Genomic DNA, 57117 nt, shown 5'->3' on the forward strand with positions numbered 1-57117 from the left:
ATGCCGGCGGAGATCTGACCTTACGGGCGCTGCACCGTCCGCGGTGTCGGCGGCGGATCGGCACTGCGCGGCGCGGACACCGCCCGCTTGGCCGCGGTGGGGTCGACCGGCGGCGGCGTCAGCGAGTGGTTGGCGGAATAATGGCGGTTCGTCCGCTTCACGTCGGTGCCGTAACGGGCCATGCCGGCGCGGTGCTCCCCCGTCTTGCCGAAGGCGCCCCAATGGGACGGCGCCGGGCCGGGGATCGGCTGGGCCTGATCCATGTTGCGCATGTAGGGGCCGGTCGGGACCATCTGGTCGTACACCCAGGGCGCATACTCCTGCTTCTGGGCGTGGGCAGGCGCAGCCAGCGCCATCGTCGCGAGGAGGATGGCGGCGGCGGAGGCGGATGTCTTGGCCGCGGATGTCGTGGCGGCGGAAGCAACGCGGGTCATCGAACAGGCGCCTTTCGTCCGGATACGGATCGGAAGGACCAGTCGAGCGCAAAGCGCCCGCGCCGTCCAATGCGGAGGCGCGTTACCCATCCCGGAGCCTGGATCGCCCAAGCGGTCGGTTCCCCGCCCTTACGATGCAGGCAGACGGTAGAGCGTGAGGTGCAGGCGCCTGCCGGTGTTGTAGTTGAATCCGGACAGGTCGGCGAGCGGCAGCGGCACCGCGGTCCCCAGGCTGTCGAGGAAGGAGGCGGCCTCCCGGTCCTCCACCAGCGCCAGCCCGCAGGCGCGGTCCGCCGCCAGATGCGCCGCGGCGCCGGGGCCGTGGACCAGCCGGGTCGGCGTGCCGAGCAGGAAGACCAGGCTCGGCTCCGAATAGCCGGCCGCGGCGACGACACTGTCCGGGCAGGGCCGGTTCTGCGCCACCGCGCGGGCGGCCTGCCGGCTGACCCACACCCCGTCGATGTTCGGCAGCACCGCGGCGTAGGTGCCGGCATAGAGCAGCGCCGCCGCAGCCAATCCGGCGGCAAGCCCGGTGCGCAGCTCGGCCCGCAGCAGCGAGCGCAGGGCGAGCGCGAAGAGGCCGCCGACCGCCGGCACGAGCGACACCGCGACCGGGTCGATCCGCCGGTCGACCAGCCAGGGGATCAGCGCGACCGCCAGGGTCAGGGCGCCGAAACCGATGACGCCGAGCGCGACCGCCACGGCGACCAGCCAGCGGCGGGGCCCGCTGTTCCGGGCGGGATCGCGGCCGAACCGGTCGAGCAGGGCCGCCGCCGCCAGCGCGGCGATGGCCGGGAAGACCGGCAGGGTGTAGTGCAGCAGCTTGGTCGGCACCGCCTCGAACACCAGCCAGCTCGGGACGATCCAGGCGATGCAGAAGCGCACCGTCTCCAGCCGGCGCCGTGCCCACACCCAGGGGACCGCCAGCAGCGCCAGCAGCGACCAGGGGCCGAAGGTGACCCAGAAGGTGCCCAGGTAATAGCCGGGCGGCAGCCCCTTGCCCTCCTGCCCGCCCGACACCTTGCCCAGCATGTCGTGGCCGACGGATTCGGCGAAGAAAGCGCCCTTGCTCTTGATCGCGATGGCGACCAGCCAGGGGGCGGCGATGGCGGCGACGATGGCGAGCCCGGCCAGCGGCTTCAGCCGCTTCAGCCATCCGGCCTCGCGGTCCCACACCGCCAGCATCAGCACGGTGCTGCCCGACACCAGCAGGACCATCGGCCCCTTGACCAGCACGCCGACGCCGGCGGCGATCCAGAAGACCAGCGGCGCGGTCCAGGCCGCCCGCCCGGCGGGGGCCGGGTCGCGGCGGGTCAGGTAGAGCTGCGCCAGCGCCGCCTGCCCGAGCACCACGGTGGCGAGCAGCACGGCGTCGGTCTTGGCCATCCGCGCCTCGACCCCCAGCACGACGCAGGAGGCCAGCATAAGCCCAGCGACGAAGCCGGCCGGGCCGCCGAACAGCCGGGCCGCGGTCCAGGCGCTGGCCAGCACCGCCAGGATCGCGCCCAGGAAGGACGGGATGCGGTAGGTCCAGATGACCTTTCCGTCACCGGCCGGGATGCCGCGCAACGCATCCGCCGCGGCCGTCGCCGCGCTCTGCAGCCAGTAGATCCCGACCGGCTTCTTGTAGCGCGTCTCGTCCTGGAAGCGGATGTCGACATAATTGCCGCTGTCGAGCATCTGCGACGAGGCCTGGGCGAAGCGCGCCTCGTCCCGGTCGAAGGGCGGCAGCACCGTGAAGCCCGGCAGGAACAGCGCCGCGGCGATCAGCGCCAGCAGCGCATAGGCGTAGAGCGGCAGGGAGGTCGGCGACAGAGAGGTCGGCGGCAGGGCGGTCCGCGCCACGGACGAGCCGGTCGGGATCACGATTTGCTCGGAACCGCGCCGCCGGAGGCCAGCGACTTCTTGTGGGTCCAGACGAAATAGACGTTGCGGGCGTAGATCACCAGACCGGCGCCCTGCCCCAGCATGAAGACGGGGTCGAACCGATAGAAGGCATAGGCGAACAGCAGCGCGCCGCCGCCAAGCGAGAAATACCAGAACACCTCCGGCATCACGCTGCGGCGGGCCTTCTCGCTGGCGATCCACTGCACCACGAAGCGCATGGTGAACATGATCTGGGCGAAGAAGCCGACCCCGACCCAGACGAGGTCGGTGGTGCTTTGTCCCTGGAACCACGCTGCGGCGCGCTCAAGCATCGTTCGGAATCCTGATACCGGATAGAGTCGGTTGAAAAATCGCTCAGAGACGTTCGGAGACCGGCGACAGCCTGGTCCGCCGCTTCAGCCAGTAGACGCCCAGCAGATCGACCACGCCGATCAGCCCGCGCCGCCAGTTGTTGTATTTTGACACGCCGCGTTCGCGCGGGCGATGGTTCACCGGCACATAGGCCACCGGATGGCCGTGGGCGTGGAACAGCGCCGGCAGAAACCGGTGCATCGCCCCGAAGAACGGCAGATCGAGGAAGGCGTCGCGGCGGAACAGCTTCAGCCCGCAGCCGCTGTCGGTGCAGCCGTCCTGCAGGAAGGACTGGCGGACGGCATTGGCGATCTTCGAGGCCCAGCGCTTGGACAGGGTGTCCTGCCGTCTCGTCCGCAGGCCGCCGACCATCACCGGCGCGCCGGCCTCGCCGGTCGCGACCAGGGCGAACAGGGCCGGGATGTCGGCCGGATCGTTCTGGCCGTCGCCGTCGAGCGTGACGACGAACTCGCCGCGCGCCGCCTTCACGCCGCTGCGCACCGCGGCGCTCTGGCCGGAGCGGCGGGCATGGCGCAGCACGCGCAGCCGGCCGGCCTCGACCGCCGGGACGAGCCGCGCCTGGGTGTCGTCGTCGGACTGGTCGTCGACGAAGATGACCTCGAAACCGCCAACCGGCTGCAGCGCCCGCTCGATCTCTTCGAGCAGCGGCAGCACGTTGTCGGCCTCGTTGAAGACGGGGACAACGACCGACAGCCGGACCGGCTGGCCGTTCTCCGGATAAATGCTCACGGTTTGCCATCCCATTCGCCAAACGGGCGGCAAATTACTCTCGCGGCGCGGCGAACGGTAGCGGAAAAGGATGGGAGCGGAGCGGGGCAGATCCCCGCTTCCGGCCCCGCTTCCGGCCCGCCCGGAAAAATCAGCCCTTGCGGTCGTCCTTCCGGCCGTCCAGCGGCAACGGGACATAGCGCAGGTCGCCGCCGCGGCTGACCAGCATCAGCAGGGTCTTGCGCCCCTGCTCCTTCGCCCGGGCGATGCGGGTGTCCAGATCGGCCGGCGTCGCCACCGGCTCCTGACCGGCCTCGACGATGACGTCGCCGAGGTCGAGCCCGCGTTCGGAAGCGGCGCTGCCGCGGTCCACCTCCGTCACCACCAGCCCGTCGACGCCCTCGTCGATGGAGAAGGTTTCGCGCAGGCCCGGCGTCAGCGGGGCGAGCTTCAGGCCGAGCGCGCTTCTGCTCTCTTCCGGTTCGGCGGTGCGGGGCGCGCCGGTCGAACCGGACAGGGCCAGCTGCTGCGGCTCGTTGCGCAGCTCGCCCACCGTCACCTGCACCGTCTGCGGCTTGCCGGCGCGGAACAGGGTCAGGGGAACGTCGCGGCCGATCTCGGTGGAGGCGACCATGCGCGGCAGCTCGCGCATCTGCTCCAGCGGCTTGCCGGCGAAGCCGGTGATGACGTCGCCCTGGCGCAGGCCGGCGGCGGCGGCGGGGCTGTCGGGCGAGACGCTGGTGACCAGCGCGCCGCCGCCGGCGCCGTCGATGCCGAGGCTCTCGGCGATGTCCGGCGTCACCCGCTGGACCTGGACGCCCAGCCAGCCGCGCCGCACCTTTCCGTTGTCCTTCAGCTGGTCGATGATCGGCTTGGCCAGCGAGGACGGGATGGCGAAGCCGATGCCGACCGACCCGCCGGTGGGCGAATAGATCGCGGTGTTGATGCCGATCACCGCGCCGCCGGCATCGTACAGCGGGCCGCCGGAATTGCCGCGGTTGATGGCGGCGTCGGTCTGCAGATACTCGTCGTAGGGGCCCTGCTGGATGTCGCGGGCGCGCGCCGACAGGATGCCGGCGGTCACCGAGCCGCCGAGGCCGAAGGGGTTGCCGATCGCGACCACCCAGTCGCCGACCTCCACCGATTCGCTGTCGCCCCAACGGGCGGCGGAAAGCGGCTTGTCGCTCTCGACCTTCAGAAGCGCGAGGTCGGTCGGCGTATCGGAGCCGACCAGCCTGGCCGGCAGCCTGGTGCCGTCATGCAGGGTGACGGAAATCTCGGCGGCGTCGGCCACGACATGGTTGTTGGTGACGATCAGCCCGGAGGACTCGATGATGAAGCCGGATCCCAGCGCCATGCTGGGCAGGCCGCCCGGACGTCCCGGTTCGCCGGGACCGGCGGAGCCGTCGCCCCCCGGGGTGCCGTTCGGGGCGTCGCCGCGCTGGCGATTGCGGAATTCGCGGAAAAACTCCTCCAGCGGCGAGCCGGGCGGAACGTCCATTCCCTCCGGCAGGCGGCCGCCGCCGGACGTCGCCCCCTGCGGCGCCTGGGTGCTGGAGATGTTGACCACCGTGTCGACCTGCGTCCGGGCAAGGTCGCGGAAAGACGGCGGCGAATAGCTGCGGCTCGCGTTGGGCGGCGCGTTTGCAGGATTGGCAGCGGGATTGGCGGCAATACCGGGGGCCGCCGCATCCTGTGCGGCAGCCGGTCCGGAAGGAAGCACCGGCAACAGGACGGCACCGGACAGCAGCGCGCAGAGCGCCGCTGCCGTCAGGCCCCGGAAGACAACCGGCAGGCCCCGGAGGACGGGGCGGGAGGTCGGAAACGAACGCGGCGCGGGCGCATGCGGCATGGACGGTCTCCGCCGAAACAGTTGGGACCAACGACGACCGCCGACAGCCGGAGGTCGCAATGCCCGGATCGGGGCTATTTCTGATTGGCAAAACGCGCGACCCCCCGTCCGGGGTCCATCGCACTTTTGAAAAGACCTGCGAAAAGACGTCCGCCACCACCGGTTTTTAAAACTGCGGACAATCACGACGCGTCGCGCCCGATTGGGACATCGGATACGAAATCACGATTCCGTGCAAAGTTATGCTGGCATTTTTGAGAAGAGTTTCCGATAGTCGTCCGTACCGAAAACATCGCCCGCCAGCGTGAAGCCCCGATGCTGCTGATGCACGCGCCCGCGTGGTCCCGCGTCGGAACCAAGCGGTTCGGGTGGACATGCTGACGAATGACTGAAAATTCACTTTGGCAACCGAGCGATATAATGAACGCAGAAACCGGGAGCGAACCGGAGTCTCCCAAGAAGCGTGGCCGCATTCCGCAGTCGGCGTGGCCCCAAATTCTTGAACGTTACCGTAGCGGCGTGACCCTGTCGGCCATTGCGCGTGAATTCGAATGCACGCCCAGCGCGATCTCCTACATCATCAAGAAGGCGGAAGCCGCGGGTGATCAGGGCGGCGACCAGAGCGTTGGCCAGGGTGAAGCACCCCAGGACGACGTGACGACGGGCGGCGACGCCGAGGCCGCCGCACCGGCGGCAGAGACGGTTTCCGAAGCGCCGGCGGCCGAACCTGCTCCCGCCACCCCGGCCACCCCAGCCGGTGCGGCTCCGGCCGAGCCGCGCCGTGCGGCCGGCCGCGCGACGCGCGGCACGCTGACCCGCGCCCCCAGGTCCGAAGCGGCCCCGAGCGCCGAAGCACCGGCCCAGTCCGTGGAGGCGCCGGCCCCGGCTCCCGTTCCGGCTCCCACCGAAACGCTGCGCCTCAACCGCCCGGACCCCAACCCGGCCCCGGTTCCTGCCCCCGCTCCGGCTGCGCCGGCCGCATCGCCGGCCACTGCAACAGCCGATGCGGCCGCTCCGCGCGTGGCTGGCCAGCCGACCCCGCCCGTCGACGCGGTGGAAGGCCGGCTGCGCGATACCGCCAAGGCCTGCATCTCGGCCTATCGCGGCTGGCGTCAGCAGCCGAGCGAAGCGACGATCCAGGCGCTGTCCGACACCGTGCACGAGCTGCGCAAGGCCCTGGCCCGCGTTGAGATCGACATGTCGGCCAGCCGGCGCGAGGAACAGGCGATCCGTCCGATCCCGATCCCCGCGCACCGCGCGTCGCGCCGTCCGAACTGACCGGACTTTGAAAGCGGGTTTGTAAAAGCCCTTTTCAAAAACCTCCGCCCCCTTCCCGGGGCGGAGGTTTTTTTATGCGCTTCGAAAACCGCTTTCGGACCGCGCAAAAGGGGCTTGACGGCCCCCCGATCGAAAGGCTACTCCTCTGCGCCCGTTGGAAGGGTGGCCGAGTGGTTAAAGGCAGCAGACTGTAAATCTGCCCGCGTTAGCGTACGCTGGTTCGAATCCAGCCCCTTCCACCATCTTACCGCAGTCATCGCACCGCATTCGGCCGTTGCCGGAAATGGTCGTCTGCGTCCATTTATCTGACGTAAAATCCGACTAACGCTATCAAGTATTGATGGCTGCCAGCCTAGAAACTGCAGCGTCAACTGCCGACGCGGACTGTGCCTGCTTGACTATCGTAGGCCTATATACGCATTGCCGCCGTCGCGGGCGATCCGGTAGCATTGATCAAAGAGTGGTTTTTCTCCGAAAACCATCATTAAATTCACCAAATTCACGTCAAGATCACAAATAAATAGAGGTGTTCGCAGAAATTTTACTCAAATATGTAAATAAATCTTAATATTGTAAAAAATCTATTTTTGACTTGATTTTTTAATATTTGATTAAATGGCACGTATTATAATATAAAATGGAAGTAAGGAAACTTGTAACAAATAAATTCTGAAGAATTTCCGAGTATCATAGTATTTAGTTCCAGATAAAATTTTTAATTACTGTACTGTATTTATATTAATACGAGAATTTTCAAACTCCCCACTCTGCTAAATCAAATTTTCACCTGATATTTCAGTTTATCATTGCCAGAATATTTTTTCGTGTTTAATGTAATAAAATGTCTAAATCACTTTGCGTGGCTTGGAATGTCATAAAATTATTTAGTGCGCATGGCGCGCTCTAGACAATCATGAGATTAAAAAGAAACGCTCGCCCAACAATGAGACAATAGTTCCGCGCACTTTTTTAAGAACACGGAGCCATGAGCCTAACTCAGTACAAATTTACAGTATCAGGAGATAATTTTATTATGATGATGGCAGTGCCGGGCGGCCCAGTCGGCACTCTATCGGGCCAGTGCCCCTCTCCGTGCCCGTCGTCTGGACATGATGAATGCCGACGCAGTCTGAAAGACGGTTTTCCAGAGCCGTCACAGCGGCAGCGGTTCCGCCGGAGTGACGCGCGGAAAACGCAGGGTGAAAGCAGCGCCGGCCGCAGGCGCACTGTCGAGCCGAAGCCGCCCGCGCAGCGTGCGCGTGACCAGCGTGTAGACGATGTTCAGCCCCAGTCCACTGCCGCCGCGGTCGCGGCTGGTGGTGAAGAAGGGTTCGAACACCTTGCCATGCAATTCCGGCGGGATCCCGCGGCCGTCATCGGCATAGACCAGTTCCACCTCGCCATCCGACAGCGTAACGGTAACGGTGACGGTCAGCCGGCCGCGCTCGCCCGGATCGTAGCCGTGCAGGATCGAGTTGATGACGAAGTTCGTCAGAATCTGCCCGATGGCACCCGGATAGCTGTCGAGCAGCAGGTCTTCCGGGCAATGGACCGCCACGGCATGGCCGCCGCGGCGGATGCGCATGCCCAGGCTGCGCAGGACCTCGTGGATGTAGTTGTTCAGTTCGAAGACCCGTCGTTCCTCGCTGGCCTGGTCGACGGCGATCTGCTTGAAGCTCTGGATCAGACGGGTGGCGCGTTCGACGTTCACCAGCATCAGCTGCGTCGCCTCTTCGGCCAGATCGATGAACTCGGCGAAATCGCCGCGCCGCAGCACGCCCGTTTCGAACAGCTTGCGCAGCGACCGTGTCTTCTCCGCCAGCAGCGAGGCGCCGGTCAGCGCGATGCCGACCGGCGTGTTGATCTCGTGCGTCACCCCGGCCACCAGCGAGCCGAGCGCTGCCATCTTCTCCGCCTGGATCAGCTGGACCTGCGCCTCCTTCAGGTCATGGAGCGCGCGTTCTGCCTCCTCCTTGGCGGAGCGGACCGCTTCGGCGGCACGCACGCTCTCGGTGACGTCGGTGTGGGAGCCGACGATGCGGAAGATCCGGCCGTCGCTGCCCGGCACCGCGATGGCGCGGGTGTCGAGATAGATCGTCGCCCCGGACCGATGGCGATAGCGCTGAAGCAGGTGATGTTCCGCCCGCCGTCCCGCCGCCAGCTCCTCCGCCATGGCCAGCGCCTCGGCGCGGTCGTCGGGATGGATCAGCTCCTCCCAGCGGCGGCGGCTGTTGTCCATTTCCGCCTCGCCATAGCCGAGCAGGCCCCACCATTGCGGGGAGAACCACAGCTCGCCGGTGCGCAGGTCCCATTGCGAGATGCCTTCGCGCGCAGCGCGGATCGCCAGCTCGAACAGCTCCCTGCTGGCAGCCAGCTCGCGTTCCGCCTGCTTGCGCTGGGTGATGTCGGTGTAGGTGGTGACGAAGCCGCCGCCGGGCAGCGGCAGGGTCACCGTCTCGATGACGGCGCCGTCCGGCCGCACCCGCTCATTGTAGAAGGGCCAGGAGGCATTGCGGATGTAATCCAGCCGCTGCGCCACCAGTTCCTCCACCTCGCCGCTCCCATAGCCGCCCTGCTCCGCGATATGGCGGACCACGATCTCATAGGGCTGGGCATAGCGCGGAAAATCCGGGTCGATGCAGAGCAGTTCCAGCACCCGCCGGTTCCAGGCGACCAGCCGCAGGTCGCGGTCGAAGGCCATCACGCCCTGGCTGAGACAGTCGAGCACCAGGCTGGTGTTGGCCCATGGCCCGCACGCGGCGGCTGCCATCGTGACTGCCGGAGCGTCCGGGTCCGTCGCCACCGCGGTCAGCAGCAATTCCCCCGCATCGCCGGATCCCAGCGCCAGCGTCACCGCAGCGCCCTCCGGCCAACCGCAGGACACGGGCAGCCCCCGACGCAGTTCGGCGATCCCCGCCGTTCCGAGCGGGCCGCCCAACAGGCTCGCGAGCGTTGCATCGGCCGGAGCACCGAACCGGGCGGCAAAGGCGGTATTGGCCCACACCAGACGTTCGTCGGCGCCAAAGCGGGCGAACCCGGTTTCCCTCATGCGCGTGCCTACCCCTCCCCTCCTTCGGGCCTGCGACCGGATGCCGGGACGCGGGTAGAACCCAGACACCCGGCACGCATCGCGGCTCGCGGGCTCATTCTTGTCCCTTGACGGTTGCCGGGCAAGCGCGATTGCACGGGGCGGCCTTGCCGGAGACCGCCGCCGCCGCCCTTGAATTTACGGGAATGCGGCGCCTAATCCTGCGCCGAGGCCGGAGCATGCATGGCCAAGCCGTTGGCCGGGAAAGGATTTGCACGATGTCGGACGTCGCGGCCTATGGCGGCCTGTTCCTGGTGGCCTTGGCGGCCGCGACGATTTTTCCGGCCCAGTCGGAGCTTCTGCTGGCCGGGCTGCATGCATCGGGCAATTATCACGACGGATTGCTGATCCTGGTGGCGACCGCGGGAAACGTCGCCGGCTCCACCGCCAATTGGGCGCTCGGCCGCTATCTGATGCATTTCCAGGACCGCCGCTGGTTTCCGGTTTCCCGCCGGCTGGTGGAACGGGCGACAGGCTGGTACAGGCGTTTCGGCAAATGGTCGCTGCTGCTGGCCTGGATGCCGGTGATCGGCGATCCGCTGACCCTGGTGGCCGGCATATTGCGGGTCGACCTGCGCCTGTTCCTGCTGCTGGTGACCGTCGGCAAACTGGCACGGTACATAGCGCTGATAGTTGCCATTTGATACGATCAGGCCTCAGTATTGTAAGTAATGCCTCCTGTTCCGACACAATAATGGGCTTGTGAACGGGGCCGCCGCCGCAGTATCTACAGCGCCGGAACGCGGACCCCCTCGAACCCGCGAAAGGCCTCGACGACGCACAGGCTTTTCAGAATATCGACGCTGTTTGACAGAGGTCAAACGCGCCGCGCCGGTGGTCGACTATGCTCCGCGCCAACGTGGAACCGGAAATCAGGCCCATCGACATGCCAGAGGGAAGCATCGTTCAGCGAACCCCAGCCCACACTGCGACCCAGGCTGCCAAGGTTCCGCTGTACGAAAGCCACAAGACGATTCACCCGAAGGCGGTCAAGGGCCTCTACCGGCGCCTGAAGACCATCACCTTTTCCATCCTGCTGGCGCTGTTCTTCATCGCTCCCTGGATCCGGTGGGAGCGCGGGCCGGAGGCGCCGTCCCAGGCCGTCCTGTTCGACCTGACCGCGCCGCGCTTCTTCCTGTTCTGGATCGAGATCTGGCCGCAGGAGATCTATTACCTCACCGGGATCCTGATCGTGTCGGCGCTGGGGCTGTTCCTGGCGACCGCGCTGGCCGGGCGCGTGTGGTGCGGCTTCGCCTGTCCGCACACGGTGTGGAACGACCTGTTCGTCTGGATCGAGCGTGCCTTCGAGGGCGACCGGGCCGAGCGCATCCGCATGGAGAAGCAACCCTGGACCACGCGCAAGATCCTGCGCAAGGCCGGCAAGCATGCGGGATGGATCGGGCTCAGCCTCGTCACCGGCTTCGGCTTCCTCGCCTATTTCACCGACGCCCCGGGGCTGCTGCGCGACTTGGCCACCTTCCAGGCCAGCTACGAGGCGACCTCCTTCTTCGCGATCTTCGCCGGCATGACCTATGTGATGGCCGGCTGGACCCGCGAACAGATGTGCATGTACATGTGCCCGTGGCCGCGCATCCAGAGCGCCATGCTGGACGAACATTCGCTGGTCGTGACCTATCAGGCCGACCGCGGCGACAACCGCGGGCCCAAGCGCAAGTCGCAGAGCTGGGACGAGCGGCGGGCCCAGGGCTTCGGCGACTGCATCGACTGCGGCCAGTGCGTGCAGGTCTGCCCGATCGGCATCGACGTGCGCACCGGCGAACAGTCGGATTGCATCAACTGCGGCCTGTGCGTCGACGCCTGCGACACCATCATGATCCAGCAGGGGCTGCCGACCCGGCTGATCGCCTTCGATTCGCTGGCGGCCCAGGACGTCCGCGCGTCCGGCAAGCCCTATCAGTGGCGGCTGCTGCGGCCGCGCGTCATCGTCTACGCCCTGCTGATGCTGGTCATCGGCGGCGCCATGGCCTGGAGCTTCGCGCTGCGCCCCAGCCTGAACATCACGGTCCTGCGCGACCGCGCCCCGCTGTTCGTGACGCTGTCGGACGGGTCGATCCGCAACGCCTACACCTTCAAGGTCGCCAACAAGACCCGGCAGGACCGCGCCTACACCCTCAGCGTCGCCGGCGTCGCCGGGGCGGAGATCAAGGTGATCGGCGAGGCGGAGGAGGAATCGGCGGCCCACACCGCCACCATCTCGGCCCAGCCGGACAGCGTCGCGACATACCGCGTCTATGTGACGGCGCCGCGGGCGTCGGTGACGGCGATGTCGCTGCCCCTGACCTTCCAACTGTCCGACACCGTGAATGCGGCCGAGACGGACAGCCGCGACAGCGTGTTCATGGGACCGACGAACTGACCGCCGCCCTCCCCTCCTGATTTGCATCGTCCCTGATTTGCATCGTCCTTGAGTCATGGCCCGCGGACGGCTGGCGCACAGCGCAGCCGTCCGCGGGCCATTTTCTTTAAAACGGCAAGCGGGCGGACGGCGCCGATAGGCAGTTCCCCCATCCCGGATGTCACCTGGGTCGCCTTGGCGCCCGGCATGTGCAGGATGCGCGATGATCGCCGATACCCAGGGATTTTTCCGGCTTCCCCGCAGCCAAGAGGGCATTCATGCCAACCATTCCTCTCCCAAGCGGCGCATCTATGGAACATAATACACTTAATGGGTTTTTAATTCGCTCATAATTCTTTTTATAATGTCTTAAGATTTGTTTGTTGCTTTGATTGAGTTACATTACTTTTAATAAAAACACGCAAAAAGCGTGTCCCGTCGGAGGGTTGTGCCATGAGTGACGAAAACATCACCGTTCTTCCCGGCCTGGATCGAATTGGATATGGTTACAACGTCTTTGGAAAATACGCAGACAAGGAAAGTTGCACGGTAAATCTCTTTCAACAACCAGATCAACTTGATGGTATATTCTCTTTTAGAGGAAATGAGTACGTATATCCAAAAAATTTTATAACCGTAACTTCAATTGATAGCAGCAATGATAAGTACATATACGGAAAAAGTGTTTCCGAATACACATCAAGCCTCAACACAGAAACAGGACTCTCCGGCAATTACGGCTTCTTCTCCGCTTCTATATCCGTCGATTTCGACCGGGCAACCCGGACGAATACGAACAATTCCTTCATAACTGTCCGTTGGGTCAACAAGTTGTGGCAGATCGACCTGCCATACGACACGCTTCTTCCCGCTCTCCGTCCCCGCCTGGCGCCGCAATTCGCGAACGACCTGATGCAGATGTCTCCCGACGATCTGTTCATCACCTACGGCACCCATTATGTGGCGAGAGCGTTCATCGGTGGCCGGGCCGACGCGAATTCCGTCATTTCCAGCACGGCTTTCAGCGACACCCAGCAACTCCAGATCGCCGCCACCATGTCCTATGCAGGACTGAGAGGAAGCCTGTCCGTCAAGGACAAGACGGCCTACCAGACCCAGATCGACACCTTCAACATGAAATCCATGAGAACGTCGAGCTGCGTCGGTGGCGATTCGAGTTTGGAAGAGAATGTTCTCAACGAGCCGGACGATTTCAAGGCATGGTCCGCCACGATCCTCGACCAACCGGAATTGTGCGATTTCGATGCCAAGAGCCTGAAGGGCATCTGGACATTGTGCTCCGATCCTGCGCGCAGAACGGCCCTCGAAGCCGCCTACAGGAAGTTCACCGCGTATAGGTTACAGTACCAGATGATCAACACGCTCGAGCCCTGCGGCAACGACCAGGGCAGCGGAGCCAAGGGCAATGTCAGCTTCTTCCGGCCTCAGCCCGCCAGCCTCGTGCAGGAGGGTTACTATTGGGTCGGCCACTACGCGCAAGGCAGCTATGGCGACTTGCAGCCGAAGGCCGCGACGATGATCATCAGGCCGCACGACAACCAGCCGGGCGCCACCGCCCCGCCGACCGGATGGGTCCAGGTGTGGGGCGACCATGGCTCCGGCCGCGCCAACGACTATTCGCTGTGGGCGCCCATTCCGCCGACGGATTATCGCGCCCTGGGACATCTGGCCCGCTTCAATACCAGCAACTACGATGCCCCGTCCGGGGCCGAGGTGGATCGCTTCGTTTGCGTGCACAAATCGCTGGTGACCGAGGCCGTGGCCGGCGACCCCGTCTGGAACGACAAGGGCAGCGGTTCGGCCGCCGACGGCGCCATCTGGCGGGCCATTCCCGCCGACGCGGATGCCGGGGTCGCCAGCGGAACCTTCTACGCGACGCAGGGGTACGGCACGCCCCCGCAACCCTTGCCCACCGTCTACTGCCTGAAGACGAGCGCCGTCGACGACGTGAATGCCTGACCGGAAACCGGAGCGCGGCAATCGCCGGAGGGCCGCGCTCCGGACCGCTGCGGAACGGCCTACCGCCTTTCGCCGTTGCGCGCAAAGGGGGACCATCCGCATGGACAGTTTGCAGCGCTCCCCCGGCGTCTCACCTGACTCACCGGACCCCAGGCTGGGCAACCGGAACATCGGGCCTGCCAGCCGGCAGCGAGGTGAGCGCGCCATGCTTTTCGATTTCGAGCCGTCGGGCATCAACGACACCTACCTGCGCCTGACCCGCGGCGGCCTGTCCTGCATCGTGGCGCCGGCCGGCGCCTGGAACGGGCTGCTGCGGCTCAATTACATTGTCGCCGGGGTGGCCGGAGCCGAGCCGCACATGGTTTTCCGCTGCCTGGACGTCGGCTGGGACGACGGCCGCTTCTGCTGGAAAGGGCGGGCGGCGCCGGTGATGACCGGTTCCGCCATGGTCGACATCCTGCTGGAACGCGGGCTGGTGACCGAGGCGGAGGCGGAACGGCTGCTGTTCGGCATCAACTCGCCGGCAGCCGGCGCATCGTCCGACGAGACGCTGATGATCCGCGCGCTGCTCGGCGGCTGCAGCTTCACCCCCGTCTATGAGCCGGCGCCGCCCGGCGGCGGTCCGCCGCTGGTTACCGGCTTCGCCATGCGCACCCTGTCCGATCCCGGCGCCTATCTGCTGGAGGCGCGCGGCGGCATGCCGGTTCTGGACGGCGAGGCACGGGATGCACTGCGGCGGCAGGTCGGCGTGATCGCCTGACCGTCTCCTCCTTTCGTCGCAGAAAGGACACAGGCGCGGATGTAAAGGGGAGAAAATCGGCCATACGGCCTAGGGACTAAACCTTCGGGCGATAGAAACTGTCACGTTGCCGCGACATTCTTATTGCATCCGCTCACAGGAGCCACACCGCCGCCTATCCGTGCCCCCTGCCCCCTCTTCCGCGCGAGAAAGCCGACCAGCCATGAACGCCAGACTGTCCCATCGCTGCACCGCCTTGATCGACCGTGCCCGTGCGGCATGGCTCAGCCGACCGCTGGTCCGCCGGCTGGGCACGCGCAAGCCGGCCGGGGGCCGACTCATCACGATGGAGCTGCTGGATCTGGAGCTGTTCCGGGTCGATATCGGCGGCTGACCGCCGGTTTCACTTCAGCAGCGGTTCATAGCGCGCGTCGGTCAGCGTCTTCATGAAGGCGACCAGCGCCTTGACCCGGCGGGTGTCCAGCGCCGGCCCGGACTCCAGTTCCTTCCGCGACAGGTTCGCCGCCACCTCGGGCTGCCCCCAGGGCTTGCCGGTTTCCGGATTGACCGCCGCCTTTTCCGTCCGGTTGTTGTAATGGTCGTAGAAGCGGACGACGGTCTCCAGGTCCTTGAACACACCGTTGTGCATGTAGGGTCCGGTCACCGCGACGTTGCGCAGGGTGGGGGTCTTGAACTTGCCCTCATGGGCCGGCTTGGCTGTCGCCGGGTTGTCGTGCAGGCCGCGGTCGGCGAAGCCCGGCTTGCCCGACGCCTCGCGCAGGGCCGGGTTCGGCGGCACCCCGATGTTGTGATATTCGTAATTGGTGAAGATCTCGCCCGCCGCCGCCGGCATCGGCTTCAGCTTGTGGCACTGGTTGCAGTTGGTGAACTGGGTGGAGAAGAACAGGGTCATGCCCAGATCCTCCTCCGGCGTCATCTTGTATTCGCCGCGCAGGTAACGGTCGTATTTCGAATCGAAGGGCGAGAACAGGTCGGTCCGCTCGAAGGCGGCGATGGCGTCGCTCATCGCATCATAGGCCCGCCCGGCATCGTCCAGCACGCCGGCACCGTAGAGCGCCACGAAGGCGCGGGCATAGTCCGGATTCTCGGCCAGCCGGTCGCGCGCCTGTTCCTTGGAAGCCAGCCCCATCTCGGCCGGGTTCAGCGGCGGGCCGCCGGCCTGGTCCTTCAGCGTCGCGGCGCGGCCGTCCAGGAACTGGCCGCCGACCGGCTTGCCGTCCGACGTGATGTGGAAGGCCGGCGTCAGGGCGGCATAGCTCGCCGTCGGGGCGTTGCGGTCGCCGACCGACTTGCCGTTGTCGCCGACCGACGCCGCCCCGTCCGCCCCGTCGGTGCGCGGATCGGCGAATCCGAAGGAGGGGTTGTGGCAGTCGGCACAGGACTGGGTGCGGTTGGCCGACAGGTTGCTGTCGGAGAACAGCGCCTCCCCCAGCTTCTCCCGGGTCGACAGATCCGCCGCGAAGACGGACCCGCCGCCGGCAAGCCCGGCCGACAGGACGGCCAGCGCCAGCACGCGGCGGGAGAAGGGAAAACGGGTGACGGACATGATGACGACGCTCCTGGCAACGGCCGGCCCCGGAACGGGCATCCGGTGGCCGGCGCCAACACTGCGCGTCGAAGGTTAATCAACACTGAGAATTATTATCAATGGGAACCTGCGACAGGGCGGTGGGGCGAAAGGTCGCTCCTCAGCCCGCGCCGTCCGCCAACAGCTTGCGGATGGCGTTGACCAGCGGCTTCATGTGGAAGGTGGACTCCGGCGACACGGCGACGGTGCCGCCCGCCGCTTCCACCGCTTCGGCCACCACCGGGCCGACGGCGGCGATGCGGGTGCGGGCGAAGCCTTCGCGGAAGGCGTCGCCAAGACCGCAGGCGTCGGCCACCTCGTGCAGGCGCCGCACCTGGGGCGAGGCGGTGAAGGCGACGAAATCGATGCGCCCCTCCGCCATCTCGCGGATCGCCGCCTGGACCGCCCCGGTCTCGGAATCGTTGGCGTAACGGTAGGGGGTGACCGCCACCGGCAGGCCGCCGCGCGCCCGCACCGCGTCGAGCAGCGGTTCGTTCGGGTTGTCGGGATAGAGCTGGACGCCGACGCGGCGGCCGGCCAGATCCTCCGTCGCCAGCGCGGCGATGACGCCGTCGGTGGTCGGGGCGGGAGCCGACTTGTAGGGGGTGCAGCCGATCTCGCGCAGCGCCTTCACCGGCTTCGGGCCGCGGACGAAGACGCGGGCGCGGCCGATGGCGGCGACGGTGTCGGCCTCCCGGTCGATGGCGCGGGCCACCTTCATCAGGCGGCGCAGCCCCTCGCCGGTCAGCAGCACGATGTCGTCGAACCCCTCGCCCAGCAGCGTCTCCAGCCATTGCCGCGCCGGAGCGGGATCGTCGAGGTCGAGGATCTTCACCATCGGGCAGCGGATGGTTTCCGCCCCATGCTGCTCCATCATGCCGGCGAACAGGTCGAGATCCCGGCTCTCCGGCACCAGAATCCGCTTGCCCGCCAGATCGCCGGCCCCCAGATCGCCGCCCGCAGTGATGGCCATGTCCCGCTCCCGTGATCGCCGCCCGAATGACGATGCCCAGACTAGCAGCAGCCGGCAAGCGCGGTCACGCCTGCTATCTCTAGCCGCTATCCCTTGCCGCTATCCGCGCCGGCAATGCAGCAGGCTGAACAGGCCGAAGGGCGGCAGCGTGCGGATGCTTTCGACCGCCAGCCGCGACCCGGTCATCATCGCATCCAGCGTGAAGTCGGGGCGCCAGCCCAGCTTCTTCGACAAGGGCGACAGCCAGCCCTCCACCGCACGCCGGACACCGGGCCGGCGCGCGGCGAAATGATTGACGATGACGATGTCGCCGCCGGGTTTGCAGACGCGCTCCAACTCCGCCATCGTGCCCTGGGGATCGGGGACGACGGTCATGACATACATGGCGACCACCACGTCGAAGCTGCCGTCGGCGAAGGCCAGCTTTCCGGCGTCCATCTCCAGCAGCCCTTCGACATGGTCGAGCCGCTCGCGCGCCACCCGCTCCTGCGCCACCTTCAGCATGTCGGTGGACAGATCGATGCCGACGACGCGGTTGTCCTTGCGGTAGTCCGACAGCGACAGGCCGGTGCCGACGCCGACCTCCAGGATGCGCAGGCCGCCGCGGCGGTTCAGCCACTCAACCGCCGCGTGGCGGCCCGAGGCCAGCAGCACGCCGAACACCCGGTCGTAAAAGCCCGCATAGCGCCGGTAGGCGGCGCGAATGGATTCGGCATCCATGAAACTGTCTCCCCTTCTCAAGCCGCCCGATCCGGCCAATCCCCAAAGGTCGAGGCCGGGCTTTCGGCCGCGCACCATAGCCGTCTTTCGGCCTCCATGAAAGTGATGCGAACAACAGATGCCCGGCATTTTCATCACGTGGACCGGCCATTCATTTGGAGCCCCCAGCCATTGCTCATCGACTTGCCGTCGATACGGCCCGATTTTCATTGATTGAACGTCCATTTAAAATAAACAGCTCCACCTCGATTTCATCGGGATCCGATGGCCAAAAGGCGCTGGACAGCGCCGCCCCGGCGGCTCCATAGACAGGCGATGGCCGACACAGCTTCCTCCCGCCCGCTGCGGCGCCGCCGGGTGGCGTTCATCGCCGCATCGCTGGCCGCCCTGCTGGCCGCCGTCACCGCGCTGGCCTGCTGGGGAGCCTATCGCTGGGCGGAGGCGGAGGCGCGGACGGCGCTGACCCTGAACGGCGACCAGCGGCTCGGGCTCTATGCCAGCAGCATCCGCAACGCGGTCGGCCGCTACGACTATCTGCCCTTCCTGGTCGCCCGCGACCACGAGATGCTCGATCTGCTGGAGGCGCCGTCCGACGCCCGGCGCGACGCGGCCAACCGGCGGCTGGAGACGGCGAACGCCGCGGCGGGCTCGGCGGCGCTCTATGTGGTCGACCGCAAGGGGCTGGCGCTGGCGGCGAGCAACTGGGCCGACCCGGCGCAGAGCTTCGTCGGCCAGACCTACGATTTCCGCCCCTATTTCCGGCAGGCGGTGGAGGGCGGCAGCGGCCGCTATTTCGGCATCGGCGTCACCACCGGCCTGCCCGGCTATTTCCTGTCGCACGCGGTGCGGCTGGGGGAAAGGCTGATCGGCGTCGCCGTGGTCAAGATCGACCTGGAATCGCTCCAGCGCGACTGGGCGGCCGGCGGCGAGCGGGTGCTGGTGACCGACGAGAACGGCATCGTCTTCCTGTCCAGCCATGCCGATTGGAAATACCGCGCGCTCCGCCCGCTGCCCGACGCGGTGAAGGCGCGGCTGGCGCAGACCCGCCAGTACGACCGCAGCGAGCTGGTCCCGCTGGGGCTGCATGACGGCCCGGTGATGGAGACCGGCGCCCGGCTGGTCAACCTGCCCGTCGTCGGCCTGCCCGGCCCTGCGCATGCGTCCGCCGCCCCAGCGCCGGCCCGCCGCGCCTACCTGATGCAGGAGCTGGCGCTGCCGGAATTCGGCTGGACCATCCGCCTGCTGTCCGACCTGGAGCCGGTGCGGGCCGAGGCGGCGGGGGCGGCGGTGCTGACCGGCATGGGCATCCTGCTGCTGGCGGCGGCGGCGGGGCTGGGCTGGCAGCGGCGGCAGACCCTGCGGCTCCAGCGCGAGGCGCGGACGATGCTGGAACGCCGGGTGGAGGAACGCACGGCCGAACTGCTCACCGCCAACCGCGTGCTGCGCGAGGCGCAGGAGGAGCTGGTGCAGGCCGGCAAGCTGGCGGCGCTCGGCCAGATGTCGGCGGCGCTGGCACACGAGATCAACCAGCCGCTGGCCGCCATCCGCACCTTCGTCGCCTCCACCCGCCTGCTGGCCGAGCGCGGGGAGACGGCGACGGTCCGCGACAACCTCGCGATGATCGGCGATCTGGCCGAACGGATGGCGCAGCTGTCCGGCCACCTCAAGGAGTTCGCCCGCAAGGGGCCGGCGCGGGTGCAGGCGGTGCCGGTCGCCCGCGCCATGGACCGCGCGCTGGCCCTGCTCGCCCCCCGGCTGCGCGAGGAGGAGGTGCGGGTCGAACAGGCGATCCCGCCCGACGCGCTGGTCCGCGGCGACGCCGTGCGGCTGGAACAGGTCTTCGTCAACCTGCTGCGCAACGCCGCGGACGCCATGGACCTGTGCGACGACCGCCGCCTGACCCTGACCGCCGCCCGCAACGGCGAGGGCTGGGAGATCCGCATCGGCGACACCGGCACCGGCATCGCCGAGGCGCACCGGCTCCGGCTGTTCGACCCCTTCTTCACCACCAAGGAGGTCGGTCAAGGGCTCGGCCTCGGCCTGTCGCTGTCCTATGGCATCGTGCGGGATTTCGGCGGCACGCTGAGGGCGGAGAACAACCCCGACGGTGGCGCCTGCTTCGTCGTCCAGCTGCCCGACGCGAAAGGAGGACCGGAATGAAGACCGCCCCCGATGCCACCCCCGTGCTGTTCGTCGACGACGAGCCGGCGATGCGCGTCTCGGTCACGCAGTGGCTGCAGCTGGCCGGATTCGCTGCGCAGGGCTTCGAGACGCCGCAGCCGGCGCTGGAGCTGCTGGCGCCGGACTTCCCCGGCGTGCTGGTCTCCGACCTCAGGATGCCGCGGATGGACGGCATGGCGGTGCTGGAACGGGCGCTGGAGCGGGACGCCGACCTGCCGGTGATCCTCGTCACAGGCCATGGCGACGTGGCGCTGGCGGTGGAGGCGATGCGGCGCGGCGCCTACGACTTCATCGAGAAGCCGTTCGAGCCCGACCATCTGGTCGCCGTCCTCCGCCGGGCGGCGGAGAAGCGGCGGCTGGTGCTGGAGAATCGCGGCCTGCGCCGGCGGGCGGCAGGCGGCGGGATCGAGGCGCGGCTGATCGGCACCTCGCCCGCCATCGCCGAGTTGCGGCGCGAGTTGCTCGACCTCGCCGCCACCAGCGCCAGCGTGCTGATCCATGGCGAGACCGGCAGCGGCAAGGAGCTGGTCGCCCGCTGCCTGCATGATTTCGGCCCCCGGGGGGAGAAGGGCGCCTTCGTCGCCGTCAATTGCGGCGCCATCCCCGACAGCATGGCCGAGAGCGAGCTGTTCGGGCACGAGCCCGGCGCCTTCACCGGCGCCACCCAGCGCCGCGCCGGCAAGCTGGAGCATTCCAGCGGCGGCACCCTGTTCCTCGACGAGATCGAGAGCATGCCGCTGTCGCTTCAGGTCAAGATGCTGCGCGCATTGCAGGAGCGCAGCATCGAGCGGCTGGGCTCCAACAAGCCGGTCGCGCTGGACCTGCGGCTGGTCGCCGCGACCAAGACCGACCTGCTCGACCTCAGCGAGGGGGGGCGCTTCCGCGCCGACCTCTATTACCGGCTGAACGTGGCGGAGCTGCACATCCCGCCGCTGCGCGCCCGGGCGGAGGACATCCCGCTGCTGTTCGACTATTTCGCCGCCGGGTTCGCCACCAGCCACGGCCGCGAACCGCGCCCGCTGGACCCGGCCGACACCGACGCACTGCTGGCCCACGACTGGCCCGGCAATGTGCGCGAGCTGCGCAATCTGGCCGAACGCCACGTCCTGTCGGTCGGGCGCGGCGGGGTGGCCGGGCTGCTGCGCCGCCGCGCCGTCGGCGGCGAGGCGGCGGCGGTGCCGCGTGCGCTGTCCGATCAGGTCGACGCCTTCGAAAAGCGCGTGATCGAACAGGCGCTGGAGCGCTGCAAGGGCGACATCAAGGCGGTGATCGACCTGCTCGACGTCCCGCGCCGGACCCTGAACGAGAAGATGGCCCGCCACGGGCTGGACCGGACGCGCTACCTGCCGCGGGGGTGAGGGGCGCAATCGCCCCCGTCACCCTAACGAACAGTCGGCGGAAGGCACCGGCCGCCGCAGCGTTTCATGCACAATCCCTGCCATGGGCGCGCAGGATGGCACCCATAGACTGGGAGCCATCGAGGACTGATAAACCGGCTGAGGATACCATTAAAGCTGATAAATAATTAGCCCACACCACGTTCACAACACACCGCGGAGTTGCCGAGAGACAATATCATACATTATATGTGTTATCTGCTTGGGCGCCCTATAGCGGCAGGGGATTATCTGCAAGAGCTTCGTTGGTTTAGCGGTTAGCATGCAACATGTGACGGAGAATAAAATGAACAAAGATGAAAAATTGAGCCCTGAATCAATCCGAGGCTCCCGCGCATCGCTGATAGAAAGCTTTGGAGTCTATGGTCTTTATGGGTATCGCTCAATCACTTTAGATTCTGCATATGCTGCCACTGTGCTTATCGCTCGGAACGGCACAGGCAAAACTACCCTTCTTGGTGTTTTAGATGCGTTTTTACGTCTTCAGTTCTCACGATTGCGGAATCTTGAATTCTCAGAAATTCGATGCAAGATTCGGAACCACGATCAGGAACTAGTCTTAAAACATGAAGATGTAATTGAATTTCTTCAAGTTCCAAGTGACGGAGAATTTCAAAAGATTACCAGCAGGGCCAATATTGTTCCCGCCAAGCTGTTTTCATTTTTGACGGAGGAAATGAGTCCAAGGCCTCAAAAGTCATATTCATACGGAAATTCCGAGGTGTTTGATGCAATTTGGAATTCTGTAAATTACAATTTCTCCGAGGCCCGATCAATTTGCGACAAGCTGCGGCAAGAACTTTATCGCAGGCACCCAAACGTTGAATTAATTTGGAATGTAATTACGTCAGCGCTGGACGGCCATGAAATTGTTTATCTTCCTACATACCGGCGTATCGAACTTGCCTTGACGGATGAAGAAACTCCCACACATCGAAAGAACCGAAAGCCGATATTTAACCTCGCGTCTGGGAGTCTTTATACAGGCGATATACAGTTTGGCCTTTCAGACATTTCAGAACGACTGAGCGAACTTAACCATCAGATTATCCTCGAGTCAAACAACGGATACCGTAGCATTAGCGCAAATATCATCAATGATCTGATCGATGGCTCGTTCGATAGTCAAGAAGAAGTCGCTCAAGATCTTCCAACAGAAGATGAGTTGAAGCTATTCTTTGAGCGCCTCGAACAAGGCAGGCGTATGGGCCCCTACCCTCCGGTATCCATTCCCAATATAGGGAAAATTTACTCGGAGAATTCTGCTTCAGAATCGTCAAGCAAGTTTCTTAAATATTTTCTAGGGCAGCTCTCGACAGTGATTGCCACATCTAAAGCATTAGAGGCACCAGTAGATGGATTCGTTGAGAACTGCAATAAGTATCTTCTATCTCCTGAGCCAAGCACACAGCGCAATAATTCCATAGCATCCATGGGAGTTGCAGGTAAGAAGCTTCAATTAAACCGCCGTGACCTAAGAGTCTACGTGACTAGCGTTCCAGGTGGGAGAAAGATTTCACTTGATGCGCTATCATCAGGAGAAAAGCAAATGATCTCCTTGTTTGCAAGGTTATATCTATATCCTAACAAGAAGATCGTTCTCATCGATGAACCAGAACTCTCTCTATCTATTGATTGGCAGAGGCAAATCCTTGTAGACGTTTTAAACTCTCCCTCTTGCGAACAAGTCATCGCTATAACTCATTCTCCATTCATATTCGATAACGACTTAGATCCATTTGCAAAGTCGTTGAAAGTCCGGGAAGAGAGTTCAAACCTGAATAATGAGTCTGCATTGAATGATGAGGATCACTTAGATGTCTAACTCAGAATGCGGGGAAATTGATGTTGAAGTTGATCGCGTTCGAAAATCGCGAGGAACTTCTGCGGAATTAAAGCTTCAACTTGCCAATCTCCGCTCCACACTGCCAGATATCGCGATATTCGTGTTTGAGGGTGACGATGATAAAGCAGTGTATTCTCAATGGATAAGGCGAATAAGAGAGGAGATGAAGTATGAGATATTTGTTTGCGGTGGGAAGAAACAGATCAGGAATATGAAGATTATATTGTCGAGGGATTTAGGAGGACTGAAAAACAACGTACACTTCTTTGTTGACAGGGATTACGATGATTTAGAAGCTTTCCCAAACAATGAGAATGTCTATATGACAGATCAATACTCTATAGAGAATTACCTCGTTTCAGAGAGTGTATTGGAAGAGATATTAAAGGTCGAATTTCCTTTTAACGGAAAGCCGGAGCTTCGCTTTGCGATCCTCAAGCTTTTTCACAACTCTTATGGAGACTTCTTGAGGGAGACAAAAGAGGTAAATCGGCGAATTTTCTATGCGCGCAGATTAGGCATAGAACTTCCAGATCGAATTCCAGTTAGGGTGGGCCACTTAGCGAAGATAACCTTCTCCTCATGCGAACCATCGGGCAGATCATCTACTGAACTGATCCCATTTGATATGGACACGAACGAACAGGTCATTTCTGCGTTAAATGATATCTTCGATAAATTGGATGGAGCCAAACGATACAGAGGGAAATTTGCAATGCTCTTTTTCAAACGCTGGCTTGAGATTTTGGTGTCGGAATACAACACCAATTCCACCGGCTTATTTTCCGAAATCTCTAGTGAAATGCGACCGAGGTCTAATGAATTTACTCTTGGAAACTTCGCCTCGAAATCTTCTATCCCGCCTGAGTTCCACGACTTGATTGCCACATTTTAAGCCAATGAAGCAGTAGGTAAAGCGCGCATTAGCTCATTGACGTTGACTTCCCCCTGCGCCCGTGGCGAAATTCGCTGGCGCAGGGGATTGTCCATGTCCGAACGGGATCGGGTTTACGGCGTGACTGAATTGGCGGCGGAGTTCGATCTCACGCCGCAGGCGTTGCGTTTTTACGAGGAAAAAGGGTTGCTGACGCCGCAGCGGGCGGGGGGACGCCGTGTCTTCACCTACCGCGACCGCGCGCGGCTGATCCTGATCCTGAAATTCCGGCGGGTGGGATTCTCGCTGGAGCAGATCGCCGACTATCTCGCGCACTACCGCTCGGGCCAGCCCAGTGCCGGGCAGTATCGCGACGGGCTGCGGAAGATCCGCGCCCGGCTGGCCGAGCTTGAACGGATGCAGTCGGAAATCGCCGAGGTGATCGTCGAGCTGAAGGCGATGGAGGCCGACGCCGAGCGGCGGCTCGCCGGCTGCGCGCCTGACGAAGACCCGGTGCAGACGATTACCAAACAGCAGACAAATGAACCGGGAGTGAAACGATGCTGCGTGGAATGATGATGAACGAGCAGCTGCTGGTGACGTCGATCCTGCGTCACGCCGCGCTCTACCACGCCGACACCGAGATCGTGTCGCGCACCACCGAGGGGCCGATCCACCGCTACAGCTATGCCGGCGCCTGGGTCCGCGCGCAGAAGCTGGCCAACGCGCTGGCGGCGCTGGGGATGACGCCGGGCGACCGCATCGGCACGCTGGCCTGGAACGGCTTCCGCCATCTGGAATGCTATTACGGCATCGGCGGCTCGGGCATGGTCTGCCACACCATCAACCCGCGCCTGTTCCCCGAACAGATCGCCTACATCGTCAACCACGCCGAAGACCGGCTGCTGTTCACCGACCTGACCTTCGTCCCGCTGCTGGAGGGCATCGCCCACGAGCTGACCGGGCTGAAGGGCATCGTCGTGATGACCGACGCGGCCAACATGCCGAATTCCAGCCTGCCCAACCTGCTGTGCTACGAGGATCTGCTGGCCGGCCAGCCCGATGCTTTCGACTGGCCGCTGCTCGACGAGAACAGCGCCTGCGGCATGTGCTACACCTCGGGCACCACCGGCAACCCGAAGGGCGTGCTCTACAGCCACCGCTCCGCCTATCTGCATGCCATGGCCGCCTGCATGCCCGACGTGTTCGGCCTGTCGGCGTCGGACGTGGTGCTGCCGGTGGTGCCGATGTTCCACGTCAATGCCTGGGGCACGCCCTATGCGGCACCGCTGGCCGGCGCCAAGCTGGTCTTCCCCGGCGGCAAGCTGGACGGCGCCAGCCTCTACGAGCTGTTCGAGGCGGAGAAGGTCACCAACACCGCCGGCGTGCCGACCGTCTGGCTGGCCCTGCTGAACTGGCTCGACGCCAACAAGAAGGCGCTGACGACGATGCGCCGCATCGCCATCGGCGGTTCCGCCTGCCCGCCGGTGATGATCCAGCGCTTCCAGGAGATGGGGGTTGAGGTCCTGCATGCCTGGGGCATGACGGAAACCAGCCCGCTCGGCCTCGCCAACAGGCCGAAGGCCAAGCATGCCGGGCTGGATGCCGACGCCGCGCTGGCGCTCGCCTCCAAGCAGGGGCGGCCGATCTGCGGCGTGCAGTTCCGCGTGGTCGACGGCTCCGGCGCCGACGTGGCCCGCGACGGCACCAGCTTCGGCCGGCTGCTGGTGCGCGGCCCCACCGTCTGCTCGGGTTATTTCGGCGTGGTGGACAGCCCGGCGCACCAGACGGTTCCGGGCTGGTTCGAGACCGGCGACGTGGTGACGATGGACGCCGACGGCTATGTCCAGATCGTCGACCGCACCAAGGACGTCATCAAGTCGGGCGGCGAGTGGATCAGCTCCATCGACCTGGAGAACATCGCCGTCGGCCACCCGGCCGTCCAGGAGGCCGCCGCCGTCGCCGTGCCCGACGAGAAATGGGGCGAGCGCCCGGTGCTGGTCGTCGTCCGCAAACCCGGTGCCGAACTGACGCGCGAGGAACTGCTGGCGGTCTTCGAGGGCAAGGTCGCCAAATGGTGCATCCCCGACGACGTGCGCTTCGTCGACGCCCTGCCCCATACCGCGACCGGCAAGCTGCTGAAGAGCGAGATCCGCCACATGCTGGCCGACCCGGCGGAGGGGTGAGCGCAGGTCGCCGATCAGGTCGAGGCGGAGGTTGCCCCCTCCCTAACCCTCCCCCGCTCCCGCGGGAGAGGGGACTGCCGCCGCTTCGCAGAAGGCACCCTCTCCCTCGAAGAGGGGGAGGGCCGGGGAGGGGGCAGGCCGCGTCAGCCCGAAAGACTCAGCGCGGCGACCGCACCCGCGCCACGGCGTCGCGCCAGCCCTCATAGAGCCGGTCGCGCCGGCCCTGCTCCATGCGCGGCTCGAAGCGGCGCTCGCTGCCCCAGGCGTCGGACACCGCGCCCAGCCCGTCGAACACGCCGACCCGCAGGGCCGCGAGGCTGGCGGCGCCCAGCGCCGTGGTCTCGATCACCTTCGGGCGTTCGACCGGCATCGCCAGCAGGTCGGCCAGGAACTGGCACAGCCAGTCGTTGGCGGCCATGCCGCCGTCGACGCGCAGCGCGTTGATGGTGCCGCCCCAATCGCCGCCCATCGCCTCCATCAGGTCGCGGGTCTGGTAGGCCACCGCCTCCAGCGCGGCGCGGGCGATATGGGCGGGGCCGACGTCCAGCGTCATGCCGAAGATCGCGGCGCGGGCGTCCGAATCCCAGTGCGGCGCGCCCAGGCCCACGAAGGCCGGGACGAAATAGACGCCGTGGCTGTCGGGCACGCGGGTCGCCATGTCGTCGGTCTGGCTGGCGTGGGTGATGATGCCGATGCCGTCGCGCAGCCATTTGATCGCCGCACCGGCCACGAAGATCGAGCCTTCCTGCGCATAGGCTGTCTTGCCGTTCAGACGGTAAGCGACGGTGGTCAGCAGCCGGTTCTTCGACACCACCGGCGTCTCTCCGGTGTTGATCAGCGCGAAGCAGCCGGTGCCGTAGGTCGATTTCGCCATGCCCGGCGTCAGGCAGGCCTGCCCGAAGGCCGCCGCCTGCTGGTCGCCCGCCACCCCGGCGATGGGGATCGGCCGGCCGAGCAGGTCGGGTTCGGTGGCGCCGAAATCGTCGGAACTGTCCAGCACCCGCGGCAGCATGGCGCGCGGCACGCGGAACAGCGCCAGCAGCTCGTCGTCCCAGTCCTGGACATGGATGTCGAACAGCATGGTGCGCGAGGCGTTGGTGGCGTCGGTCGCATGCACCCGGCGGCCGGTGAGATGGTAGATCAGGAAACTGTCGATGGTGCCGAAGCACAGCTCGCCCCGCTCGGCCCGCGCGCGGGCACCCGGCACATGGTCGAGGATCCAGGCGATCTTGGTGGCGGAGAAATAGGCGTCGATCAGCAGGCCGGTCTTCGCGCGCACCGTCTCGGCATGGCCGGACGCCACCAGATCGTGGCAGAGCGCGGCGGTGCGGCGGTCCTGCCAGACGATGGCGCGGTGGATCGGCTCGCCGGTGGCGCGGTCCCACACCACCGCGGTCTCGCGCTGGTTGGTGATCCCGATGGCGGCGATGGCGGCGGCATCGATCCCGGCCTTCTCGACCGCCTCGCGCGCCACGGTGCGGACGTCGCGCAGGATGTCGGCCGGGTCATGCTCGACCCAGCCGTCGCCGGGGTAATGCTGCGGAAACTCGCGGCGCGCCTCGGCCAGCGGCCGCCCCCGGCCGTCGAACAGGATCGCCCGCGACGAGGTGGTGCCCTGGTCGATGGCGAGGATATGGCCGGCCTTGCTCATGCTGCGTGTCCCCCGTGATTTCGCGCTTGTCATACCCTCTCCCGCCCCGGGAGAGGGAGGGACCCGCCGCAGGCGGGAGGGTGAGGGGGCTCCGCACATGGATTCCGATCCTTGCCTTCCCCCTCACCCTTCCCATGCTGCGCATGGGCCCCTTCCCTCTCCCGGGACGGGAGAGGGATACCCCAATCAGCTGTGCGTTACTGCGCCCGGCCTTCCTTCCAGGCCTTCAGCAGGTCGTCATAGGCGATGGTCTGGCCCTTGGGCTTCTCGTTGTCGAGCTTGGCCTTCGGGGCGCCGGGGGCGGCGAACCACTCCTTGGCGTCCTTCTTCGGGTTCAGCTTGGGCGCGCAGTCGCCGCCGATGTTGGCGCGCTCCATGCGGGCCATCACCTGCTCCATCTGCTCGGCGAGATTGTCCATCGCCTGCTGCGGGGTGCGCTCGCCGGTGACGGCCTCGGCGATGTTCTGCCACCACAGCGGGGCCAGCTTCGGGTAGTCCGGCACGTTGGTGCCGGTCGGCGACCACGCCACGCGGGCCGGGCTGCGGTAGAACTCGACCAGGCCGCCGAGCTTGGGCGCCGCCGCCGTCATCGGCTCCGACTTGATGTCGCTCTCGCGGATCGGGGTCAGGCCGACCAGCGTCTTCTTCAGCGACGCGGTCTTCGACACGGTGAACTGGGCGTAGAGCCACGCCGCCTTGCGACGCTCGGCCGGCGTGGATTTCAGCAGGGTCCAGGATCCGACATCCTGGTAGCCGAGCTTCATGCCCTGCTCCCAGTAGGGACCGTGCGGCGACGGGGCCATGCGCCACTTCGGCGTGCCGTCGGCGTTGACCACCGGCAGGCCGGGCTTGGTCATGTCGGCGGTGAAGGCGGTGTACCAGAAGATCTGCTGCGCGACCGCACCTTGCGCCGGCACCGGGCCGGATTCGGAGAAGGTCATGCCGGCGGCTTCCGGCGGGGCGTATTTCTTCAGCCAGTCGATGTACTTGACCAGCGAATAGACCGCCGCCGGGCCGTTGGTGTCGCCGCCGCGCGCGACGGACGCGCCGGCCGGGCGGCAGCCCTCGACGCGGATGCCCCATTCGTCGACCGGCTTGCCGTTGGGCAGGCCCTTGTCGCCGGCGCCGGCCATCGACAGCCACGCGTCGGTGAAGCGCCAGCCAAGCGACGGATCCTTCTTGCCGTAATCCATGTGGCCGTAGACGCGGACGCCGTCGATCTCCTTCACGTCGTTGGTGAAGAATTCGGCGATGTCCTCATAGGCCGACCAGTCGAGCGGCACGCCGAGATCGTAGCCGTACTTGGCCTTGAACTTCTCCTTCAGGTCCGGGCGGGCGAACCAGTCGGCGCGGAACCAGTAGAGATTGGCGAACTGCTGGTCGGGCAGCTGGTAGAGCTTGCCGTCCGGGCCGGTGGTGAAGCTGGTGCCGATGAAGTCCTTGACGTCCAGCGTCGGCAGGGTGACGTCCTTGCCCTCGCCGCCCATGAAGTCGGACAGCGCGACCGCCTGCCCGTAGCGGACATGGGTGCCGATCAGGTCGCTGTCGTTGACATAGGCATCGTAGACGTTGCGGCCCGACTGCATCTGGGTCTGCAGCTTCTCGATGACGTCGCCTTCCTGGATCAGGTCGTGCTTGAGCTTGATGCCCGTCAGCTCGCTGAACAGCTTGGCCAGCGTCTTCGATTCATATTCGTGCGTGGTCAGCGTTTCGGAGACGACGTTGATCTCCATGCCCTTGAAGGGCTCGGCCGCCTTGACGAACCATTCCAGCTCCTTCATCTGCTCGTCCTTGGACAGCGTGGAGGGCTGGAGCTCCTCGACGATGCGCTTGGCGACGGCCTCCTGTTCGGGGGTCAGCGCGGCGGCGGGCGCAGCCGAGGCCATCGCCAGCAGGACGCCGATGCCGCCGGCCATCACGGCGCCGGTCAGGCGGCTGCGCAAGGGGCGATGCAGAGACGTGTTCTTGAGCATGATTCCTCCCATTTGATCGTCCTGGTTTCAGGTTTGACGTTTCGTATGACCAGACTTGCGGAAAACAGACCCGCTTTTCCCGTCCCCCTTCTCAGCCGAAGCGGATGACGGCCGCGACCCACAGCAGCGAGACCGCGGAGGCGCCCCACAGCGACAGGTCGGTCGCGGCGAGCCAGCCCAGATGAAGGAAGGCGCTGCCGAGCAGGCCGATGAACAGGCGGTCGCCGCGGGTGGTGCGCATCGGCAGGAAGCCCTTGGCCTCCACCGTCGGCGAGACCAGCTCCCACACCGTCATGCCGGCCAGCATCAGGGCGATGCAGACGAAGAAGAGTGCGGTCGGCGCGGTCCACGCCATCCAGTCCAGATCCATGACGGCGATCCTCCTCAAACGCGGCCGGTCAGACGCGACCGAGCGCGAAGCCCTTGGCGATGTAGTTGCGGACGAACCAGATCACGAGCGCGCCCGGCAGGATGGTCAGCACCCCGGCGGCGGCCAGCAGGCCCCAATCCATGCCCGACGCGCTGACGGTGCGGGTCATGGTGGCGGCGATCGGCTTGGCGTCGACGGAGGTCAGCGTGCGGGCCAGCAGCAGCTCGACCCAGCTGAACATGAAGCAGAAGAAGGCGGTGACGCCGATGCCGGCGCGGATCATCGGCATGAAGACGGTGGTGAAGAAGCGCGGGAAGCTGTAGCCGTCGATGTAGGCCATCTCGTCGATCTCGCGCGGCACGCCCGACATGAAGCCTTCCAGGATCCAGACCGCCAGCGGAACGTTGAACAGGCAATGGGCCAGCGCCACCGCGATGTGGGTGTCGAACAGCCCCACCGTCTGGTAGAGCTGGAAGAAGGGCAGCAGGAACACGGCCGGCGGCGCCATCTTGTTGGTCAGCAGCCAGAAGAAGACATGCTTGTCGCCGATGAAGCGGTAGCGCGAGAAGGCATAGGCCGCCGGCAGAGCCACGGACAGCGAGATGATGGTGTTCAGCGTCACATAATAGATCGAGTTGATGTAGCCGCTGTACCAGCTGGGATCGGTGAAGATGACGATGTAGTTGCGCAGCGTCGGCGTATGCGGGTACAGCGTCAGCCCCGACAGGATTTCCTCGTTCGTCTTGAAGGACATGTTGACCATCCAGTAGATGGGCAGCATGAGAAAGACGATGTAGCAGACCAGGACCACCGTCCTGCCCGACACCCGCGCCGAGGAGCGGCGGATGTTGGCCGGCGCAGCCAGCGAACCGGGAGCGAGAACCGCGGCCTTGCTCATTTTCTCTCTCCTTCGCCGGTGCGGGTGATGATGGTGTAGAAGACGAAGCTGAACAGCAGAACGATCAGGAAATAGACGATCGAGAAGGCCGCGGCCTTGCCGATGTCGAACTGTCCCACCGCCATCTGCGTCAGGTACTGGCTGAGGAAGGTGGTTGAGTTGCCGGGGCCGCCGCCGGTGAGCACGAAGGGCTCGGTGTAGATCATGAAGCTGTCCATGAAGCGCAGCAGCACCGCGATGATCAGGACGCCGCGCATCTTCGGCAGCTGGATGAAGCGGAACACCGCCCATTTCGACGCGCCGTCGATCTTGGCCGCCTGGTAGAAGGCCGGCGGGATCGATTGCAGCCCGGCATAGCACAGCAGCGCGACCAGGCTGGTCCAGTGCCAGACATCCATCACCAGCACGGTCAGCCAGGCATGGACCGAGTTGCTGGTGTAGTTGTAGTCGATGCCAAGGGCACGGAAGGTGGCGCCCAACAGGCCGATGTCGCCGCGCCCGAAGATCTGCCAGATGGTGCCGACCACGTTGAACGGGATCAGCAACGGCAACGCCAGCAGCACCAGAGTCAGCGAGGTCTTCGCGCTGCGCCCGCCCGGCATGCCGAGTGCGATCAGGATGCCCAGCGGGATCTCGATCAGCAGCACCGCCAGCGAATAGACGATCTGGCGGACCAGCGCGTCGTGCAGCCGCTCGTCGGCCAGCACATTCTCGAACCATTCGGTGCCGACGAAGAAGGTCTGGCCGGGGCCGAAGATCTCCTGCACCGAATAATTGACCACCGTCATCAGCGGCACCACGGCGCTGAAGGCGACGATCAGAAAGACCGGGATGATCAGGAACCAAGCCCGGTTGTCCTGGACCTTATCCATGGCGATGGTTCCTCAGTTGACCAGATGGCTGTCGCGGTAGAGCTTGGTCCAGCGGCCGGGGAAGCGGACGGCGGCGTCGAGCGCCGGGATTTCCTGCTCCTCGTTCAGCCGGATCTTCAGCGTCTGGCTGCCCATCCGCAGGGTGGCAAGCCGGGAGGTGCCGAGATCGTCGACGCCGGTCACCTGCACCGGGACGGCCCCGGCACTGCCGCTGCGGGTCAGCTCCAGGAACTCCGGCCGGATGCCAAGCTCGAACCTGCCCCCCACCATGCCCCCTGCCGCCGCCATGGCGCCGTTGCCCAGCGGGATGGCGATGCCCTCGACCAGCGCATGGTCGCCGCCCAGCGTGCAGGGCATCAGGTTGATGCCGGGACTGCCGATGAAGTAGCCGACGAAGGTGTGCAGCGGATTCTCGAACAGTTCCTGCGGAGTGCCGAGCTGGACCATGGCCCCCTCATACATCACCGCGACCTTGTCGGCGAAGGTCAGCGCCTCCACCTGGTCGTGGGTCACATAGATCATGGTCAGGCGGTATTCCTCGTGGATCTGGCGCAGCTTGCGGCGCAGGATCCATTTGGTGTGCGGGTCGATGACGGTCAGCGGCTCGTCGAACAGGATCGCCGCAACATCCGAGCGCACCAGCCCGCGCCCCATCGAGATCTTCTGCTTGGCGTCGGGCGTCAGCCGCTGGGCCCGCTTCTTCAGGTCGGCGGTCAGGTCGAGCGCCTCGGCCACCTGCCGGACCCGGCGGTCGACGTCCGCCGCCGGAACCTTGCGGTTGCGCAGCGGGAAGGCGAGATTCTCGTACACCGTCATGGTGTCGTAGATGACCGGAAACTGGAACACCTGGGCGATGTTGCGCTCTTCCGGCGTGCAGCGGGTGACGTCGAGCCCGTCGAACAGCACCCGCCCCTCGCTGGGAACCAGCAGGCCGGAGATGATGTTCAGCAGCGTGGACTTGCCGCAGCCCGACGGCCCCAGCAACGCATAGGCCTTGCCGTCCTCCCACTCCTGCGACAGGCGGCGCAGCGCGTAATCCTCCGGCCTGGACGGGTGCGGGTGGTAGGAATGGCCGAGATTGTCGAATTGGATGGTCGCCATCGTTCCCGCCCCCTCACGCGATGTTGCGCAGCGCGCTGCGCCGCCAGTTGGGTGCCGCCACCAGCTTGCCCGCGGTGGAGAAGACGAAGATGCGGTCTGGATCGGCATAGACCTGGATCTCGCTGCCGATCGGGTGGCTGTGCACCCCCTCCTCGCGCGCGATCAGGGTGGTGCCGCCGTGGCGCAGATGGATGAAGGTCTCCGACCCGCTGATCTCCGACAGCGCGACCCGGCCCTTGATCGGCACCAGCCGCTCGCTCCGCCGCAGCACCGTCAGGTGGTTGGCGCGGATGCCGACGCGGCAGGGACCGGCCGGCAGGTTGCGGTCGTGGGCCGACAGCGGCAGGCTGGTGCCGTCGGTCAGCGCCACCCGGTCGTTGGTCAGGATGGCGTCCACCACATTCATCGGCGGATCGCTGAACACCTCGGCGCATTCCAGCGAGGCCGGGGCGTGGAACACCTCGCCGGTCGGGCCGCTCTGCAGCATCCGCCCCTCATGCAGCACGGTGACGGCGCCGCCGAGGACCAGCGCCTCCTGCGGTTCGGTGGTGGCATAGACGACGGTGGTGCGGCCGTCGGCGAAGATCTCGCGCAGTTCGGCGCGCAGCTCCTCGCGCAGCTTGTAGTCCAGGTTGACCAGCGGCTCGTCGAGCAGCAGCAGGCCGGCACCCTTCACCAGGGCGCGGGCGATGGCGCAGCGCTGCTGCTGGCCGCCCGACAGCTCGGCCGGCAGCCGTTGCAGGTAGGGCTCGATCCGCAGCATGGCGGCGGTGCGGCGCACCTTGGCGTCGATCTCCGCCCGGTCCTTGCCCTGGCGGCGCAGCGGCGAGGCGATGTTCTCGTACACCGTCATCGCCGGATAATTGATGAACTGCTGGTAGACCATCGCCACGTCGCGGTGGCGGACCGACTTGCCGGTGACGTCCGTGCCGTTCTCCAGCACGCGGCCGGCGCCGGGCGCGTCCAGCCCTGCCATCAGCCGCATCAGCGTCGTCTTGCCGGCCAGGGTGCGGCCGAGCAGCACGTTGAAGCTGCCGGGTTGCAGCTCCAGCGACAGCGGGTGGAGATGCTGGTCCGCGCCGACGCGCTTGGCCACGCCGTCCAATGTGAGTGTCACCGCAGTCCTCCCATCGACCGGCCCTTTTCCAACGGCAGGCCCGCGGGATCGTCCCCGGCCCCCTGGTTGGTCGCCCCCCGGTTGGTCGTTCCATCGCGCCGCCGGTCGAACCAGTCGGCGATGGCCTGCCGGACGGTCGCATCCAGGTGCAGCCCCAGCTTGGAGCGGCGCCACAGGAAATCGTCGCCGGTCATGGCGAATTCCTCCCGCGCCGCATAATCGAGTTCGGCCTCGTACACGCCGCCGCCGAAATCGGTGCCGAGCCCGTCCAGCCCGCGGGCATCGCCGAGCAGACGTTCGACCCGCGTGCCGTAGGCCCGCGCCAGCCGCAGCGCCAGCGCCTCGGGCAACCAGGGCCGGCCGCGCTTCAACCGCGCCAGGAAGGCGGCGAAGTCCGCCCCGGCGATGTCGCCGCCGGGCAGCGGGGCGTCGGCGGTCCAGGTGGCGCCATCCCCCTTGCCACCGGACTTGCCCAGCGCGCGGCCCAGCTTCTCGGTCGCCTCCTCGGCCAGCCGGCGGAAGGTGGTGATCTTGCCGCCGAAGATCGACAGCATCGGCGCCTCGCCGGCCGGCTCGTCCATCTCCAGCACATAGTCGCGGGTGACGGCCGACGCGTTGCCGCTGGCGTCGTCGAACAGCGGGCGGACGCCGCTGTAGGTCCACACCACGTCGCTCTCGCGCACCGGCTTGGCGAAATAGCGCGACACCGCCCGGCACAGATAGGCGATCTCCTCGCCGCTGATCGCCACCGCGCCGGGATCGCCTGAATAATCGAGATCGGTGGTGCCGATCAGGGTGAAATCGCGCTCGTAGGGTATGGCGAAGACGATCCGGCGGTCGTCGTTCTGGAAGATGTAGGCATGGTCGCCATCGAACATCCGCGGCACGACGATGTGGCTGCCCTTCACCAGCCGGACCGACTTGTCGACGGTCACGCCGGTCCGCTTGGCGATCATTTCGCGCACCCAGGGACCGGCGGCGTTCACCAGCGCGCGGGCGAGCACGGTTCGCCGCGCCCCGCTTTCGCAGTCGACCAGCGTCGCCTCCCACAGCCCGTCGCGGCGCACGGCGCTCTCGCAGCGGGTGCGGGTCAGGATTTCCGCCCCGCGCTCCTTCGCATCCATCGCGTTCAGCACGACCAGCCGGCTGTCCTCGACCCAGCAGTCGGAATATTCGAAGGCCCTGGTGAAGCCGCCCGACAGCGGCCGGCCGGCCGGGGAGCTGGTCAGGTCGACGCCGTGCGACCCCGGCAGCAGCTTGCGCTTTCCAAGATGATCGTAAAGGAACAGCCCGATGCGCACCATCCAGGCCGGGCGCATGCTGCTGTCGTGCGGCAGGACGAAACGCATCGGCCAGATGATGTGCGGAGCGGCGCGCAGCAGGACCTCGCGCTCCTGCAGCGCCTCGCGCACCAGCCGGAACTCGTAATATTCGAGATAGCGCAGGCCGCCATGGATCAGCTTGGTGCTGGCCGACGAGGTGGCGCCCGCAAGGTCGCCCTGTTCGCACAGCACCACCGACATCCCGCGACCGACCGCATCGCGGGCGATCCCGGCGCCGTTCACGCCGCCGCCGACGACCAGGAGGTCGGCCAGCATCGGACCGTCCGCACCCGTCCGGGCGTCCGTTCCTGCCGGGCTTGCGTTTGCCATGAGTTCCTCTCCGTACCGCGCCGGTTCCTTGCGAACCCGGCCGCTTTCGTTTTGGAACATACGATGTTCGTTTCCGCCTGAAAAGGAAAATGTTTGTTAAGCGGACGGTGTTTCAAGGCTACGCCGGTTCGGGGGTTTTGGCTATGGGGAATGCGGGTGACGGAAAGCGTTGTCGTTCGCCGCCGACAGGCGTGCTTTCGCTAACGAATACGCTTGTCCCGCAAACAATATCGACTATACGGTATCTGCCGGCGACGAAGCCGGCATCCCGAAGACGATGCCATTCCCGGTTCCTGCGTCGCCCCGGTTTTCGCTTTGACCGCTTGCGCGCATCTGATTGACTGACGCCCCTTCCACCGGAGACCCCGCCATGGACGCGCGCCTGGACGCCGACCACCGCCAGCAGGAGATCGTGGCCCTGGTCCACGCCAAGGGCATGGTTCAGATCCAGTGGCTGGCCGAGCATTTCGACGTCACGCCGCAGACCATCCGCCGCGACATCGAGTATCTCGCCGGCCAGTCGGCGGTCCGGCGGTTCCGCGGCGGGGTCACCGTGCCCTCCAGCGTGGAGAACATCGCCTATTCCACCCGCCAGACCCTGATGGCCGACGAGAAGCGCCGCATCGCCGAGATGGCCGCCCGCCATGTGCCGGAGGACGCCTCGCTCTTCCTCAACATCGGCACGACGACGGAGGCGGTGGCGCGGGCGCTGCTCGGCCACAAGCGGCTGCGGGTGCTGACCAACAACCTGAACGTCGCCACCATCCTGCACAAGAGCACCGGCTTCGCCCTGTCGATCGCCGGCGGGCAGGTGCGCGAGCGCGACGGCGGCATCATCGGCGAGGCGACGGTGGAGTTCATCCGCCGCTACAAGGTCGATATCGGCATCATCGGCATCAGCGGCATCGATTCCGAAGGCGACCTGCTGGATTACGACGAGCAGGAGGTGCGCGTCGCCCGCGCCATCATCGACAGTTCGCGCCGGGTCTTCCTGGTCACCGACCACACCAAGTTCGGCCGCAACGCCATGATCCGCATGGCCGACGTCGGGGTGCTCGACGCCCTGTTCACCGACCGGCTGCCGCCGCCGGAGCTGATGGAGGTGCTGACCGCCGCCGACTGCCAGGTCCATGTCGCCGACGGCAGCGAGACGCCGGCAAGCGAGGGCGAGGAGGCGGAAGAGTAGGGAGGGTCCGGCGCCGGTCCCTCCGATTCGGCGAAACAGCTTCAAACGCAGCCGCCCCCCGCAGTTTCCCGATCGCGCTTGCCGAACGGCGGCACCGCCTCCACTCTGTAACGTCGGGCCCGGGTTCAACGGTTGGCCCGCCGAACAGACCGGAGCAGGTGTGCGGTGATCATCGAAAGCGACCTCAAGCTCGACTTCAAGGACGTGCTGATCCGGCCGAAGCGCAGCACGCTGCAAAGCCGCAACGACGTGGACGTCAACCGGACCTTCACCTTCCTGCACACCAAGCGCGACTGGACCGGTTTTCCGCTGATCGCCGCCAACATGGATGTCACCGGCAGCATGGGCATGGCCCGCGCGCTGTCCCGCTTCGGCGCGATGACCGCCCTGCACAAGCATTACAAGGCGGAGGAGCTGATCGCCTTCTTCCAGGCGGAGGACGAATCGGCCACCCTGTCCAACGTCTTCTATTCGATGGGCACCACCGACGCCGACTACGACAAGTTCCAGGCGGTGAAGGCCAAGGCGCCGGTGGGGAAGATCTGCCTGGATGTCGCCAACGGCTACACCGAGCGCTTCGTCGAGGTCATCACCCGCCTGCGCCTGGAGAATCCGGACCTTGTCATCATGGCCGGCAACGTCGTCACCGGCGACATGACCGAGGCGCTGCTGCTGGCCGGCGCCGACATCGTCAAGGTCGGCATCGGGCCGGGGTCGGTCTGCACCACCCGCAAGATGACCGGGGTCGGCTATCCCCAGCTGTCGGCCATCATCGAATGCGCCGACGCCGCCCATGGGCTGAAGGGGCAGGTCTGCGGCGACGGCGGCTGCGCCGTGCCGGGCGACATCTCCAAGGCCTATGGCGCCGGGGCCGATTTCGTCATGCTGGGCGGCATGCTGGCCGGCCACGACGAATGCGAGGGCGACATCCGCTACGAGGAGAGCGACGGCGGGCCGGTGCCGGTCGCCATGGTTTTCTACGGCATGTCGTCGGGCACGGCGATGCACAAATATTCAGGCGGCGTCGCCTCCTACCGCGCGGCGGAGGGCAAGACGGTCGAGGTGCCCTACCGCGGCCCGGTGGAGGGCACGATGCAGGAGATCATGGGCGGCGTGCGCAGCATGATGACCTATATCGGCGCCACCCGGCTGAAGGAGGTGCCGAAACGCACCACCTTCGTCCGCGTCGGCGCCCAGCTGAACACCGTGTTCGGAAGCTGACGGGCGGCGGCCCGGCGGCGCCTCAGTTCACCTGCGGCAACGCGAAGATCTGGCCGGGATAGATCAGGTCGGGATCGCGGATCTGCTCGCGGTTGGCGGTGTAGATGGTGGTGTAGAGCATGCCGTCGCCATAGGTGCGGCGCGCCAGCCGCCACAGGCTGTTGCCGGGCTGGACGACGACGCTGTGCCCGTCGGTCAGGCCGGCGGGCATGGCGGAGACCTGGACCGGCAGCTCGGCGCGGGCGACCACCTTGCCGGCCTGGCTCACCTGATCCGCCCGCAGGGTGTAGATGCCGGGATCGATCAGCTTTTCCGGGGTCAGGCGCCAGTTGCCCTTGGGGTCGGTGTGGGCGCTGCCGACCAGGATGTTGTCGAGATAGAGCTGCACCGCGCTGTTCGGTGCCGCCCGTCCGCCCAGCGCGACGCGGCCAGCGGGGTCGTAGTCCATCGTCTCCACCGACACGCCGCCCGGCGGCGGGGGCGCCCCGTCGGCCGGCACCGGCGGCGCCTGCAGGATCGAGCTGCCGCCCATGGCCGGGGGCGCCCCGGCCAGTCCGGCGCGCGGCACCGCCACCGCCATGGCCGCCGTTTCCGACACTGCGGAGGTGGTGGTGGCCGCCGTCCGGGCCGGCTTGGCCGCGGCCGGTTCCGGCACCATCACCACGACCACCTTGTCGGCGGGGACCGGAGCCTCGGCGCCGGGGCGGGTCTCGGTCAGGTTCAGTTCGCGGGCACCGGGCGCCAGCGGCGTGTCGGGCAGCATCACCCATTCGCCGCGCTGGTCGGCCTTGGCGGTGGCGACCGGCTTGCCGCCGTCGGTGACCGTCACCTCCGCGCCGGGCGCCGCCCGCCCGGCCATCACCGTCGCACCGTCCGGCGCCACCCGCACCACGTCGAAGCTGGGGGCGGCGGGCGCCGCCGGAGCGGCTGCCGCCGGCTTGGCGGCGGAGGCGGAGGACGCAGGGGCCGGTGCGGGAGCCGGCGGGGGAGCCGGGACCAGGGCAGCGACCGGGGATGCGGGGACTGCGGGAGCGATCGCCGCCGGCTTGGCCAGCAGCGGCATGTCCGCCGCCGGCGCCCCGGCCATCCCCTTCCCTGCCCCCTGCCCTGCCGGATCACCCGCGGGCCGGCCCGCCGGCCACAGGGCGACCGTCGCGACCCCACCGAGCAGAGCCACGCCCAAAGCTGCGAACAACGCGTTTCGTTTCACCTGAGCACCCATCCGGCGGCCCGCCACGCTGGCGGGATGCCTGACTATAGCAGAAGGACAGAGCGCAAAAGAATGGTGCCGTTGGAGACTTTTCCTCCGCCGGAGGTGACGGATTGCCCCTTCCGATCACCAATCCGAAGGATTCACTCCTTCGCCGGCACCGTCTTCAGGTAGGCGGCGATTGCGGCGCGGTCCTCCGCCGTCAGTTTCGAGGTGCTGTTGCGCACCACCTCGCCCATGGCGCCGCCGACGACGTCGCCCTCCGGGGTCAGGCCGGTTTCCAGCAGCAGCGTCAGGTCGCCGTCCGACCAGCCGCCGATCCCCTTGGCCTGCGCGGCGGTGATGCCCGGCACCTTGTCGCCGTCCGGGCCGTCGGGGTTGCCGGCCAGATAACGGCCGGACTCCATCCCGCCCAGCAGCGAGCGCGGGGTGTGGCATTCCCCGCAATGGCCGAGCGCGTCGACCAGATAGCGCCCGCGATTCCAGGCCGGCGGCCGGGCCGGATCGTCGGGCACCGGGCCGGGGGTCAGGTACAGCCATTGCCAGGCCGGCACCAGGAAGCGCCAGGAGAAGGGCGGCGTCAGGTCGTGCGGCCGGTTGGGCGCCGCGACCGCCGGCCGGCTGAACAGATAGGCCTTCAGGTCCAGCAGGTCGCGGTCGGTCATCCGCGTGTAGCTGGCATAGGGAAAGGCCGGGAACAGGGCGGCGCCGTCCGGCCGCACCCCCTCGCGGAAGGCGCGGATGAAGTCCGCGTCGCTCCAGCGGCCGATGCCGTTGACCGGGTCCGGCGTGATGTTGGGGGTGTAGAAGGTGCCGAAGGGCGTCGCCAGCGCCCGTCCCCCGGCCAGCGGCGCACCGCCCTCCTTGTCGTTGGTGTGGCAGCCGAGGCAGCCCGCCGCATCGAAGAGGTAGGCGCCCCGGCCCGCCGCATCGCCCGGAGGACCGGCGTCGGCCGCCCGCGCACCGCCGTCCGCGAAGCCGCCGCCCGCAAAGGCGAGCAGCGGCAGCGCGGCCCGGACCAGGACCCGGATCGGGACGGGCCGCATCGGCTCAGTTCTTCTTGACGCGGAAGTCCTCGTGGCAGCTTCCGCAGGTCTTGGAGGTGGCGCCCAGCGCCTGGGCGATCTGAGCGCGGTCGCCGCCCTTGATCGCGGCGTCGAGCTTCTCGGCGGCCGGCTGCACCGCGCTCCAATAGCGCTGCGCCTCGGCCCAGTTCTTCCACAGCTCCGGCTTGGCGGCGCTGTCGGTCACGCCGACGGCGGTGCCTTCGGGAAAGATAGCCTTAAGGTCCATCTTCGACACCGCCAGAACGGCCTCCGCCCCCTTGGCCGCATCCTCGGCGGTGGCGCCTTCGTTCTTGACGAACTTGGCGACGGCGCCCATGCCGCCGCCCAGCTTCTTCATCGTCTGCTGCCGGTCCTTCACCTGTTCGGCCGGATCGGCGGCGCCGGCGCTGCCTGCCGACATGCCGAACAGCCCGAACATCAGACCGGCGACGGATGCCGCCGCAAGGACATTGACGACGCGGTTGTTCATGTGGTCCCTCCCGATGATGCCATGGTCTTAACGGTGCCTGTGCCGCAGTTGACGCGCGGCCGCGTCCGATATTCCATGGCATTCACCGGATTTTTTGCGGCCACCGCCCCGTTCGGGACCGGTGGCGAGAAAGGTTGACCCGCGATGAAGAGCCTGTCGTCCGTCTGCGTCTATTGCGGCGCTTCCGCCCGCGTCGCCGATGTCCACAAGGAAGCCGCCCATGCGCTGGGCGACGGGCTGGCGCGGCGCGGCATCCGCATGGTCTACGGCGGCGGCCGGGTCGGGCTGATGGGCATCGCCGCCGACGCGGCGCTGGCGGCCGGCGGCGAGGTGGTCGGCATCATCCCCGAACACATCCAGTCGGCGGAGATCGAGCACACCGGCCTGACCGAGCTGCATGTCGTCGACAGCATGCACACCCGCAAGCGCATGATGGTGGAACGCTCCGACGCCTTCGTCATCCTGCCGGGCGGGCTCGGCACGCTGGACGAGGCGTTCGAGATCCTGACCTGGAAGCAGCTGCAGCTGCACGACAAGCCGATCGTCATCGCCGACGTCGACGGCTATTGGCGCCCGCTGCTGGGACTGATCGACCACATGGTGGCCCAGGGCTTCGCCCGCATCGACCGCTCCGCCCTCTACCGCGTCGCCGACCATGTCGACGGCGTGTTCGCGGCGCTGGGCAGCATGCCCGACGCGGCCCACCCGGCGCAGCCCCGGAAGATGTAGGGCTCCGGCCGCGGTTATCCCCGAACTTCCCAACCTGTGGATAACTTCTGTGCACAGCTTTTGTGGAGGGTCACCCGCCCTTCACCGAGCGTTCCCGTTCTGTTTCTGCTATTGTGTCCCCCATGAGCAACCAGACCTCATCGCTGTTCGATCCCCGCCCGTCGTCCGCGGTCAAGCCGACGGCCGAGTACCGCACCCCTCCCAACAACGAGGAGGCGGAGCAGGCGCTGCTGGGCGCGATCCTGGTCAACAACAAGGCCTATGAGAAGGTCGGCGAGTTCCTGCGGCCGGAGCATTTCTACGACCCGGCCCACCAGCGCATCTTCGCCGCCATCACCAAGATGGTCGACCGCGGCCAGATCGCCAATCCGGTCACGCTGAAGTCGCTGTTCGACAACGATCCCGAGCTGGCGGTCGAGGGCGGCAGCGCCTATCTGGCGGATTTGGCGGCCAACGTCGTCACCGTGGTCAATGCCGGGGATTACGGCAAGACCATCCACGACCTGTTCATCCGCCGGCAGCTGATCGAGGTCGGCACCGACATGGTGAACGAGGCGTACCGCCACGACCTCGACATCACCGCGCTCGACCAGATCGGCGAGGCGGAGAAGCAGCTGTTCGACCTCGCCTCGACCGGCGACGTCCAGGGCGGCTTCGTGGCGTTCGGCGAGTCGGTCAAGCACGCCATCACGACGGCGGAGGCGGCCTTCCGCCGCTCCAGCCACGTCACCGGCGTCACCACCGGCCTGATCGACATCGACCGCAAGCTCGGCGGCCTGCATCCGTCGGACCTCGTCATCCTCGCCGGACGCCCGTCGATGGGCAAGACGGCGCTGGCCACCAACATCGCCTTCAACGCCGCCAAGGCGCATATGCGGTCCTCCGGCCAGGAGGGCGGCGTCGTCGGCTTCTTCTCTCTCGAAATGTCGGCGGAACAGCTCGCCACCCGTATCCTCGCCGACGAGGTGCAGGTGCCCGGCGACAAGATCCGCCGCGGCGAGATCCGCGACACCGACTTCCCGAAATTCGTCCAGGCCAGCCAGGATCTGGCGCGCTGCCCCTTCTATGTCGACGACACGCCGGCCCTGTCGGTCGCCGCGGTGCGCACCCGCTGCCGCCGGCTGAAGCGGACGTCGGGCCTCAGCATGGTGGTGGTCGACTATCTCCAGCTGCTGCGCGGCTCGTCGGCGCGCGGGTCGGAGAACCGGGTGCAGGAAATCTCGGAGATCACCCGCGGCCTGAAGGCCATCGCCAAGGAGCTGGACGTGCCGGTGGTGGCGCTGTCGCAGCTGAGCCGCGCGGTGGAGCTGCGCGAGGACAAGCGGCCCCAACTGGCCGACCTGCGCGAATCGGGCTCGATCGAGCAGGACGCCGACGTCGTCATGTTCGTTTTCCGCGAACAGTATTATCTTGAGCGCGCCGAGCCCTCGCGCCGGCCCGACGAGAGCGACGACAAGTTCAACGACCGCTACCAGCGCTGGCAGCAGCGTCTCGGCGAGGTGCACAACACCGCCGAGGTGATCATCGCCAAGCAGCGCCATGGTCCGATCGGCACCGTCCGTCTCTACTTCGACGGCCAGTTCACCAAGTTCGGCGACCTCGACCAACACCATCAGGGTGACGAGTAAAGTGCCTGCCCCCCAGCCTGTCCCGTCCGATCCGGCCGCCCGCGCCGGGGCCTTCCTCACCGTGGATCTCGCCGCGGTGGTCGCCAACTGGACCCAGCTGCGCGACCGCGTGGCGCCGGCCGAATGCTCGGCCGTGGTCAAGGCCGACGCCTACGGCCTCGGCGTTGCCCGCGTCGTCCCGGCGCTTGCCGCGGCCGGCTGCCGGACCTTCGTCGTCGCCCAGTTCGAGGAGGCGCTGGCGGTCCGCCGCGCGCTGGAACCGGTGGCGCCGGACGCTCAGGTCTTCTCGCTCGGCGGGCTGCCGGCCGGCTGCGAGGGCGACTTCATCGCCAGCCGCATCCTGCCGGTGCTGAACCATCTGGGCGAGATCGCCGCCTGGGGCGCCTTCGCCGCGTCGCGCGGCGAGGCGCTGCCGGCGGCGATCCACATCGACACCGGCATGAACCGCCTGGGCCTCGGCCCCGACGAGCTGGACGCGCTGGCCGCCGAACCGGCCCGGCTGGCCGGCATCGACGTGCGCTATTGGATGACCCATCTCGCCTGCGCCGACGAGTTCGACAATCCGATGACCGGGGCGCAGCTCGACCGTTTCCGCTCCGCGCTCGCCCGCCTGCCGCAGGCCAAGGCCAGCTTCGCCAACTCGTCGGGCATCTTCCATGGACCCGACCATCATTTCGACCTCGCCCGGCCGGGCTGCGCGCTCTATGGCGTCAACCCGACCCCGCATCTGCCCAACCCGATGCGCGACACGGTGCGGCTCGACGCAAGGCTCCTGCAGGTGCGCAACTGCGCCCCGGCGATGACGGTCGGCTACGGCGCCGCCCATGCCGTCACCGGCCCGGCCCGGATCGCCACCATCGGCGTCGGCTATGCCGACGGCTACCTGCGCTCGCTCAGCGGCAAGGGGCATGTCTTCGTCGACGGCGTCGCGGCGCCCATCGTCGGCCGCATCTCGATGGACCTGATCACCATCGACGTCACCGGCCTGCCGGAGGATGTCGCCCATGCCGGCCGCATGGTCGAGCTGATCGGCCCCAGCCGCCCGGTCGACCGGGTGGCGGCGGAGGGCGGGACCATCGGCTACGAGATCCTGACCTCGCTCGGCCGGCGCTACCACCGGGTCTATCTGGGCGGGTGACCCCCGGCCGCGGCAAGGCCACGCCCCTCCATTGCGAAGTCCAAGGATGACCGCGGGCCGCATCGGTGCTATGACCGCATCGCCCAAACGAGACACCAACTAGGATGCGGGCCGACTGATGGGTTTCCTCGCCGCCACCGGCCGGGCCTTCCTGATCTTCCTGGAAGCGACCGGACGCCTCGCCCTGTTCACCGGATCCGCCCTGTCGCACTGCGTGCGCCCGCCGCTCTACCCGCGGCAGATCCTGCGGCAGATGATCGACATCGGCTATTATTCGCTGCCGGTGGTCGGGCTGACGGCGCTGTTCACCGGCATGGTGCTGGCGCTGCAGAGCTACAGCGGCTTCTCCCGCTTCCAGGCGGAGGGCGCCATCGCCACCGTCGTCGTGCTGTCGATCACGCGCGAGCTGGGGCCGGTGCTGGCCGGCCTGATGGTCGCCGGCCGCATCGGCGCCGCCATGGCGGCGGAGATCGGCACCATGCGGGTGACCGAGCAGATCGACGCGCTGTCGACCCTGTCGACCAACCCCTACAAGTATCTGGTGGCGCCGCGGCTGATCGCCGGCCTGACCATGGTGCCGCTGCTGGTGGTGGTCGCCGACATCATCGGCGTGTTCGGCGGCTTCCTGGTCGGCGTCTACCGGCTGGACTTCAACGCCGCCAGCTACATCAACCGCACCTGGGAATTCCTCCAGCCGATCGACGTCATCTCCGGCCTGGTCAAGGCGGCGATCTTCGGCTTCCTGATCGCGCTGATGGGCTGCTACCACGGCTACCACTCCAAGGGCGGCGCCCAGGGCGTCGGCGCGGCCACCACCAACGCGGTGGTGTCGGCCTCCATCATGATCCTGGTGTGGAACTACCTGATCACCGGCCTCTTCTTCTCGACCAAGTGAGCGCCACCGACATGACCGTCCCGCCCACCACTCCTCCGAAGATCGCCCTCCAGGGCGTCACCAAGCATTTCGGCCCGAAGAAGGTGCTGAACGGCATCGACCTGGAGGTCGGCAAGGGCGAGTCGCTGGTCGTCATCGGCGGGTCGGGCACCGGCAAGTCGGTGATGCTGAAGAGTATCCTCGGCCTGCTGACGCCGGATTCCGGCTCGATCAAGGTCGATGGGCAGGAAACGACACGGCTGCGCTCGCGCGACCGCGAGAAGCTGCTGCACAAGTTCGGCATGCTGTTCCAGGGCGCTGCCCTGTTCGACAGCCTCCCGGTGTGGGAGAATGTCGCCTTCGGCCTGATCCAGGGCGAGCATATGCCGCGCGCCAAGGCCAAGGAGATCGCCATCGCCAAGCTCGGCGCCGTCGGCCTCACCCCCGACGTGGCGGAGCTGTCGCCGTCGGAGCTGTCGGGCGGCATGCAGAAGCGCGTCGGCCTCGCCCGCGCCATCGCCGACGAGCCGGAGATCATCTTCTTCGACGAGCCGACGACCGGCCTCGACCCGATCATGGCCGACGTCATCAACGAACTGATCGTGCAGTGCGTGAAGGATCTCGGCGCCACCGCGGTCACCATCACCCACGACATGGCTTCGGCCCGCAAGATCGCCGACCGCATCGCCATGATCTACCAGGGCCGCATCATCTGGACCGGCCACGCCCGCGACATCGACGATTCGGGCAACGCCTATGTCGACCAGTTCGTCCATGGCCGGGCGGACGGGCCGATCAGGATGCAGATCAGGGCGCTCTGACGGAACGATCCCCGGGATCGGGCGGGCGTCACCGGGTCGCGCTGTCCCGGCCGATTGATGCAGATCCTGGCGAGGCGCCGGGCGTCGCGGCTAGAAGGACGGCCGGGATTCCGTTTTCCGAGGCTCTGCGATGATCGTCTATGCCCTGCACTGTGCCTGCGGCCATGATTTCGACCAGTGGTTCGACAATATGGGCTGTTAAAATTTAACGAAATAATATCAATGGCTTAGAGCATTCATTCCGAATGGATTTCGAAATCTATCCTACAGCGGTCGATGGTCACCGGAACCTGCGGGCATAACCCAACCAGTCCTCATATCGCTTCACTGCGCGTCGCATATACTCTTCATGGCCCGGTTCACCCGGCGCAGGAGGTGGCACGACCTGCACCCAGCAGCTAAGCCTGCCGCATTTCGTACAGGTCGCCCGGCGGGCAAGATCGAACAGCTCTATGCCTGGGCTGTACTTGCCCATCAGATGTTCAATTTTCGCCACTCGCCGCCACGGGCACTGGAAACACCGAAACTCCACCTCCCGTGATCCGGTTCGGTAGAGCGTTTCCAGTGCGTAATACCCGTATCGCTGCGAATGCTGCATGATGAGAACATACAGCGAACATTTTGGATGGGGAAGTAGGCACGGCGGAGTGTCCGGCTCACTCCATCGCCGTAACGATACCCGCCCCTTCCACTGGTGGCCCCTTTCCCACGTTACGCGGGCGGTTTCAGAGGGCGACAGTCACCCAGCCGGCGCGGGGCTGACACCCCGCGTGCTCCGACTGGCCCAGGTGTGAGGGCATGGGGCGAGCGGTTGTGTTTCTTTCAGATAACTTCGCGTAATGCAATTAATACCTTGGGAACGGCTAAATGGCCGCTCCCAAGGTTTCCATCACCGCGGGCTGGACGGGTCCTTTGCCAGCGAGGCCGCCGCGCCCAGCACTGACAGGCCGATGCCCATCCAGCCCTGACCGGTGGCGGCCCCCTGCGCAGCAGCATCGGCGACCGTCGCGGCGGCGGACACCCACGGCGACGACACGATCATGCTGACACCGCCCAGGATACCGGCGAGGCCGGCATACGTGCTGGGTTCCTTCAGGCGCTGGGTGTTGATGGCGATCTTCATGGTATTGCCCCTCCTCGGGCATGAAAAAGGCCGCGCGGCGGGCTGCCGGCGGCACGGGAAAAGCGCGTCAGATTGAGAGAGTGGCGGAGCCGGTCAGCCGTTGCCGTCGCAGGTGCAGATGCTGCCCTGTGCCTGGGCCGTCTGGCCGGAAAACAGGGCGGCTTCGGCAGCGCGGCGAGCGACGAGGCCGGGCAGCCGAGTCGAGACGCCGTTGACCTTGGCATAGACCCACCGCCCGAACTGAATGACCGCACCGTCATAATCGCGTGCGTTCAGCAGCTTCAGCAGAGTGGAGCTTTGCAGGCTGCCGGGCCCAAGGTTGAAGACGAAGGAGGAAAGGGCGCCGCGCTGATCATCGGTCAGCGGCACTCTGACCAGCCGGTCGACCTGGGCCGCGGCAGCGGCCAGATCGACCGACAGGAAAGCATCGGCCTGGGCGGCAGTGATGGTCTGGCCCATCTTCACGCCCGCGGTATGACCGTAGCCGATGGTCGGCACTCCGGCCGGGCAGAGGTAGGCGGTCAGGCGCAGTCCTTCGAAGTGCTGCACCAAGGCGATGGCCGCAGGCGACACAGGTTTGGTCATGGTCGAATTCCTTCTGATTAACGACGGGGCGGAGGTCCGAGCCGGAGGAAGCCGGCCGACATGCCGCTATTGGCGGCAATGGCGAGGCGGGCAAGCGTGAGACGGGCGAGGGGTTCATCACCGCCGCACTCCGACAGGACGCGGGCGGCGAGTTGCTGCGCGGCGTCAGGCGGCGGAGGCATGGTCGACCTCGATGTCAGCCACAGCACGGGGGGCCATGGCACGGAGGGCGGCGACGTCGACCCCCAGCGCCGCGAGCTGGTCGACCAGGGCGATGATGATTCGGGACTTCTCTTCGTCGCGATCCTCGAGCCCGACGAGCTGCGTTCTAATGGCGTCCAGCTCCCGGGCGAGCGCCACATTCTCTTCGCGCAGCTTCTCTTCGCGCCGGGTCGCGCCTCCGCACATCGTGGCGTAGGCATCGGCAAGCGGCCGTGCAGCCCGCGGCAGGGCCTGCACGACGGTCGTCAGGACGAGCACGACCGCGGCCAGCCCGGCGAGGAAGGCGATGCCCAGGACCAGTTCCAGGCCGACCACGGCCGGTCCGCCCCGTTCCAGCAGGTCAAGCGCACGGTCGAGTTGACCGGCTAACTGATCGATGGGCGGCGGGTCGGTGGCCGCCCACGCCGCGCCATAGGTCACCAGCGCGGAGCCGGCGAGGGTTAAAGCCCGAAGATTCAAGATGCCCTCCACGCATGAAAAAGGCGCCTCACGGGCGCCGGGTCGGTCGGGGGTTGGAGTGTTGTCGCGGCCTACCCGGGCCAGCCGGAAAGCTCGTCGACCGTGGGATCGTCGGAGGCCTGCGCCGCGTCCTTCAGGTCGCGGGCATGCTGGACGATGGCGGAATAGGCGATCCCCACCGCCGCGGCCAAGGCGATCCCGTCGACGGGACCGGGCAGCGGCAGGCGGGTGTTGTCGATGGCGATCCAGCCTTGGGCATAGCTTTCGGGCCATGCAGGCAGCGTGCCCGACAGCACCAGCCCCGCCGTGGTCGCCATGCCGCCCAGGTCGGTGCGGCTGCTGTCGGCCATGCTGAAGCGCTTGCCGGCATGCAATGCCCCCAGCCCGAGCCGGCGGTCCCGCTCGGCATCGATGGCCCGGGCCTTGACGCGGCGTGCGGCGGCAGCTTGCGCCTCGATCTCGGCTGGCGTCAGGTCCACCTGTTCATAGGTGACGGTGGCCGCCTCGTCGCCGATCTCCCATGCTTCGACCGGCCGGCGGACTGCGCGCTTGCCGGCCGTCGTTGGCGGGCCGGGGTCGACGACCGGCCGCACGGTCAGGCCCGGGCACATGACGGCCCAATCGCCGGACGCCCACAGCGTCCAGGCCTCGGGCGGGTGGGTGATGGTCTGTACCTCCTCCACCATTTCGGGCGGAGCATCAGGGTCATCACCCTGAAGCCCGCGCGTTATAGTGACGACGATGTCGCAAGAGAAGCTGGCCGGCGAATAGAACACAGACCGCGCGCCGTCCGGATAGACGATGATGGCAGGAAGTTGCATGGGGGCGACCCTCAGCAAGGTGGAAGAATTGCGGGCGTATAAGATGTCGTCGTGATGCAGCTGTTCCAGATCGTTTCATCGTTCAGATAAAACGCTGCACTGCCGCCACCGCCATTCGTATCGCAGCCGGTGGCGATTTTGGTCGTCGCTATATCGGCCCCAGATGCCATGCCTGTGTTTGAGGAAGACACGAGCACGCCATTGGAGAAAAAGTATGTATTATTCCCCGACCTTGTGATCAGGAGTTCAAAATACAAAGGGGTCGATGGTGAACTGAATGAAACGTTTGGCACTATAAGCGAGACAACCCCTCCAGCTCCTGTAGGATCGGGCCACGTATAATCGAAGCCTACAACCTGTGTGCCTTGGTAAGAAATAGTCATGCGGATGCGACCCATGGTGTTATACACATCGAATAAATTGACAGTTCCTTTCCCAAGCATCTTTATGTAGCTGGCAACATTTTCATACGTAAAAGGCACAACAATTCGGGCCATCCACGACCAGTTTGTGCCTGGAGTGATCATCGGACCGTAAGGCGTGTTTATATGGCCGATGACGTGGGTTGCACAGCGTGCCATTGCCGTTTGACAACAAACTTGTTGCATAAATATTGGGCCAGAACGTTTGTGCATTGGACAATGACGATCTGGCCGGGTCCGGGTAGGCCCAGGTCACACCTCCGGCGTCCGAAATGGTCGGATATCCGCCCGAAGCTCCGTTTCCACGGAAACGAAAGGTTACATTTGCTGCATGCGGATCGACTGCACAGGCGTTTGCAGAAGCCATGCGGAAATTGCCGAACACAGGCATATCACGCCCCTCCGACGAGGCTGTAATGGACATAGCCGCTGACGGCAATCCAATAGACGATGATGCTGTACTTGCTGGCGGCAGTATTGACGTTGCCGTTGCCCATCTTGATCCAGTTGGCGCCGAAACTGACCGTCCGGCCGCCGGTCGCGTCCTCATGCAGCAGGATTTCACCGCGTTGCCCGACCGGGTATGTGGACGGATTGGCCAGCGTCAACGGGCCGGTCAGGTCGCCGACGGCGAAGTCCTGATAGGTCGCGAAATCCAGCGTCAGGGTTGCAGCGTAAGCGATTGCCCCCTGCTTCGCCGTCGTCGGACCGCGGAACTTCGTCGCCTCAAGCTCCAACGGGGCCTGTGTTCGGGATGCGCAGCCGTTCGGTGCCGTTGTTGACACGAAAGCTGTATCCGCTGGCGGCTATCTGCACTCCGTTGAAGATCAGATACCCGGTCCCTGTAGGGTCCCGCTGGAACGAGTAATCCTCGCCCACGCTCGGACCCATCAGCCAGATCGCAGGGCTGATGGGCGCGCGCCCCGGGTTCAGCGTCAGCAATGCCGCGGCGAGCCTCGCGAGTTCCTGCCCGCCTACGACGAGCGACAGCGTGTCCGCCCCGCCGACCTGCGCCAAGCCGGTGTTGCTGTCACCCGTCACCGACCAGCCCGGTGCGGCGGCTGTGCCGGCGCCGAAGCTGCTTGGCGTGACGCCCGCATCGCCGGCCCGGCTGATGCCCACAGCCACCGGATCTCCATTGGCAATGCCGCCCGGCCCGGTGCCGCCGGTGACAGTGATCTTGCGGTAGCCGGTTCCGTCGACCACGATGCCGGTGACCTGATACTCCATCCACTTCGTCACGTTGGTGCGGTGTGCGACCCGCAGCGTGCCCTTGACAATATTGGTGCTGGCGGTCCAGCGGTCGATGACTGCGGTGATCGAGACGCCAGCCACGTCCAGGTTGTCGACAAACAGCGCGGTCGCTGCGGTCGGCGTCGCATTGTTGGCGCGTACCTTGCCGTTGCCGGGATCCGCATCGGCGGTGCCTGTGTCCCAGGTGAGGCGGACAGCAGGGATCGCGCCGCCGGCCGCGACAGCGTACTGGTCGGACAGGGTGGCGCTCGCGGCGGCGGCGACAGCACTTTCCGTCGCCTCTCCAGCCTCCGTCGCGGCCGTCGTTGCGTTGCCCGCCGCACTGGCCGCGCTCACATCGGCCGCCAGCCGGTCGTTATGGACCGCCGTCCTATCCGTCGCCACGGCTTCCCGGTCAGCTGCGGTGGCTGCGGCAGCCCCCACCGCAGCCGTAGCCAGGTCGGCGGCGGCTTCAGCCGCCATTGCGACATCGCCAAGCATCGGCTCCAGATTGGTGTCCGTGCCGCCGATCCCGGTCAAACCGAACGGATTGCTGTCGATCTTAAAAGGATTCAGGTTGTATTGCCTCAGACGCGCCAAGGCTTCGGTCAGCATGCTCATTCTCGCCACTCCACAAGATCAATCGTCGTCGAGGCAAACTGCGGCGGGATGTACTTGTGGGCGTGGTCGCCCACCCGCCGGAACAGCCCGCCATAACGGAAGCACTTCTCCGGGCTGGCGACATCCGGCAGCCAGACGATGGGCTTTTCATTGCCGGCCCGGTGGGCAGCATCGAACAGCTTGTCGCGCACCTCCTCGCTGATCTGGGCGAGGTCGATGGTCGCCGTCCGCTTACGGATGCCCGGCTCGGCCCAGGTGCCGCCGCCGGGTGTCTCGGTCAGCTCGGTGTTCGTCTTCACCCCATCGCCCGAGCCTGGGGCGTGCCGGGTGATCGTCAGCCCGTCACCAGCCCAGCCCAGCCCGATCCGGTAAACCGTGTCGTCTGTCCCATCCGGCTGGTAGGCACCGCCCCACAGCGACCAGCGGACGACGCGGGCGCGGCACAGGCTGACGTTGGCGTGGATATTCGTGGTGTAGAGCCGGAAATCCTTGTTTCGCAGCCCGCCGCGCAGCCAGTTCGGCAGGCCGGGCTGAAGGGTACGGGGATCGTACAGGCCGGGAATCACCCGGCGGTCACGACCGTTGGGGTAGCGGGTGTCGGCGACCTTCTCGGTCCGGTCCGCATCGGCAAAAACCTCCATGCGGCAGAAGGATTCCTGCCAGAGATTGACGTGGAACAGCCCGGCATAGGCGACGTCGATCAGGAACGGCCATTCGAATTCGATCACGACCGGATTGTCGGCATCACCCAGCCGGGTGGACACCGACCGATCTTCCAGCGGGGTGGTCAGCAGCGAAGTCAGTGGCGCTGTGCCGGCAAAAGCGGCATTGCTGGTCACCTCGCAGGGGTTCTGATCCCCCTCGTTCGCCACCTCGTTGATGTCGGTGAAGAAACCGGCCATCGTCAGCGCTCCCCGTAGAGGGTCGCACCGCCGCCGCGATCCCGATTCGTCCGGCCATAGAGCACCAGCGGGCCGCCACTCTCGAAGCCGGCGACGTCGTCGACCACCATCACCGCGTCGCCGATCCACAGACCGGGGGCACCGTCCCGCACCTTCAGCTCGTAGGGCTGCGGCGGCGACTTGGTTTCCACCTCCCAATGCGGCAGCTCGGCCGCCGCATCGGCCGGAAGCGTCAATGCCGTCTCGATGGTGGCAACCTTCGCCCCGGCCCCATAGGCGGCCACGATGGCGTCATCGGTTTCCCCGGCCACCTCGCGCCACGCTTGCGTCCACAGCGCCACGTCGGCGGGATCGGTGGCGTCCGGGGCGGTCTGCGTTACCGGGTTGGGGTTCTCCGCATAGCGCAGGATCGTTTGTTTTGCCGGCGGGGTGTTGGTCCGTGTCAGCGGCTTCAGGCCAGGGGTGGAGCCGCTGACGGTGCTGTACGCCCGCTCCGGCGTGGCGGCATCGGCGCGCGGCAGCCGGGTGATCACCAAGCCGTCCGACAGGGCCACATACCAGCGGCCCCGCGCCACCGACCCAACCAGCTTGTCCAGCACATCCTTATGCGACCGGCCATCGCCGGAGGGCAGATACAGCCCCACCGTGCGCGGGGTAGCATCCATCTCCGACACGTCGGCGCTGGTGACGATCCCGGCTTCCAGGGCTAGAGCGGCGGACAGCTCGCCGATGTAGCGCTTCCAGACACCGCCGAACAGGCGGCCCTTCACCTCGACCCGGAAGTCTTCGAACTTCACTGCGGTGGTGAGGAAGCCGGTCGCCAGATCGACGGCGAATTGTGACGATGACGGCGTGCCGGCAGTCTTCGTCACCGGCACACCGAGCGACCAGCCGCGCGGCACATCGAACACCGGCTTGCCGCCGCCGACCGACCAGCGGTGCAGATCGCCGATGATGCCCAGATACGTGGGCGATGCCATCGGGACATGCCCCAAGGGCACCTCCTTCAGCACGTCCTTCATCTCTGCCGGCCCCTCATAGCCGCCGGTCCCGGCGTATCGATCGGTCTGCACCGGCTCGTCGAAGTCGGTTTGGCGGTCGTAGAGCGGCAGCTTGATGCTGGTACGTTCCGGCACCGGCAGCCCGGCCCGCGCCGTCCAGACAATCACCGCAGTGCTGTATGCGTCGTCGTCGTCCACCTCCTTTTCGGTGATGGTCTGGATGACATAATCGGTCACCAAGGGGTTCAGCGGACGCAGACCGAGCGGCACGCGTAGCCAGACCCCCGCAGTGGCGTCGAAGACGTTGGCCCAGCGCGGCAGGGTGTCTGCCGCCCGCACGTTGATCAGGGTGAGATCGTCCCGTTGGGGAGCGGTGCCGCCGGCCGCGCCGGCCGCCTGGACCAGCACGGACGCCCATTGCCCGACCAGCGGGAGCCACGTCACCGACGCGGGCGTGTCGTCGGCGCGGGACTGGTAGCCCTTCGACCCGGCGCACAGGTACCAGACATGGCGATGCCCATCGGGCCGGTGATAGGTCCCGAGTTCATAGAGGCGAATTTTCATCACATGGCTCCGGCGATGCGGCGGGGCAGGTCCTGCACCTCGCCCTTGATGCCGGCCAGCCCGTCGACGAGGTCGGCCGCGATACTGGCCTGCTGCTGCACCTCGGTCCGGGCCAGCCCTTCGATCTTGTCCGACAGGCTGTCGATCTTGCCGCCCACCGCCGCCATGGCCTTGACCAGGGCGGCCATGCCGTTGGAGCCGCCCAATCCGGACGGCAGGAAGCCGACAACGGAGGGGCCCAGCTCGCCACGGGCGGCGGCCATGGCGGTGGCGATCTGATCGGCGGTCCAGATGCGGGCCGGGCCGGTGGCTTCCAGTTCCGCCCCTCGCTCGCCCACTACTCGCAGGCCGCCGGCATGGAAGCCGCCACTGGCGAAGCCGGGCACTTGGACGGTGTGCGCCTGGGCTCGCACCGCCGCCTCGAATGCAGCGGCGTGGCCGAGTTGCACCCAGGCGTTCAAGCCGGCATCGATCCCACCGTCGTACCCGGCGGTGCGCACGGCGGCGAGCTGCTGCGCCTCTGTCAGGGCCTCCCAGGCACGCTGGACGTCGTCCGGTGCGCCATAGCGCGCGCCGCCGGCAATCGACGTGACATTGGTCCCGAAGGCCGCCGCGCGGTCGGGCGAGGACGCCAGCCAGATGTTGAAGGCATCGTCAACTTGGCCGCCCCAGCCCATGGAGCGGGCGATGCCGAATTGCTGCGGAGTCGACAGCCCATCCCATGCCGCCTGGACCTGGGCGGGAGCCGAGTAGTGCGGCGCGGTGCTCGATGTGCCGGTCAAACGTTCCAGTGGCTTCAGCGCCGCCAGCATCTCGGCTTTGCTCTGGTCCGCGATGTTCTTCAGGTCGGTCAGCGCGCCATAGGTCTTCTGATTGGCGTTGGCCGCCTCCGACCGCCCCTTTTGCAGCTCCTTCAGCGCATCCTGCGCCGCCTCAAGCTGCTGATCGGCGGTGTCGACCCCCAGCGCCGTCTTGTCGCCCAGCTCGGCAAACACCCCCATCACCGTGTCGTACCAAGAGCGGGCGGTGCCGGCGGAGTTGGTCTTTTCGATGCTGACCAGGGTCGGGCCGATCTGGGTCAGGACGGAGCGGGCGGCATCCTTTTCGTCCTTGCTGGCGCTTTCCGACCGCAACGTCGTCAGGGCCGTGCCCCACTGGCGCTCGGCCTCAGCCAACCGTTCCTGCGGACTGATCGGCGCGTCGTCGGAAATCGCGAGACTGTCGCGCGCCTTTTGGAACTGATCGGCAATCTTGGCGACCGCCACAGCGCCGTCCTGAAGCCCCGTGATCAGATCCTGTTCGGCGGCGATCCGCTGATCGTAAGAGCCCAACAGGTCGGCGTTCGCCAACTCGAACGCCTTGGTGGCCCGCTCGGATGCCTGCACCTGTTGCAAGTTGCAGTCGTGTCGCGGCCGGCATCCTGAGCGGTGCTATCAGCTCCTGGCGTCTGCTGCTCGTCCAGGGTGATCAGGCCGGGAAGCCGCGGCTCGTTGCCCAGCGCGGCGTACAGGTCCGTGCGATTCGATGCCGGCATTGAACGGACCGGGCCGCCTCCGCCGTAGCGTCGGCCAGCTGCCTGGAGTGCTGCCCGCGGCAGCGTTCACCACCTGCCGGCGTGTCGGCGAAGGTGGCTGATGATCTGCTGAAGGCTGTTGGAGGTGACTGGAGTCCGCTCTTGACCAAGCCTTCCATGTTGGCGGTCAGCGTGCCGGTCACCTTGCGCCATCTGGGCCGCCCGCTCCGCACCCTCGGGCCACAGGGCGTTGACGTCCTTCAGGCTCGTCTTGTAGGCGTCGATCAGGCCGACGGCGCTGTCATACCCTTCTTCGCCCTTGGCCTTGCGATAGGCGGTGTCCAGGCTGTCGCTGTAGGATCGCCCTGTTCCTTCTTCAGGGCATTCGATGAAGCCTTCATTAAGCTTCGCCGCGAGTTCGTCGCCGACGATCCCAACCGATGCAAAGGCTTTGACCAGATCGGTGGCCGCGGCGGACCACTGCCCGCGCAGCTGCTCGAGCCTCTGCTCTTCCGGGCTGGTCTCGACGGTGACGCCGGCCACTTCGTCCAGCAGGCGCTTCCTGACCGCGCCAAGCGCCTCCATCTGCTGCATGGCACCGAACAGGCCATCGGGCACGGCCTGCCCGGCGGCGACATAAGCATCCGCCGCCTTCTTCATGTCCGCGGCGAGCTGGTCGAAGTCCTTGCCTATCGGGCTGAACGTGTTGTTTCCGAGGCCGACCACGATGTCGTTCAGTTCGGACACGCGACTGCGGACCAGACCGACGGCGTCGAACTGTATCTGGAGCGCATCGGCCTTCTGGCGGGCCTGCTCCTCCTGCATCTGCCGGGCTGCGGTCGCGGGCGCAATCCCCAGCTCGGCCGCATAGGCATTCGCGCCGTCCAGTGCGCGCTGAAGGACGTCAGGAATTTGCCCGGTGCTGGCGAGCAGCTGCTGCGCCGCGGTGTCCAGCTCGGCCAGAGCCCCGAGCGGATCGTCCTGCGAGGACGAGAAGATTTTCCACGGCGCGTCCGCGATCTGCGCCACAGTGGCGTTCCGCGGGCCTCCTACAGCCGCCGCGCCAATGAGGGCGTTGGCCTTCTCGCCATTCGGATCGGCGGCGATCACGTCGCGCAGGCGGGTCAGCGTCTCCAATACGCCAGGGTCGATGTTCCCGCTCGCCGTTCCGCCCGGATCACCCGGACCGGCCTCCGAAGGAGCGTCACCGCCAAA

General features: G+C 66.3%; 51 protein-coding genes and 1 tRNA gene (2 of these 52 cut by a window edge). 21 read left to right on the forward strand and 31 right to left on the reverse strand.

The annotated features are described in order from the left end of the window. A protein-coding gene (locus ABMY26_RS13140) for an ROK family protein (RefSeq protein WP_372396162.1) crosses the window boundary here: on the forward strand, positions 1–18 show its final stretch. Its footprint begins 951 nt before the window's first position; only the last 18 of its 969 coding nucleotides appear in the window; its start codon lies off the left edge, out of view; its stop codon occupies positions 16–18. 2 nt (positions 19–20) lie between these two features. Here ABMY26_RS13140 and ABMY26_RS13145 read toward each other — a convergent pair whose 3' ends face one another. The 5 genes from ABMY26_RS13145 to ABMY26_RS13165 form a co-directional block, all read right to left on the reverse strand. Continuing rightward, the gene (locus ABMY26_RS13145; RefSeq protein ID WP_372396163.1) at positions 21–434 is read right to left on the reverse strand and encodes a hypothetical protein; all 414 of its coding nucleotides are present in this window, start codon (positions 432–434) and stop codon (positions 21–23) included. Between the two features lie 129 nt (positions 435–563). Further along, positions 564–2300, reverse strand: a complete 1737-nt coding sequence (locus tag ABMY26_RS13150; protein ID WP_372396164.1) for an ArnT family glycosyltransferase — start codon at positions 2298–2300, stop codon at positions 564–566. Further along, a complete protein-coding gene (locus ABMY26_RS13155) occupies positions 2297–2632 on the reverse strand; it encodes a lipid-A-disaccharide synthase N-terminal domain-containing protein (RefSeq protein ID WP_372396165.1) in 336 nt (111 codons plus the stop codon). Before ABMY26_RS13155 ends, ABMY26_RS13150 begins: the two co-directional genes overlap by 4 nt. 43 nt (positions 2633–2675) lie before the next feature. Then, entirely contained in the window at positions 2676–3437 is a 762-nt protein-coding gene (locus ABMY26_RS13160) for a glycosyltransferase family 2 protein (protein ID WP_372396166.1), read from the reverse strand. Between the two features lie 115 nt (positions 3438–3552). Next, on the reverse strand, positions 3553–5253 hold the full coding sequence (locus ABMY26_RS13165) for a Do family serine endopeptidase (protein WP_372396167.1): 1701 nt from the start codon (positions 5251–5253) through the stop codon (positions 3553–3555). Positions 5254–5673: 420 nt separating this feature from the next. Between ABMY26_RS13165 and ABMY26_RS13170 the strand changes: the two genes are divergently transcribed. Then, positions 5674–6531 (forward strand): helix-turn-helix domain-containing protein, encoded by an 858-nt coding sequence (locus ABMY26_RS13170; protein WP_372396168.1) that lies wholly within the window; start codon positions 5674–5676, stop codon positions 6529–6531. A 156-nt stretch (positions 6532–6687) separates the two neighbouring features. After that, positions 6688–6773: transfer RNA gene (locus ABMY26_RS13175), tRNA-Tyr, on the forward strand. Between the two features lie 911 nt (positions 6774–7684). Here ABMY26_RS13175 and ABMY26_RS13180 read toward each other — a convergent pair. Next, entirely contained in the window at positions 7685–9580 is a 1896-nt protein-coding gene (locus ABMY26_RS13180; RefSeq protein WP_372396169.1) for a PAS-domain containing protein, read from the reverse strand. Positions 9581–9837: 257 nt separating this feature from the next. Here ABMY26_RS13180 and ABMY26_RS13185 point away from each other — a divergent pair, with 257 nt between their 5' ends. The 5 genes from ABMY26_RS13185 (at position 9838) to ABMY26_RS13205 (ending at position 15088) form a co-directional block, all read left to right on the forward strand. Continuing rightward, positions 9838–10263: a YqaA family protein gene (locus ABMY26_RS13185; protein ID WP_372396170.1), complete on the forward strand. Its 426-nt coding sequence runs from the start codon at positions 9838–9840 to the stop codon at positions 10261–10263. A gap of 242 nt (positions 10264–10505) precedes the next feature. Further along, a complete protein-coding gene (gene ccoG / locus ABMY26_RS13190; RefSeq protein ID WP_372396171.1) occupies positions 10506–11996 on the forward strand; it encodes a cytochrome c oxidase accessory protein CcoG in 1491 nt (496 codons plus the stop codon). Positions 11997–12428: 432 nt separating this feature from the next. After that, positions 12429–13955 (forward strand): Vps62-related protein, encoded by a 1527-nt coding sequence (locus ABMY26_RS13195; RefSeq protein WP_372396172.1) that lies wholly within the window; start codon positions 12429–12431, stop codon positions 13953–13955. 205 nt (positions 13956–14160) lie between these two features. Next, entirely contained in the window at positions 14161–14715 is a 555-nt protein-coding gene (locus tag ABMY26_RS13200) for a hypothetical protein (RefSeq protein ID WP_372396173.1), read from the forward strand. 202 nt (positions 14716–14917) lie between these two features. Continuing rightward, positions 14918–15088, forward strand: a complete 171-nt coding sequence (locus ABMY26_RS13205; RefSeq protein WP_372396174.1) for a hypothetical protein — start codon at positions 14918–14920, stop codon at positions 15086–15088. Between the two features lie 9 nt (positions 15089–15097). Here ABMY26_RS13205 and ABMY26_RS13210 read toward each other — a convergent pair whose 3' ends face one another. The 3 genes from ABMY26_RS13210 to ABMY26_RS13220 form a co-directional block, all read right to left on the reverse strand. Continuing rightward, positions 15098–16261, reverse strand: coding sequence for a cytochrome-c peroxidase (locus tag ABMY26_RS13210; RefSeq protein ID WP_372396175.1), 1164 nt, complete (start codon positions 16259–16261; stop codon positions 15098–15100). A 142-nt stretch (positions 16262–16403) separates the two neighbouring features. Further along, the gene (locus ABMY26_RS13215; RefSeq protein WP_372396176.1) at positions 16404–17255 is read right to left on the reverse strand and encodes a uroporphyrinogen-III synthase; all 852 of its coding nucleotides are present in this window, start codon (positions 17253–17255) and stop codon (positions 16404–16406) included. 99 nt (positions 17256–17354) lie between these two features. Further along, positions 17355–17975 carry a class I SAM-dependent methyltransferase gene (locus ABMY26_RS13220; protein ID WP_372396177.1) on the reverse strand — a complete coding sequence of 207 codons (621 nt, stop codon included), beginning with the start codon at positions 17973–17975 and terminating at the stop codon, positions 17355–17357. Between the two features lie 315 nt (positions 17976–18290). Here ABMY26_RS13220 and ABMY26_RS13225 point away from each other — a divergent pair, with 315 nt between their 5' ends. The 6 genes from ABMY26_RS13225 (at position 18291) to ABMY26_RS13250 (ending at position 26459) form a co-directional block, all read left to right on the forward strand. Further along, positions 18291–20135 (forward strand): ATP-binding protein, encoded by a 1845-nt coding sequence (locus ABMY26_RS13225; protein ID WP_372396178.1) that lies wholly within the window; start codon positions 18291–18293, stop codon positions 20133–20135. Next, positions 20132–21514 carry a sigma-54-dependent transcriptional regulator gene (locus tag ABMY26_RS13230; protein ID WP_372396179.1) on the forward strand — a complete coding sequence of 461 codons (1383 nt, stop codon included), beginning with the start codon at positions 20132–20134 and terminating at the stop codon, positions 21512–21514. The genes ABMY26_RS13225 and ABMY26_RS13230 overlap by 4 nt, the downstream gene beginning before the upstream one ends. 325 nt (positions 21515–21839) lie before the next feature. Then, on the forward strand, positions 21840–23378 hold the full coding sequence (locus ABMY26_RS13235) for an AAA family ATPase (RefSeq protein WP_372396180.1): 1539 nt from the start codon (positions 21840–21842) through the stop codon (positions 23376–23378). Beyond that, a complete protein-coding gene (locus ABMY26_RS13240; protein WP_372396181.1) occupies positions 23371–24294 on the forward strand; it encodes a DUF4435 domain-containing protein in 924 nt (307 codons plus the stop codon). The genes ABMY26_RS13235 and ABMY26_RS13240 overlap by 8 nt, the downstream gene beginning before the upstream one ends. Before the next feature lie 93 nt (positions 24295–24387). Further along, on the forward strand, positions 24388–24849 hold the full coding sequence (locus tag ABMY26_RS13245; protein ID WP_372396182.1) for a MerR family DNA-binding transcriptional regulator: 462 nt from the start codon (positions 24388–24390) through the stop codon (positions 24847–24849). Next, positions 24834–26459, forward strand: coding sequence for a 3-(methylthio)propionyl-CoA ligase (locus ABMY26_RS13250; RefSeq protein WP_372396183.1), 1626 nt, complete (start codon positions 24834–24836; stop codon positions 26457–26459). The genes ABMY26_RS13245 and ABMY26_RS13250 overlap by 16 nt, the downstream gene beginning before the upstream one ends. Positions 26460–26616: 157 nt before the next feature. Here the strand turns inward: ABMY26_RS13250 and glpK are convergent, their stop codons facing one another. The 8 genes from glpK to glpD form a co-directional block, all read right to left on the reverse strand. Then, a complete protein-coding gene (glpK, locus tag ABMY26_RS13255; RefSeq protein ID WP_372396184.1) occupies positions 26617–28110 on the reverse strand; it encodes a glycerol kinase GlpK in 1494 nt (497 codons plus the stop codon). Between the two features lie 197 nt (positions 28111–28307). Next, the gene (locus tag ABMY26_RS13260) at positions 28308–30083 is read right to left on the reverse strand and encodes an ABC transporter substrate-binding protein (RefSeq protein WP_372396185.1); all 1776 of its coding nucleotides are present in this window, start codon (positions 30081–30083) and stop codon (positions 28308–28310) included. 91 nt (positions 30084–30174) lie between these two features. Continuing rightward, positions 30175–30453, reverse strand: a complete 279-nt coding sequence (locus ABMY26_RS13265) for a DUF2160 domain-containing protein (protein ID WP_372396186.1) — start codon at positions 30451–30453, stop codon at positions 30175–30177. A 28-nt stretch (positions 30454–30481) separates the two neighbouring features. Then, positions 30482–31234 (reverse strand): carbohydrate ABC transporter permease, encoded by a 753-nt coding sequence (locus tag ABMY26_RS13270; protein WP_372396508.1) that lies wholly within the window; start codon positions 31232–31234, stop codon positions 30482–30484. 113 nt (positions 31235–31347) lie between these two features. Then, a complete protein-coding gene (locus ABMY26_RS13275; RefSeq protein ID WP_372396187.1) occupies positions 31348–32223 on the reverse strand; it encodes a carbohydrate ABC transporter permease in 876 nt (291 codons plus the stop codon). Between the two features lie 12 nt (positions 32224–32235). Continuing rightward, a complete protein-coding gene (locus tag ABMY26_RS13280) occupies positions 32236–33324 on the reverse strand; it encodes an ABC transporter ATP-binding protein (RefSeq protein ID WP_372396188.1) in 1089 nt (362 codons plus the stop codon). A gap of 13 nt (positions 33325–33337) precedes the next feature. Beyond that, on the reverse strand, positions 33338–34441 hold the full coding sequence (locus ABMY26_RS13285) for an ABC transporter ATP-binding protein (RefSeq protein ID WP_372396189.1): 1104 nt from the start codon (positions 34439–34441) through the stop codon (positions 33338–33340). Beyond that, on the reverse strand, positions 34438–36093 hold the full coding sequence (gene glpD / locus ABMY26_RS13290; RefSeq protein WP_372396190.1) for a glycerol-3-phosphate dehydrogenase: 1656 nt from the start codon (positions 36091–36093) through the stop codon (positions 34438–34440). Before glpD ends, ABMY26_RS13285 begins: the two co-directional genes overlap by 4 nt. 382 nt (positions 36094–36475) lie before the next feature. On the opposite strand from glpD, the gene ABMY26_RS13295 reads away from it, so the two are divergent. Both ABMY26_RS13295 and ABMY26_RS13300 read left to right on the forward strand, forming a co-directional pair. Continuing rightward, on the forward strand, positions 36476–37279 hold the full coding sequence (locus ABMY26_RS13295; protein WP_372396509.1) for a DeoR family transcriptional regulator: 804 nt from the start codon (positions 36476–36478) through the stop codon (positions 37277–37279). Between the two features lie 165 nt (positions 37280–37444). Then, on the forward strand, positions 37445–38500 hold the full coding sequence (locus ABMY26_RS13300; RefSeq protein WP_372396191.1) for a GMP reductase: 1056 nt from the start codon (positions 37445–37447) through the stop codon (positions 38498–38500). Positions 38501–38522: 22 nt separating this feature from the next. Here the strand turns inward: ABMY26_RS13300 and ABMY26_RS13305 are convergent, their stop codons facing one another. The 3 genes from ABMY26_RS13305 to ABMY26_RS13315 all read right to left on the reverse strand — a co-directional run bounded on the left by ABMY26_RS13305 (position 38523) and on the right by ABMY26_RS13315 (position 41246). Next, the gene (locus tag ABMY26_RS13305; RefSeq protein WP_372396192.1) at positions 38523–39587 is read right to left on the reverse strand and encodes a LysM peptidoglycan-binding domain-containing protein; all 1065 of its coding nucleotides are present in this window, start codon (positions 39585–39587) and stop codon (positions 38523–38525) included. 266 nt (positions 39588–39853) lie between these two features. Continuing rightward, positions 39854–40756 (reverse strand): c-type cytochrome, encoded by a 903-nt coding sequence (locus ABMY26_RS13310; protein WP_372396193.1) that lies wholly within the window; start codon positions 40754–40756, stop codon positions 39854–39856. A gap of 4 nt (positions 40757–40760) precedes the next feature. After that, the gene (locus ABMY26_RS13315; protein WP_372396194.1) at positions 40761–41246 is read right to left on the reverse strand and encodes a cytochrome c; all 486 of its coding nucleotides are present in this window, start codon (positions 41244–41246) and stop codon (positions 40761–40763) included. A gap of 144 nt (positions 41247–41390) precedes the next feature. Between ABMY26_RS13315 and ABMY26_RS13320 the strand changes: the two genes are divergently transcribed. The 5 genes from ABMY26_RS13320 to ABMY26_RS13340 all read left to right on the forward strand — a co-directional run bounded on the left by ABMY26_RS13320 (position 41391) and on the right by ABMY26_RS13340 (position 46436). Further along, the gene (locus ABMY26_RS13320; RefSeq protein WP_372396195.1) at positions 41391–41975 is read left to right on the forward strand and encodes a TIGR00730 family Rossman fold protein; all 585 of its coding nucleotides are present in this window, start codon (positions 41391–41393) and stop codon (positions 41973–41975) included. A 122-nt stretch (positions 41976–42097) separates the two neighbouring features. Next, a complete protein-coding gene (locus tag ABMY26_RS13325) occupies positions 42098–43603 on the forward strand; it encodes a replicative DNA helicase (RefSeq protein ID WP_372396196.1) in 1506 nt (501 codons plus the stop codon). Between the two features lies 1 nt (position 43604). Next, positions 43605–44741 carry an alanine racemase gene (gene alr / locus ABMY26_RS13330; RefSeq protein ID WP_372396197.1) on the forward strand — a complete coding sequence of 379 codons (1137 nt, stop codon included), beginning with the start codon at positions 43605–43607 and terminating at the stop codon, positions 44739–44741. Positions 44742–44859: 118 nt separating this feature from the next. After that, positions 44860–45636: an MlaE family ABC transporter permease gene (locus ABMY26_RS13335; RefSeq protein WP_372396198.1), complete on the forward strand. Its 777-nt coding sequence runs from the start codon at positions 44860–44862 to the stop codon at positions 45634–45636. An 11-nt stretch (positions 45637–45647) separates the two neighbouring features. Beyond that, entirely contained in the window at positions 45648–46436 is a 789-nt protein-coding gene (locus tag ABMY26_RS13340; RefSeq protein ID WP_372396199.1) for an ABC transporter ATP-binding protein, read from the forward strand. A gap of 889 nt (positions 46437–47325) precedes the next feature. On the opposite strand, the gene ABMY26_RS13345 is transcribed toward ABMY26_RS13340, so the two are convergent. From ABMY26_RS13345 to ABMY26_RS13395, 11 genes are all read right to left on the reverse strand, one after another. After that, positions 47326–47559 (reverse strand): hypothetical protein, encoded by a 234-nt coding sequence (locus ABMY26_RS13345; RefSeq protein WP_372396200.1) that lies wholly within the window; start codon positions 47557–47559, stop codon positions 47326–47328. 93 nt (positions 47560–47652) lie between these two features. Then, positions 47653–48144, reverse strand: coding sequence for a lysozyme (locus tag ABMY26_RS13350; protein WP_372396201.1), 492 nt, complete (start codon positions 48142–48144; stop codon positions 47653–47655). Between the two features lie 165 nt (positions 48145–48309). Next, positions 48310–48825 carry a hypothetical protein gene (locus tag ABMY26_RS13355; RefSeq protein ID WP_372396202.1) on the reverse strand — a complete coding sequence of 172 codons (516 nt, stop codon included), beginning with the start codon at positions 48823–48825 and terminating at the stop codon, positions 48310–48312. A gap of 71 nt (positions 48826–48896) precedes the next feature. Next, complete coding sequence (locus ABMY26_RS13360) at positions 48897–49646, reverse strand: hypothetical protein (protein WP_372396203.1); 750 nt, start codon at positions 49644–49646, stop codon at positions 48897–48899. Between the two features lie 11 nt (positions 49647–49657). After that, positions 49658–50281, reverse strand: a complete 624-nt coding sequence (locus ABMY26_RS13365; protein WP_372396204.1) for a hypothetical protein — start codon at positions 50279–50281, stop codon at positions 49658–49660. 179 nt (positions 50282–50460) lie between these two features. Next, the gene (locus ABMY26_RS13370; protein ID WP_372396205.1) at positions 50461–50805 is read right to left on the reverse strand and encodes a hypothetical protein; all 345 of its coding nucleotides are present in this window, start codon (positions 50803–50805) and stop codon (positions 50461–50463) included. Then, entirely contained in the window at positions 50795–51922 is a 1128-nt protein-coding gene (locus ABMY26_RS13375) for a hypothetical protein (protein WP_372396206.1), read from the reverse strand. Before ABMY26_RS13375 ends, ABMY26_RS13370 begins: the two co-directional genes overlap by 11 nt. Continuing rightward, complete coding sequence (locus tag ABMY26_RS13380; protein WP_372396207.1) at positions 51919–52824, reverse strand: hypothetical protein; 906 nt, start codon at positions 52822–52824, stop codon at positions 51919–51921. Before ABMY26_RS13380 ends, ABMY26_RS13375 begins: the two co-directional genes overlap by 4 nt. Positions 52825–52826: 2 nt before the next feature. Next, positions 52827–54389, reverse strand: coding sequence for a hypothetical protein (locus ABMY26_RS13385; protein ID WP_372396208.1), 1563 nt, complete (start codon positions 54387–54389; stop codon positions 52827–52829). Continuing rightward, a complete protein-coding gene (locus tag ABMY26_RS13390) occupies positions 54389–55783 on the reverse strand; it encodes a hypothetical protein (RefSeq protein ID WP_372396209.1) in 1395 nt (464 codons plus the stop codon). Before ABMY26_RS13390 ends, ABMY26_RS13385 begins: the two co-directional genes overlap by 1 nt. A gap of 206 nt (positions 55784–55989) precedes the next feature. Further along, a protein-coding gene (locus ABMY26_RS13395) for a phage tail length tape measure family protein (RefSeq protein ID WP_372396210.1) crosses the window boundary here: on the reverse strand, positions 55990–57117 show its 3' portion. It continues 4551 nt past the right edge of the window; 1128 of the gene's 5679 nt are visible here — the last part of the coding sequence; the start codon falls outside the window, past its right edge; its stop codon occupies positions 55990–55992.

Source organism: Azospirillum sp. HJ39 (assembly GCF_041507355.1).
In the GTDB taxonomy this organism is placed as follows: domain Bacteria; phylum Pseudomonadota; class Alphaproteobacteria; order Azospirillales; family Azospirillaceae; genus Azospirillum; species Azospirillum thiophilum.

What these genes read in the sequence shown, in the direction of transcription:
- ABMY26_RS13310 (WP_372396193.1), bottom strand. Translation starts at nt 40,756, where the DNA reads ATGCGGCCCGTCCCGATCCGGGTCCTGGTCCGGGCCGCGCTGCCGCTG.
- ABMY26_RS13360 (WP_372396203.1), bottom strand. Translation starts at nt 49,646, where the DNA reads ATGCAACTTCCTGCCATCATCGTCTATCCGGACGGCGCGCGGTCTGTG.
- ABMY26_RS13275 (WP_372396187.1), bottom strand. Translation starts at nt 32,223, where the DNA reads ATGGATAAGGTCCAGGACAACCGGGCTTGGTTCCTGATCATCCCGGTC.
- ABMY26_RS13235 (WP_372396180.1), top strand. Translation starts at nt 21,840, where the DNA reads ATGAACAAAGATGAAAAATTGAGCCCTGAATCAATCCGAGGCTCCCGC.
- ABMY26_RS13165 (WP_372396167.1), bottom strand. Translation starts at nt 5,253, where the DNA reads ATGCCGCATGCGCCCGCGCCGCGTTCGTTTCCGACCTCCCGCCCCGTC.
- ABMY26_RS13200 (WP_372396173.1), top strand. Translation starts at nt 14,161, where the DNA reads ATGCTTTTCGATTTCGAGCCGTCGGGCATCAACGACACCTACCTGCGC.
- ABMY26_RS13350 (WP_372396201.1), bottom strand. Translation starts at nt 48,144, where the DNA reads ATGACCAAACCTGTGTCGCCTGCGGCCATCGCCTTGGTGCAGCACTTC.
- ABMY26_RS13195 (WP_372396172.1), top strand. Translation starts at nt 12,429, where the DNA reads ATGAGTGACGAAAACATCACCGTTCTTCCCGGCCTGGATCGAATTGGA.
- ABMY26_RS13335 (WP_372396198.1), top strand. Translation starts at nt 44,860, where the DNA reads ATGGGTTTCCTCGCCGCCACCGGCCGGGCCTTCCTGATCTTCCTGGAA.
- ABMY26_RS13315 (WP_372396194.1), bottom strand. Translation starts at nt 41,246, where the DNA reads ATGAACAACCGCGTCGTCAATGTCCTTGCGGCGGCATCCGTCGCCGGT.
- ABMY26_RS13375 (WP_372396206.1), bottom strand. Translation starts at nt 51,922, where the DNA reads ATGAGCATGCTGACCGAAGCCTTGGCGCGTCTGAGGCAATACAACCTG.
- ABMY26_RS13205 (WP_372396174.1), top strand. Translation starts at nt 14,918, where the DNA reads ATGAACGCCAGACTGTCCCATCGCTGCACCGCCTTGATCGACCGTGCC.
- glpD (WP_372396190.1), bottom strand. Translation starts at nt 36,093, where the DNA reads ATGGCAAACGCAAGCCCGGCAGGAACGGACGCCCGGACGGGTGCGGAC.
- ABMY26_RS13325 (WP_372396196.1), top strand. Translation starts at nt 42,098, where the DNA reads ATGAGCAACCAGACCTCATCGCTGTTCGATCCCCGCCCGTCGTCCGCG.
- ABMY26_RS13225 (WP_372396178.1), top strand. Translation starts at nt 18,291, where the DNA reads ATGGCCGACACAGCTTCCTCCCGCCCGCTGCGGCGCCGCCGGGTGGCG.
- ABMY26_RS13245 (WP_372396182.1), top strand. Translation starts at nt 24,388, where the DNA reads ATGTCCGAACGGGATCGGGTTTACGGCGTGACTGAATTGGCGGCGGAG.
- ABMY26_RS13160 (WP_372396166.1), bottom strand. Translation starts at nt 3,437, where the DNA reads ATGGGATGGCAAACCGTGAGCATTTATCCGGAGAACGGCCAGCCGGTC.
- ABMY26_RS13180 (WP_372396169.1), bottom strand. Translation starts at nt 9,580, where the DNA reads ATGAGGGAAACCGGGTTCGCCCGCTTTGGCGCCGACGAACGTCTGGTG.
- ABMY26_RS13210 (WP_372396175.1), bottom strand. Translation starts at nt 16,261, where the DNA reads ATGTCCGTCACCCGTTTTCCCTTCTCCCGCCGCGTGCTGGCGCTGGCC.
- ABMY26_RS13380 (WP_372396207.1), bottom strand. Translation starts at nt 52,824, where the DNA reads ATGGCCGGTTTCTTCACCGACATCAACGAGGTGGCGAACGAGGGGGAT.
- ABMY26_RS13220 (WP_372396177.1), bottom strand. Translation starts at nt 17,975, where the DNA reads ATGGATGCCGAATCCATTCGCGCCGCCTACCGGCGCTATGCGGGCTTT.
- ABMY26_RS13340 (WP_372396199.1), top strand. Translation starts at nt 45,648, where the DNA reads ATGACCGTCCCGCCCACCACTCCTCCGAAGATCGCCCTCCAGGGCGTC.
- ABMY26_RS13385 (WP_372396208.1), bottom strand. Translation starts at nt 54,389, where the DNA reads ATGAAAATTCGCCTCTATGAACTCGGGACCTATCACCGGCCCGATGGG.
- ABMY26_RS13230 (WP_372396179.1), top strand. Translation starts at nt 20,132, where the DNA reads ATGAAGACCGCCCCCGATGCCACCCCCGTGCTGTTCGTCGACGACGAG.
- ABMY26_RS13320 (WP_372396195.1), top strand. Translation starts at nt 41,391, where the DNA reads ATGAAGAGCCTGTCGTCCGTCTGCGTCTATTGCGGCGCTTCCGCCCGC.
- ccoG (WP_372396171.1), top strand. Translation starts at nt 10,506, where the DNA reads ATGCCAGAGGGAAGCATCGTTCAGCGAACCCCAGCCCACACTGCGACC.
- ABMY26_RS13185 (WP_372396170.1), top strand. Translation starts at nt 9,838, where the DNA reads ATGTCGGACGTCGCGGCCTATGGCGGCCTGTTCCTGGTGGCCTTGGCG.
- ABMY26_RS13240 (WP_372396181.1), top strand. Translation starts at nt 23,371, where the DNA reads ATGTCTAACTCAGAATGCGGGGAAATTGATGTTGAAGTTGATCGCGTT.
- ABMY26_RS13270 (WP_372396508.1), bottom strand. Translation starts at nt 31,234, where the DNA reads ATGCTGCCCATCTACTGGATGGTCAACATGTCCTTCAAGACGAACGAG.
- ABMY26_RS13215 (WP_372396176.1), bottom strand. Translation starts at nt 17,255, where the DNA reads ATGGCCATCACTGCGGGCGGCGATCTGGGGGCCGGCGATCTGGCGGGC.
- ABMY26_RS13365 (WP_372396204.1), bottom strand. Translation starts at nt 50,281, where the DNA reads ATGCACAAACGTTCTGGCCCAATATTTATGCAACAAGTTTGTTGTCAA.
- ABMY26_RS13260 (WP_372396185.1), bottom strand. Translation starts at nt 30,083, where the DNA reads ATGCTCAAGAACACGTCTCTGCATCGCCCCTTGCGCAGCCGCCTGACC.
- ABMY26_RS13145 (WP_372396163.1), bottom strand. Translation starts at nt 434, where the DNA reads ATGACCCGCGTTGCTTCCGCCGCCACGACATCCGCGGCCAAGACATCC.
- ABMY26_RS13280 (WP_372396188.1), bottom strand. Translation starts at nt 33,324, where the DNA reads ATGGCGACCATCCAATTCGACAATCTCGGCCATTCCTACCACCCGCAC.
- ABMY26_RS13155 (WP_372396165.1), bottom strand. Translation starts at nt 2,632, where the DNA reads ATGCTTGAGCGCGCCGCAGCGTGGTTCCAGGGACAAAGCACCACCGAC.
- ABMY26_RS13345 (WP_372396200.1), bottom strand. Translation starts at nt 47,559, where the DNA reads ATGAAGATCGCCATCAACACCCAGCGCCTGAAGGAACCCAGCACGTAT.
- glpK (WP_372396184.1), bottom strand. Translation starts at nt 28,110, where the DNA reads ATGAGCAAGGCCGGCCATATCCTCGCCATCGACCAGGGCACCACCTCG.
- ABMY26_RS13170 (WP_372396168.1), top strand. Translation starts at nt 5,674, where the DNA reads ATGAACGCAGAAACCGGGAGCGAACCGGAGTCTCCCAAGAAGCGTGGC.
- ABMY26_RS13250 (WP_372396183.1), top strand. Translation starts at nt 24,834, where the DNA reads ATGCTGCGTGGAATGATGATGAACGAGCAGCTGCTGGTGACGTCGATC.
- ABMY26_RS13305 (WP_372396192.1), bottom strand. Translation starts at nt 39,587, where the DNA reads ATGGCCGGGGCGCCGGCGGCGGACATGCCGCTGCTGGCCAAGCCGGCG.
- ABMY26_RS13265 (WP_372396186.1), bottom strand. Translation starts at nt 30,453, where the DNA reads ATGGATCTGGACTGGATGGCGTGGACCGCGCCGACCGCACTCTTCTTC.